This window comes from Agrobacterium salinitolerans (genome assembly GCF_027498475.1).
In the GTDB taxonomy this organism is placed as follows: domain Bacteria; phylum Pseudomonadota; class Alphaproteobacteria; order Rhizobiales; family Rhizobiaceae; genus Agrobacterium; species Agrobacterium salinitolerans.
In genome coordinates, this window is sequence record NZ_JAPZLN010000006.1 from 1 (window position 1) to 55,991 (window position 55,991).

Sequence of the window (55,991 nt, forward strand, 5' to 3'; positions counted from 1 at the left end):
CGAGTGCGCTGCAGGGGGTCAACTCGACCGTCAATCAGATGGACCAGATGACACAGCACAATGCGGCTATGGTCGAGGAAACGACGGCCGCGAGCCGCGAACTCGCCTCTCAGGCCGACAGCCTGCTGGCCCTGGTTCAGCAATTCAGGATCGAAGGAAATGCACGAGAATTTGGGTTCTCAAACGCCGAGGAGTTGTCGCACCAAAGACCGGCCAGCCAGAGCGCGGCGTGAGGTCGCCACCGAATTACATTGGCCGGACAGAACTGCGTCTGAAGCGGAGTAACGAAATCGGATCTCACTGGATTTACGAGACAGGTTGAAACATCGACATGACAATCACACCGGACATAGAACTTGGCGCTTATCTCCACGAGACGAAAGTCGATCCTGCCCTGGCAAGCTTGGTTGAAAGCATAGCAGCCTCAGCGATCGTTGTTGCCGATCACCTGAAGGAAGCAGCCTTTCAGAACCATATAGGCAGCTCCGGCACGACGAATGTCCAGGGTGAAGATCAGAAGCTCCTCGATGTCCTGGCCGATCGTGTGTTTCGCGAAACATGCGGCGAGGCGGTCTCGCTTGCTGCCTATGTTTCCGAGGAGGCGGAGGAGGTCACGTGGTTGAAACCTCCAGCCGCTGGCGACCTCATCCTTTACGTCGATCCGCTGGACGGCTCATCGAACCTTGAAGTCAACCTTTCCGTCGGTTCGATCTTTGCGGTGAGTCAGGTCCAGGCGGACGGCGACACCAATGTTCTACGCAAGGGGCGAGAGTATCTCTGCGCCGGCTATGCCATCTATGGCCCCTCGACGCTCTTCGTTATCACATTCGGCCTCGGCGTGGTCGGCTTCACGCTGGATCCGTCTGACGGGCAATTCAAACTGACCAACGCGCGCATGCGCGTGCCGACGGAAACGACCGAGTTTGCCGTGAATTCGTCGCGCCAGCGTTTCTGGGATGAGCCGATCCGACGCTATGTCGACGAATGCCTTGCGGGATCGGCAGGGCCGCGCGGACAGGACTTCAACATGCGCTGGACCGCCTCGATGGTGGCCGACGTCCATCGCATTCTGACCCGCGGAGGGGTGTTTCTCTATCCGGCGGACGAGTCCAATCGCCGCGCCGGCGGCAAGCTGCGCCTGATGTATGAAGCCAATCCCATGGCGTTCCTCGTCGAGGCGGCCGGCGGTGCAGCATCCACCGGAACCGAAGACATCCTTCGCATCCAACCACAGGCTCATCATCAGCGCGTGTCGGTGTTGCTCGGCTCGAGCAACGAAATCCAACGCCTGGTGCAATTTCACCAAATCCATCACTCGCAAGAGGAGATCGGCTCTTAAATGGCTCTCGTCACCCTTCGTCAATTGCTCGACCACGCCGCCGAGAACGGCTACGCCATCCCGGCTTTCAACGTGAACAACATGGAGCAGATGCTCGCCATCATGAAGGCTGCTGATCGTACCGACAGCCCGGTCATCATGCAGGCAAGCCGCGGCGCCCGAGCTTTTGCAGGCGACGCGACGCTGTCGCATCTGATCCGTGCGGCGATCGAGATGTATCCGCATATCCCGGTGTGCATGCATCAGGACCACGGCAATTCGGCGTCGACCTGCATGTCGGCAATTCTTGCCGGCTTCTCCTCGGTGATGATGGACGGTTCCCTCTCTGAAGATGGGCGCACGCCTCTCAGCTTCGAAAATAATGTCGCCGTCACGGCCAAGGTTTCGGAGATGGCGCATCTGGTCGGCGTCTCCGTCGAAGGAGAAATCGGCCATCTCGGCTCGTTGGAAAGCGGCCGCGGCGAAGCAGAAGATGGGCACGGCTTTGACGGCGAGCTCAGCCGCGACATGCTTTTGACCGATCCGGAAGAGGCTGCCGAGTTCGTGCGCTTGACGAAGGTGGATGCGCTCGCCATCGCCATCGGCACGTCTCATGGCGCTTACAAATTCTCCCGGAAGCCGGACGGCGACATCCTTTCCATCAAGCGCCTGAAGGAGATCCACGCCCGCCTGCCCGATACCCATCTCGTCATGCATGGGTCGTCGTCCGTGCCCCAGGAATTGCAGGAACTGATCAACGCGCATGGCGGCGAGGTCAAACCGACCTATGGTGTTCCGGTCGAGGAAATCCAGGAAGGCATCCGCCACGGCGTTCGCAAGGTGAATGTCGACACCGACCTTCGATTGGCGTTCACGGGGGCGATCCGCCGCGTCTTTGCCCTTCATCCCGGGGAGTTCGATCCACGCAAATACCTCGCCCCGGGCATCGAGGCGATGGCAGCGGTCTGCGGCGACCGATACGAGCAGTTCGGCGCCGCCGGACATGCCTCCGCCATCAAGCCCTTGCCGCTTGCCGAGATGGCGAAGCGATATAGCCACTAACCGGGGGCAAGAACTTGAGTAACACTCCCCGCCGGCTCATCGTCGGCAACTGGAAAATGAACGGGCTTACGGCCGATCTCGCCGAGATCGAAAAGGTCGCCTGGAACATCGGCGAGCTGAATGCGGATGTGGCTATATGTCCTCCGGCAACGCTCCTGCAATCCGCCGTGAGGATAATCGCCGGAAGCCGGCTTCTTCTCGGTGCCCAGGATTGCAGCGCTCAGGAAGCTGGCGCCCATACCGGCGACATATCCGCCAGGATGATCGCCGATTCCCGCGCCCGCGTCGTCATACTCGGTCATTCCGAGAGGCGGCAATATCAGGGCGAGACGGACGCGATGGTCAGGCGCAAGGCCGAGATTGCGGTGAGCGCCGGCTTGATGCCAGTAATTTGCGTCGGTGAGACAGAAGCGGAGCATCTCCGCCAGGAGACGCTTACTGTCCTCAAAAACCAGCTGCAGGGTTGCCTGCCCGCCGAAATGAACGAGCTCGCCTTGGTCATAGCTTATGAGCCGGTCTGGTCGATTGGGACCGGTCGGCTGCCCGAACAAAGCGAAATTCTCGCCGCCCATGCCTGCATCCGATCCAGTCTGATCGATGCCTATGGATCGATCGGTGCACAGCTCAGGATCCTCTATGGTGGATCCGTCAAACCTGAGAATTCGGCCGAGATTCTTGCTCTTGAAAATGTCGACGGTGTTCTGGTCGGCGGCGCCAGTCTGCGCGCGGAAAGCTTTCTTCGGATCTGCGAGGCAACCGGGAGGTAGGTCACCAGTCGTTCCGCTGCGGAAGTCAGGGGCAAACCCATCGGGCGGATCGTTCGCCCTGTTGCTCGAGGATGAAAATAAACACCAACGAAAGCAGGTTGGTCATGGAACATTGGATGCTTTCGCCCATCGAAAAGACCTGCCTTCGATGGGTGTCGATGGGAAAGACTGTTGATGAAATCGCCCTGCTCCAAGGCAGAAGCGTCATTGAAATCGAAAGCTATCTCGAGCAAGCGCTTGCTGCACTCGAGGCGAGTTCGATGCAGGAGGCTCTCGAGAAGGCAAGCCTTTCGGAGCCCGACTGATGTTGGCCGCAGGGCGGCGAGCAGCAAACCCACGACCTTTCAACGACAGGGATGGCGATGAAATGACCAATCATGTGAACAATCAGAGCAAGGCCAAAGCGCCGAGCCCGATCGATGTCGAGGTGGGAGCAAGCGTGCGCGGAATGAGCCAAAGCACACTCGCCGAGGCTTTGGGCGTGACGTTCCAGCAAGTCCAGAAATACGAGAAGGGCACGAACCGCGTCGGCGCGAGCCGTTTGCTCAATGTCGCCACTCTGCTCGGTGTGCCGGTGTCGTATTTCTTCGACAGCCAGAGCCGTGATGGAAAACCCGATGGGCTGACAGGCACCGGCGCCGAGATGGAGCTCAGCGCCTTCCTCGATACCGACGAGGGGCGAGACCTCAACGTCGCCTTCGCCAGGATAGCAAGGCCGGCACTGCGCCGTCAGGTCCTATCCCTCGTCAAGGCCATGGCCGCGACGGATGTAAAGGGTTCCCGCGGGAACGCCTAGTTTGGTGCCGCTCCGGTTATGCGGCGAAACTCAACTCCTGGAGATGCCCATTGCAGCATGCTGCACTCCGACATGGCAACATCGCGCAGGCCGGCCCGGTTGGTCAGCTGGATCGCGATCACGTGTCTTGCGTCGGGGACAGCCATTACATCGTCGGCCGGTTCCACGCCTGGAAAGGAAAGTGCCATTCAGCCCTGAAGCTGGCGTTCGATGGCGCGCCAGACGCTTATTTGCTTTACCTGCCCCTATCCACCACGCCTGGGACACGTTCGGGGGCACTGCGCCTTTCGACGGCACAGGCAGTTGGTTTTCTGGAGGATCTCGCTCAGTTCGATGAGCTGACCCCTCATGAACATTCCAGCTATATCGGCCTCTCCTTCGCAAAGTCGGCGATGGTGCAACAGGTCAGTGAACTCTTGGATGGGCCTGTCACGGCAGACCTTCATTTCGACCGCATCGTCGATCTGACCACCGAGAAGGGTCTGCGGCTGGCCGCACTCGGCCATCTCGTATGGAGCTGTCTTAATCTTTCCGACGCGGATCGATTGGCGCCGGCTGCCATCGAGCGGCTGTTTGAGTCGACGATGATCGCACTTCTGGAGGTTGTTCCCAATAGCTACATGCCGCGGCTCGAGCGGCCGGTCTCGCCGGCGGTGCCCCGGCAGGTGAAACGGGCGATCGAGTATATGCATGCCAACCTGTCGCAACCTCTCACTGTTGCGTCGATAGCCAGCGAGACCGGTACGAGCGTCAGAGCATTGCAGGTCGCCTTCCAGCGGTTCAAGGGCACAACGCCTTTGGGCTATCTCAAAACGATCCGCCTCGAAGCAGCGCGCCGAGCGCTGGTCGACGATACCGGCTCGCGGTCGATCGCCGACGCGGCACGCAGTGCAGGGTTCACCCATATGGGGCGGTTTGCGGCCGTCTACTATCAGGCTTTTGGCGAAACGCCGTCGGAAACGATCCGGACGAGATAGATTGCCAGTCAACGGCAATGTCGAAAGCGGAAACCATCTTCGTGTTGCGGAAGTCAGCCGCGAAACTGGCATGGTATGAAATGCGTGCGCGAACCGTTCATCTCCCCCGGAAGCAGCCCAATCCCGCTCTTTTGTGATGGCGTCCTGGCCCGGCGCCGGATCTTCCACGATCAACCCGTTAAGGGTCCGCTAGCAAGCTGCGGCCGCTTCGGCTTCGCCTCGCGGTGATCGCGCCCGTCGCCGGGCCTTTTGAGGAGCCATCGAGCGGGATTGGCCCGCTCCCGCAGGAGCCTCTTATATGTCGCACGATCTTTCCCTCGCTCAGTCCCACGCCTTCCAGCTTTCCCGCGACCTGATGGTCCCGGTCACCGTCTTCGAAGTCGACGGCGAATATGGCGTCCTCCCTTCTGACGAGATCGACGCCGGTGACGCCCTTGAGATCGTCAATGAGTTCTTCCCCTGGCCGGCTCATTGAGCCGGCCGCCAGTGCCTTCGGCGTGCCGCTTGCGCGCGGCAGGCCGCAAGGGAGGCTGCGCCGCGGCCGGGTATTGCATGATCCGACAATTGTCAGCCGCGCCCTTGCGGCCTTTGCTCTTCGCGGCGGGTGGAGCGCGCCTGCGAAGCGACGGGCAAGAAAGGCAATGAGGAAAAGCATGGACAGAAAGGAAATAGAGGCGCTGCGCGACCAGGTGAGCTGCGCGGCTGTTCTTGAGCAGGCGGGCTTCGCCATCGATCTAAAGGAGAGTACCCGGCGGGCGGTGAAGTTCCGCCGGTCGGGCGAAATTATCATCGTCACCCATGACGGTCGCGGATGGTTCGATCCGCTCGGCGATGCGAAAGGCGATGTGTTCGGACTTGTCGAACATCTCGATCATGTTGGCTTTCTCGAAGGCGCCGGAAGGGTCGCCGGCCTTGTTGGTTTTGCGATCACGGAGCCGGAATGGCAGGCGCCGAGGCCTGACCGAGACCTCGATCTTTCTTTACCCGAGCGTTGGCAGGCACGCCGCCGGCCGTGGCCCAGCTCGTCGACATGGGCTTATCTGAACGGTGAGCGCTTCCTTCCTGCCACTCTGCTCCGAGCCACGATCGGGCAAGACCGTCTGCGGGAAGGCCCGCAAGGCAGCATGTGGGCAGCGCACACCGACAATGCCGGAGTTGTGACCGGCTGGGAGGCGCGCGGTCCTGAATATCGGGGATTTGCCTCCGGTGGAACGAAGGTCCTCTTCCGTCTGGGACCGGACCCAGCGTTGCGCCTGGCCGTGACGGAAGCTGCGATCGACGCCATGAGCCTTGCCGCCATCGAGGGGCTGCGCGATGGAACCGTGTATCTCAGTACCGGGGGCGGATGGTCGCCGTCGACGGAGGCGGCGCTTCGGCAGATGGCCTCGCGAGCAGATAGTCTCCTCGTCGCCGCGACAGACGGCAATCCGCAAGGAGAGATGTTTGCCGAGCGCTTGCGGGCGCTCGCGGATACCGTCGGCTGCGACTGGTCGCGGCTCCGCCCGCCCGAGGAGGATTGGAACGAAACCCTGAAAATCAGGGAGAAAGAAAAGAGGGAAAGGAAGGAAGGCGGCGTGCCGCATTCGCGCCGCCCGCGTCAAGGGAAGCTTCGCCCGGGCGAGCCGGCCCTTGACCCGGCCGGTCGCGATGCCGGCGGCCCGGGAGGTGTCATGAAGGACTGAAGAGGATGGCAAGGTCGGAAGGACAGTGCCGCACTTCGGTCCGGAACCATCTCCAAGGAGCCGCAGATGTATCCCTCTCCCGCAATCCGCAAGGTCTTCCACGGCGTTGCCTCACGCCAGCAAATGTTCCGGATGTTCGATCGGCACGCTCAACGTCCGAACCGTTGGGACGGTGACGCCTCGCTCCTCTATTCCGGCGAATGGTTCGAGATCGCCGAGACCGAGCACGACTATATGTTCGAGATCCTGCCACCGCTCTGGATCCGCGGGTCGATGTTCGCCATGCGCGAGTATCTGACGGGTTCGGTGACATCAGTGTTCTTCGCATTGCGCATCGATGGTGTCATCCGACATTTCCACGGCTATTGCGATCTATCGGACAAAGGCGCCGTCGAGCGCATGCGCGTGGCAATCATCGAGCGTGAGAGCCGGCCGGTGCGCGCCATGACGCGCGAGGAACGCCTGGAGCATATCTGGAGCATCACGGCGGACGACTATCGTGGCTATGCCGGCGATCGCTGGGACGAAGCTGCGCGCGGCAAGCGCACGATCATGCTCTACGGCGGCGCAGTGGGCAGCACTCTGAAACTGCTCGACGAGCTGACCGACGACGAGATCGCGGCGAAGCTGCCGGTGCAGCTGCGCCACCTCCCCTCGCCGATTGCCGCATGAGGGAGGCACACTATGCTTTCCTTCCCGCTTACATCCGTCCGCGAGGTCGTCGCCCGCAGTCGTGCCGACGCCGAAGCCAATGGCGGCTTTCGTAACCCCTACTACGGCCTGCGCCCTGGCAAGGACGAGAAGCCCGGCCTCTGGCTCGTCGGCGACCAAGGAGTCTACCTCCTGTCGAACGGCAAGCTGCCCGATGGCGCCAAGCCTTTGGTCGTTTATGCCGAGGAATGCGATCCCCGCACCAATGACGACTGGTTCGCAGTCAAACGCCGGACATTCGGCGGCGATGACGGAGTCGATTTCGTCGATGCGGAACAGCTCGAAGCGATGATGGCGGCCGCGCCGGAGGCGACGCACCTGCGTATCGCATTCCTTCAGGACTCGATGCAGCTCTTCCTGGTCGCGAAGCCCTAGGCAATTCGCGACCAGTCCGGCCCGTTTGGCCACCTATCCCAAACCCTTGAGCTCCCTTTAATCCCCGCAAGTGCTTCCCGCGGGGTGATGACGCTCGCCATTTTCCGAGGAAACCTCCATGAGCAACGATCCCTTCACTCTCGACATGTTCGGCAGCAGCGCGCTGTCATCAGGCCTCGGCCTGGGCGTCACACCGTTCGGCGGCTTCGATACGGTCGCGGCCAACGACGATGACCCGGAACCGACGCCGCCCTCTCCCTCCCCGGCCTTGCCGGCCGCGGCGATAGAACGTCCGGCGCCCCGGCGCCAGGGCAACCGGTGCAACTTCTACCTCGACGATGCGGATCGGGGCTTGGCCGGATCCTGGAAGGATCGCGCTCGCGCCAATGTTGCGGCGATCCTGATCGCGAACAACATCGAGAAGCAGGATCGGCCAGCCAACGCGAAGGAGCAGGCGCAACTCATCCGCTTCACCGGCTTCGGCGCCAGCGAACTGGCGAACGGTATGTTCCGCCGCCCCGGCGAAGTCGATTTCCGGGCCGGGTGGGGCGAGCTCGGTGGCTCGCTCGAAAGTGCCGTTTCAGATGCCGACTACGCGTCGCTCGCCCGCTGCACGCAATATGCCCATTTCACGCCGGAGTTCATCATCCGGGCAATCTGGTCGGGCTTGCAGCGCCTGGGCTGGTGTGGCGGCCGCATGCTCGAGCCGGGTATCGGTACGGGCCTGTTTCCGGCTCTGATGCCGGCGGCCTTTCGCGACAGGACCTTCGTCACCGGCGTCGAACTCGATCCCGTCACGGCCCGGATCGTCAAGCTGCTGCAGCCTAAGGCCCGCATCATCAATGGCGATTTTGCGCGCGCCGATCTGGCGCCGATCTACGATCTCGCCATTGGCAATCCACCCTTCTCCGATCGCACCGTCCGGTCTGACCGGACCTATCGCTCACTCGGTCTCAGGCTGCACGACTACTTCATCACCCGTTCGATCGACCTGCTGAAGCCCGGCGCGCTCGCCGCGTTCGTCACCAGTTCCGGCACGATGGACAAGGCCGACGCGACCGCGCGTGAGTACATCGCCAAAACCGCCGACCTGATTGCCGCGATCCGATTGCCGGAGGGGAGTTTCCGCCGCGATGCTGGCACGGATGTCGTGGTCGACCTTCTGTTCTTCCGCAAGCGCAAGGTCGGCGAACCGACAAGCGATCTGTCATGGCTCGATCTCGAGGAGGTGCGGCCCGAAAGCCAAGACGAGGGCGCAGTTCGCGTGAACCGCTGGTTTGCAGAGCATCCTAATTTCGTCCTCGGCGATCATGCCCTGACCTCCGGACCGTTCGGCGAGACCTATACATGCCAGCCACGCGCTGGCGAGGACCTGCAGGCGGCTCTAAAGAACGTCGTTCGCCTGCTGCCTGAAGGCCGCTATGACGGTGAGCCGACCGCAATCGACGTCGACCTCGAGGACGAGCTCGGCGAGATCATCGATCTTCGCCCCGGTGACGCCAAGGTCCGTGAGGGTAGCTTCTTCATCGATAACAGGCACGGCCTGATGCAGATGGTGGACGGCGCACCCGTGGAGGTCAAAGTCCGCAAGGGGCGCACCGGGGACGGCATCCCGGAAAAGCACGTCGGGATCATCAAGAAGCTGATCCCAATCCGCGACGCGGTGCGTGAGGTGCTGAGGGCCCAGGAGCAGGATCGGCCGTGGCGTGATCTGCAGGTTCGCTTGCGCATCGCCTGGTCGAGCTTCGTGCGTGATTTCGGTCCGATCAACCACACCACCGTCTCGATCAGCGAGGACGAGGAATCCGGCGAGGTGCGCGAAACGCACCGCCGTCCAAACCTGCAGCCTTTCCTCGACGATCCCGATTGCTGGCTGGTCGCCTCGATCGAGGACTACGACCTCGACACCGATACCGCAAAACCGCGCCCGATCTTTTCCGAACGGGTCATCGCGCCGCCTGCGCCGCCCGAAATCACCAGTGCGGCGGATGCGTTGGCCGTGGTGCTCAACGAACGTGGCCGCGTCGATGTCGAGCATATCGCCGAACTGCTGCACAGACATGCCGATGCCGTCGTCGACGAGCTCGGCGATGCGATTTTCCAGGATCCCGCCGATGGCTCCTGGCAGACGTCGGATGCCTACCTCTCCGGTGCGGTCCGCACCAAGCTTGGTGTCGCCGAAGCTGCCGCGGCACTCGATCCAGCCTACGAGCGTAACGTCCGCGCGCTTCAGGCAGTCCAACCCGCCGATCTTCGCCCGTCCGACATCACCGCACGTCTCGGTGCGCCCTGGATTCCGGCCAGCGACGTCGTCGCCTTCGTGAAGGAGATGATGGGTGCCGAGATCAGGATCCACCATATGCCGGAATTGGGCAGCTGGACGGTGGAAGCACGGCAGCTTGGCTACTGCGCCGCCGGCACATCGGAGTGGGGCACCAGCCGCCGTGATGCCGGCGAGTTGCTCGGCGACGCGCTGAACAGCCGTGTTCCCCAGATTTTCGATATCTACAAGGATGCCGGTGGCGAGCGGAGGGTCCTGAACGTCGTCGATACCGAGGCGGCGCGCGACAAGCTGCAGAAAATCAAGGAAGCCTTCCAAAACTGGGTTTGGACCGATCCGGATCGCACCGACCGGCTGGCGCGGGTCTATAACGACCGGTTCAACAACATCGCGCCTCGAAAATTCGACGGATCGCATCTGAAACTTCCCGGCGCCTCTGGCGCCTTTGTTCTTTATGGGCACCAGAAACGCGGCATCTGGCGGATCATCTCCTCCGGATCGACCTATCTCGCCCACGCCGTCGGCGCGGGCAAGACGATGACGATGGCGGCCGCGATCATGGAACAACGACGTCTCGGCCTGATCGCCAAGGCGATGCTGGTCGTCCCTGGTCATTGCCTGGCGCAGGCGGCGCGGGAATTTCTGGCACTCTATCCCAATGCCCGGATCCTCGTCGCCGACGAGACCAACTTCACCAAGGACAAACGGCTTCGCTTTTTGAGCCGGGCAGCGACCGCGACCTGGGATGCGATCATTATCACGCACTCGGCCTTCAGGTTCATCGCCGTGCCGTCCGCCTTCGAACAACAGATGATCCACGATGAGTTGGAGCTCTACGAGGATCTGCTGACCAAGGTGGACAGCGAGGACCGCGTGTCGCGCAAGCGCCTCGAGCGACTGAAGGAAAGCTTGCAGGAACGGCTGGAAGGGCTCGCGACCCGCAAGGACGATCTGCTCACAATCTCCGAGATCGGTGTCGACCAGATCATCGTCGACGAGGCGCAAGAGTTCCGCAAGCTTTCCTTCGCGACCAACATGTCGACGCTGAAGGGTATCGACCCGAACGGCTCGCAGCGCGCCTGGGACCTCTATGTGAAGTCCCGGTTCCTCGAAACGAAGAACCCGGGCCGCGCGCTGGTGCTCGCCTCCGGCACGCCGATCACCAACACACTCGGTGAGATGTTCTCGATCCAGCGCCTGCTCGGCCACGAGGCTCTCGCCGAGCGCGGCTTACACGAATTCGATGCCTGGGCGTCCTGCTTCGGCGATACGACGACCGAGCTGGAGATCCAGCCGTCCGGCAAATACAAGCCGGTCAGCCGCTTCGCGAGCTTCGTCAATGTGCCCGAACTGATCGCCATGTTCCGGGCTTTCGCCGACGTCGTCATGCCGGCGGATCTCCGCGAATACGTCAAGGTGCCTGATATCTCCACCGGCCGACGGCAGATCCTGACCGTCAAGCCGACGCCGGCGTTCAAGGCCTATCAGCAGATCCTCGATGCCCGCATCAAGGCGATCGAGATGCGCGAGGGACCGGCTGAGCCCGGCGACGATATCCTGCTCTCGGTCATTACCGACGGTCGCCATGCGGCGATCGATCTCCGCCTCGTGATACCGGCCAACGACAATGAGGAGGACAACAAGCTCAACCTCCTCGTCCGCAATGCCTTCCGCATCTGGCAAGAGACGAGCGACGATACCTACGTCCGGCCGGACGGCAAACCCTTTGACCTGCCCGGCGCCGCGCAGATGATCTTCAGCGATCTCGGCACGATCAACGTCGAGAAGACCCGCGGCTTTTCCGCCTACCGCTGGATTCGCGACGAGTTTGTGCGGCTGGGCGTTCCCCCGTCCGAAATCGCCTTCATGCAGGACTACAAGAAGACCGAGGCCAAGCAACGGCTCTTCGCCGACGTGCGCGCCGGCCGAATTCGGTTCCTGATCGGATCGTCGGAGACGATGGGAACGGGCGTGAACGCTCAAGCGCGGCTGAAAGCGCTGCATCACCTCGATGTGCCGTGGCTGCCGTCGCACATCGAGCAGCGCGAAGGCCGCATCGTCCGGCAGGGTAATCAGCACGATGTCGTCGACATTTTCGCCTATGCGACCGAGGGCAGCCTCGACGCTTCCATGTGGCAGAACAACGAGCGCAAGGCCCGCTTCATCGCCGCCGCGCTCAGCGGAGATACTTCGATCCGCCGGCTCGAAGACTTCGGTGAAGGGCAGGCGAACCAGTTCGCCATGGCCAAGGCAATCGCCTCCGGCGACGAGCGGCTGATGCAGAAAGCGGGTCTCGAAGCCGATATCGCGCGACTGGAACGGTTGCGCGCCGCCCATGACGATGACCAGTATGCGGTGCGCCGGCAGATGCGCGATGCCGAGCGTGACATCGAGACGTCGACCCGCCGCATCGGCGAGATCGGCCAGGATATCGGTCGGCTCGTTCCGACCGCCGGCGATGCCTTCGCGATGACCGTGCTGGGCAAGCTTCACCATGAGCGCAAGGAAGCCGGTCGCGCGCTGATGAAGGAGGTTCTCACGCTCCTCCAGCTCCAACAGGAGGGCGAGGTTCACCTCGCATCTATCGGCGGTTTCGATCTTGTCTATGAGGGAGAGCGCTTCGGAAAGGGCGACGGCTATCGCTACGCCACCACGCTCCAGCGCACAGGCGCCGCCTACGAGATTGACCTTGCGGTCACAGTGACACCGCTCGGCGCCATCTCCCGCCTCGAGCATGCGCTCGACGGGTTCGAGGAGGAACGCGAGCGTTATCGCCATCGCCTCGATGATGCGCACCGGCGGCTCGTCTCCTATCGCTCGCGCGAAGGCGGCACTTTCGCCTTCGCCGACGAACTTGCCGAAAAGCGCCGACAGCTTCGTGACGTCGAGGACGCTCTTGCCGCCGCGTCAGTTCAGAACGACGCCGCCTCGGCGGAGTCTGCTTGAATGGAATCGCGGTTTTGATGCGACGCAGCATTTGCATAGCTGCATTGCACAATATTTGCTTTCCTTCCGACCGAAATTTGAGCATAGTGCTCACAGCTGATGCACATGGCGGTTTTCCTCCCAGTGCCGCCGCAGCAGCTGTTCCCCTCTGGAGGTTTAAATTACCTTCATACCTATAGGGCCCGAGTTTTCTCGTGGCCCTCTTTTTTTGTCCTGATTTCCGTTCATCGAAGCGACCCCTACGACGGTCATCCTCGTCGCGGTTTTCCCCCGCTCAGGTAATCACCTCGACGCGCTCCATCTTTTCGATCAGCCGCCCGCTCATATCCTCCGGGTCGTTCAGGACGGTCACGAAGTCGGAGAGGCTCGGATTCTTCAAACCGACTTTGTAGATCGCAACCCCGCTTCGACATTCTCGTCCATGGCCTTCAGCCCCTCGAAATGTCGGGAGGCCTCCTGCCAGGCGAGCCCCAAAGTCTCGGTGAACGCAAGGATCTCGTCTGTTCCCGGAACGACCTGATAGGCAAATATCTCTTTTGTATCGTGCATCGAAACCTCCTTGAGCTGCGACAGCCTAAGGCGCGTTTCCGGTTGCTGTGAACTATCAAAAGTGTGAGCGGCAGTTTCCGGAAGGAGGGAGGACAAAAAGAAGGAAGAGGGAAAAGAAACCGGTCGCAGATCGGTCTTCCAGTCGCCGCTTGCGCTCAACCGCCGCCTGCGCATCCCGGCCACTCGTCCCGCGCAGGGCTGTTAGCCCCGCTCGGACATCGCAGCAGGGACGCTCGGCCGCAGTTGCGCCGGGCCGCCCGCCCCGCGGTCCGGGAGGTGTCTTCGAAAGAAACGAAGACAGGAAGGACCGGCAAGCGAGCCGTGTCCCGCATCTCGGAAGAGGAAAATCCCATGCACATCATGAAGGTCGATCCGCGCTCGTTGAAGGACAACCCGGACAATACTCGTCAGTCGAAATCCACCCCGCAGGCTGATGCGCTGCTGCTCGCGACCATCAAAGCCGTCGGCATCATCCAGCCGCCCGTCATCTTTCCGCAAAGCGATGGCGGAAACGGCTACGTCATCGAAGCCGGCCATCGGCGGACCCGCATGGCGATCGCCGCGGGCCTTGAGGAAATCGAGGTTCTCGTGGTCGAAGCCGCTAACGATAATGGCGCCATGCGGTCCATGGTCGAGAACATCGCCAGGGAGCCGCTCAACCCCGTCGACCAGTGGCGCGGCATCGAACGCCTGATCGCACTCGACTGGACCGAGGAAGCGATTGCGGTCGCACTTGCCCTCCCCGTCCGGCAGATTCGCAAGTTGCGGCTGCTCGCCAATGTCTTTCCGGCGATGCTCGACCAAATGGCGCTCGGCGACATGCCGAACGAGCAGCAGCTTCGAACGATCGCGGCGGCACACCTCGATGAGCAGAAGGAAGTCTGGAAGGCGCAGAAGCCGAAGAAGGGCCAGCCTGCCACGTGGTTCCAGATCGCCAACGCGCTGAGCAAGACCCGCATGTACGCAAAGGATGCGAGCTTCGGCGACGATCTCAGGGAAGCCTATGGCATCGAATGGATCGAGGATCTGTTTGCCCCTGCCGATGAGGACAGCCGCTACACCACCAACGTCGAAGCCTATCTCGGCGCCCAGCAGGAGTGGATGACCAACAATCTGCCGAAGAAGGGCGTGATCGCCGAGGTCACGCAATGGGGTGACGTAAAGCTGCCGCAGAAGGCCAGCCGCGTTTATGGCAAGCCAGGCAAGGGCGACCACACCGCAATGTACCTGGATCGGAACGGCAAGGTTCAGACCGTGCATTACCGGATGCCGGAGGAGAAGAAGACGGCGGGCAAGAGAGCGGTCGTTGGAGGTGGTGCCACCGCTGGCGACGATGTGATCGACGCGCCGAAACAGCGTCCGGATGTCACGCAAAAGGGCCACGACATGATCGGTGACCTCAGGACCGACGCGCTGCACGAAGCGCTCGCTCGCGCGCCGATCGAGGACGACACGCTGACGGCGCTCCTCGTGCTCGCCTTCGCCGGCTTGAATGTACGGGTCGACTCCGGGGCAAACGACACCGTCTTCGGCACGAAGCGGTTCGCTCGCCATGCGGTTCGGTTGCTCGACTCTGACGGTAAGCTGTCCTTCGAGATCGACACGTTGCGGGTTGCCGCCCGCTCGATGCTGGTCGATGTGCTCTCTTGCCGCCGCGGCATGTCGAACAGCGGGATCGTGTCACGTATCGCCGGCGAGGCCATCGGCGCCGATGGATATCTCCCGAACATGGGCACCGAAGATTTCCTGCTTTGCCTGTCGCGGGCGGCGCTTGAGGCGTCGTGCAAGGACACCCCGGTTCTGCCGCGCCCGAAGGTCCGCGAGACCCGCGCAGCACTCGTCGAGCACTTCAAGGAAGGGCACTTCGTCCACCCGGCAGCCCTGTTCGCGCCCGATCCGAAGGAACTTGCCGACCTGATCAAGAAAGGCGAGATCGTCGAAGAGGAGGACAGCGTCACCACTGAAGAAACGAGCGATGGTCTTGGCGAACTCGCGGACGACAGCGCCGCCGGCGAGGCCGCCGAACTTGACGCCCCCGATCCGGAGGCCGACGACGGGGCTCCTGACGAGGACGAAACCGCCTACGGCATTGCGGCCGAATAGCCTCCCTTCCCTTCTCATCCGATCGACAACCGCCGCCGGCCATCACCGGCGGCGGCTTCGTTTCCATGAACCGCAGAATTCCAAGGAGATGTCTTATGTCTGCGTCCCTGATCTACGACCTCGCCCCGATCGGCTCCATCGTCGCCTGGTCCGACGGCAGCCCTCGGCCGCCCGAGCGTTTCAAGAAGAAGCTGGCGGCCTGGCAAACCCGCAACAGCAAAGGCCGCCTGATCCGCAAGGAGGGTCCGCGCCAATCCGGAAATTACGCCTCGCCCGGGCATTTCACGCTGCATGAGGCTGATTTCGGCGGAAAGAATACCGTCGTCATGCGCATTCACCGAACCTTCGGTCTCGATTCCGATCTCGCCTTCAAGGTTCTCGAACGCCCCGCACTCGGTTCTATCCGCCTCTTCGATCGCGCCGGTGCGAACGCGGAGCTTGTCCATCTCGCCGGCAATCACGAGGCGGCGGTGGCCTGGCTGAAAGAGCATGGATACCCGAATGCCATCCTCGAAGAGGTGACCGCCGACGAGGTCGCGGCGGCTCATGTCGAAGGGAGGGTTGCCGCATGAGCACGCCCGATCTTCAACACGACAGGGTTCCTACCGCCGACGACTCCGCGGTGAAATTCGGCGTCAGCGCGGACGGCTTTCCGGTCGCCCGGATCGCCGATACCTTCCTGGCAATGGTGCCGGCGCGCGATGGCGCCAGCTTCCTCGCGAGCGCCTGGCGCCTCACTCGCCCGCTGTCAGAGCTGACGCGGGAGGATTTCCACGGTCACGAAGGGCGCCTCGAAGATGAGACAGCGTTCCGCGCGCGCGTGTTCGAGACCGCGCGGCACAGCCATGAACTATCCGCGCTCGGGCGGATCCAGAGCCGCATGGCAGCGACTACGCCATGGGGTCTGTCGCAGCTCGCGACGATCTACGCCGAGGGGATCGTCTCCCATATGACCGCCGGTCATGGCGGGTTTCATCTGTCGGCCGAACGGAATGCCCGCGTCCTTCCGATGCTGCGAAAGTCCTTGCCCTGGTACGAGGAGGACGCAGAATGGGCGATTGTCGCCCTCACCTTCCCAGATCTCTTCACGTCCTACGAGCGCAAATGTGCCGATGAGACGATCCGCAATAGCTGGCCGTCCGCCTGGGAGGCGATCCACGGCCGCGAACTCCAGCCCGGCCAATCCTGGACAAAGGACCGGGAAGCCTTCGAGCGCAAGCATGCCGGCGACTGGATCGTGATCTCCGCGATCTTTTCCAGCCGCCATGCCGACATGACGGAGGTCATCGCCACGCGAGGCGGCCGGCGCGATGGGCGGGTGGAGGAGATGCGCTTTCTCGTGCCCCGCGCCGAGTATGCCGCGCGCGACCGCTTCGGTTTCGTCATCGATCCTGACCGTCATAATCCCTGTGACGGTCCTTCCAGTTTTGTGGGGTGGCAAGGGAGGGATGCGTGATGGCTGCAATGCCAATCCACCATGCGCAACTGGCGCGTATGGAAGAAGCGCGGCGGCAGACGCAGCGCCAGCTCGAACTGATCGATCGCCAGGTCTTGCGCCGGATAACATCGATCCTGCCACAGCTCGCGCGCCGGCAAACCGGATATCGGCGCGGAAAGGCGCCGGATACGGGCTTCTTCCTCGAACGTTATCGCAACAATCTCGCCGCCCTGACAGCGGAGCGTCAGCCGGAAGTTGACGCGCTGACACGAAAGTTGGCTCGGCAGGATGCAGCGATAGCCGCCTTTCGCAAACGGTTCGAACCCGTTGGCGACGCGGCTCAGCCACGAGCGGAGGTCTAGCGACATGGGTACGATCGGAGACCTCGAACGGAGCGCCGGCATTGGGCCATCGTCCGCGGAACGCACCGCGTTCTGGCAGCAGTTCCACCACCTCAACGGAAAGGCGTGCCTCGACGCGGGCGTTGCGGAGCTTAAACGAATGATCGCCGCGAGGGAGGAACAGGCTGACGTTGCCTCGAGTAAGCAGCGCGCTGTTCCGAAGCGCGAAAGACTTCCTCCTTTGAGCGGTGAACAGGAAGCCGCGCTCCAGGCCTATGCCGCAAGACACGGGCGTCGCTGGAAGAGCATCCTGAACAACGTCTGGATGGGTGGCGCGCCCTATGACGATGGCGGGACACTCCGCGGTCTTCGAAACACGCACGGTCCGAGCTGGCTGCAATATTATCGGCTGCCCAAGCCGAAACCCTCGGCCGAGACCATCATCGCGCCAATTGAGCGTGCGGCGAGTTCGGGAAGTGACGACGTATAGCGTCCCGGCAGCCATCTTCCTTTCAGTACCTGGTTGGACCAGACCCCGTGCCGATTTGCCCTTCGGTTTTGCTGCGGTCTGAACCAGCGGCCGTTCGCTTCAAGGCCGCTATCCGCGCCGCCCGGCGGCCGGAGGCGCCGTCCCTCACGGAGCAGGCTTGCGGGCCTCGCAGGGCAGGATGCCCCGCTTGCCCGCAAACCGGCTCCGCTCAGCCTGTCGTCTCCGGACCTTGAAGCGCCCGTCTTCCGCCGGTTCGGGGCGACCGCACCGAAGGGCAAATCGGCACGGGGCCGGAGCCGCTTCGAGGTTGAAAGGAAGAAATCATGGCAAAGCCCGCTACCTCCCCTCGTCAATCCGCTCGCGTCGTGGCTCTGCGCAAAGGCGCAACCGTCGAAATGGTCCGGCTCACATGCCCCGACAGTGCCCAGGCGCTGAAGATCGCCGAGAGCTTCGGAACCGCGATCGTCGACAGCGACGGAATCCGCGATCTCCATGAGCGTCTGATCTCCGAGACGGCCGATGCTCTGAGCGATGGTCTCGGCGAAAAGGCCATGCAGATCCATCTGCAGCGGATCGTCGGCGCCTTCGTCGGCTCGGCGCACGGCGCAGGCCAATTCTATAGCCGCGCCGTCACCGAGGCACGCGATGCCACGGCCAAGGCTGCCAACGACGCCCGCGACGAGGACCTCGACGGCCCTGTCGGCTACGACAGTGCTGCCCAGCGCAGACGCGAGTTTGCCGCCGACATGGGCGTGCAGGCTCATGCGCTTCGGGTGGCCGCGGAGGGCGCCGTTGCAGCCTACAAGCAAATCGTCGGTGAGGCCTGGAAACCCTTCGATCGGCCCGTCGAAAACCCAGGTCACTCTCTTGATCGCAAGGCGGCCGAAGCACAGATGTCGGCCTTCGACTGAGCGCTTTCGGGCGGGGCTCCGGCCCCGCCTTTTTCCATGTCGGGAAGCAAGCGTGCCTACGGCCTTGGAAAAGGTCGCCCGATGATCTACATTATTTTCGAGATTTATCTACATGGAGACGACCCATGCCGATCAACGTCAACAATCCGGAAGCGGACGCGCTGACGCGCAAGTTCGCCGAAATGGCCGGCGTCGGCATTACCGACGCCATCGTCATTGCCATGCGGGAGGCGATCGAGCGTCGCAATCGCGCGGAGACGCCACTGCAGACTGCTGCGCGGCTGCGGGAAAAGCATGGGGTCGCGATGAGCGACGACGTCCGCAAGCCTCTTCCTCCTGAAGCCTTCGACGAAATGTGGGATGACGCCTGATGTTCGTCGATGCCTGCGCCATCATCGCGCTTCTCTCTGATGAGCCGGAAGCGGCGCGCGTCTCCGACGCCGTTGCTTCTGCCAGACATCCCTTCACATCTCCGGTCGCCATTCTCGAAACAGTCCTCGGCCTTGCACGGCCCGACAAGTTCAATCTTCCAGTGCCCGCGGTCGAAACGATCGTGATGGAATTCCTCGAAGCGCGGGAAATCGAGATTCGCGATCTTCCGCCCGCATCCGAGACGACGAGGCTCGCCCTTGTCGCTGCTCACCGCTATCGCAGCGGCCGCCATGGCCTGAACCTCGGCGATTGCCTGCATTATGCCTGTGCCAAATTCCATGGCGTGCCGATCCTCGCCACTGCGGATGAGTTCAGGTCGACCGACCTCGAAACAATTCCTTGAATCTCCTGAAGCAGTGACGCCGAGATCGGCCCGTCGCGAACCCGTCCGGCTTTTGGTCCTGGCGGAGCGAGGCGTTCGGGCAACGGCTTCGCCGTCCTCCACGTCCGTTCCGGCCTTTCGGTGCCCTCACCCCTTTCCGCTCCGCACTTTGGACCGCCGTGACGGGGTCGCGATCGGCGCGACCTCCTTGAATTGGAGGTTTGAAATGAGCAGGAAGGACGAAGGCCAGCGGGCCGACATCTACACGCGGATCACTGACAAGATCATCGAGGATCTGGAGAAAGGAGTTCGCCCATGGATGAAGCCATGGAACGCCGCGAACACGAACGGTCGTATCACCCGGCCGCTTCGCCACAACGGTCAGCCCTATTCCGGCATGAATGTGCTGCTGCTTTGGTCGGAGGGCCTGGCCCGTGGATATTCCTCGCCGATGTGGATGACATTCAAGCAGGCGCTTGAACTGGGATCGGCCGTGCGGAAGGGCGAGACCGGCTCGACCGTCGTGTTCGCGAGCCGCTTCACGAAGTCGGAGACCGACCGCAACGGCAACGATGTCGATCGGGAAATTCCCTTTCTGAAGGCGTACTTCGTCTTCAACGTTGACCAGATCGACGGTCTGCCGGACCACTATTACCATCGGCCGACACCGGTCCTCGATCCGATTGAGCGGATCGAGATTGCCGATCGCTTCTTCCGCGACACTGGCGCCGTCATCCGGCATGGCGGATCGCAGGCATATTATTCGCCGGTGACCGACCACATCCAGATGCCGCCGTTCGAGACCTTCCGGGATGTGGAGTCCTACTACGCGACCCTTGGACATGAGGAAATTCATTGGGTTGGAGCCAAAGATCGTCTTGATCGCGATCTGTCGCGCTACGCGAAGGACCGGACGGAGCGCGCCCGCGAGGAATTGATTGCCGAACTCGGCAGCTGCTTTCTCTGCGCGGACCTCGGGATTGCTCCAGAGCTGGAGCCGCGACCGGATCACGCCTCTTACCTTCAGTCGTGGCTCACCGTTCTCTCAAATGACAAGTGGGCGATCTTTCAGGCGGCAGCGCATGCGCAGCGTGCAGTCAGCTATCTTCACGGTCTGCAGCCGTCCGCGGAAGGTGCCGACAAGGCGGCGGCATAGGCGTGCTTTGAATCAGGGACGGTCGCCAGTACCGACGGCCGTCTCTCTGATTGGCTCTGGTTCGGTTTGCGGATGCTGGTTCAGGGTGAGGTCCAACGTGCCCCAGATCGATGACTTCGTGGCATCGGACTTGGGTTTGCGAGACGGCTTCCTCTCGACGATGAACGGTTTTGTCTGCTGACGCATAAATCCTCCTGGGCGACGAATCGCGCCTGAACGATATCGCGCACGCCACCGAACACAACAGGCTGTCATTCCAAGTTTCATACCGACGGTTTCGACGGCATGCCGTCGCCATTCGCGACAAAAGGATTCCCACCCTCCCCCGCCTGTCCAGGTTGTTTGTAAGGAAAACACTTCGCCACATGGGTTGTTGCGGAATGCTGCGTCGCACAAATATAGGATGCGAGGATATCAACTGGAAGGGGCAGGCTGTGGAAAAATACGTGGGCGCGAAGCTGCATGGCATTCGAGTGACCGACGCAAAGCTGAACTACCACGGCTCGATCACGATCGATGCGGACTTCTGCCGGGAGGTCGGTCTGAAACCGCTGGAATATGTGGAAATCTGGAACAAGATGTCCGGAGCAAGGATCAGCACTTACGTGCTCTACGGTGATCCGGGCTCCAGGTGCTGCATTCTTAACGGTGCGGCCGCTCGCACGTGCCAGCAAGGCGATGAGATTATCATCGCGTCCAGCGTCTTTTGCGAAATCGATGACATCATCAAGCTCAAGCCACGCGTGCTGGTCTTCGGAGAAAACAATGAAATCGTCGACAGGATCACCTACGAGGTCTTTCGCCGTGCAGACAATTCTCTCGACATGGCCGTGAGCTCCGAGCTGCCCGACAACAGCTACGGATTTCCGGCCTCCATTTCCGGATAGCCTGATGCAGTCGGACGGCGTCCCTGGACGTTTGCCGATGTGGATTGCCACGACACCGTTTTCGCCTATTGCCGTTGCCCTTCAGGGGAGCCATTGTCCCGTCCCTTTACCTGACGTTAGCGGCGCTCCATTTGCGGGCTCGATGAGGCATGTCTGACCGGAGAGCGGCGTCGCCTCGATCGTCCTCCCGCAACGGCCATTCGAAACTTTCTTCCCCTGCCGACTTCGTCGCCATTCCTCGCGCGACAACAAAGTTGCTCCCGGCCGCCCTCCATTTCATTTCGGCCCTCTGGGTGCGGTCCGATCGTCCCCGGTCCTTGCGACAGCCATCGAGGCCGCAATGGAGCGGCCCGAAACAGCAAAAGGAACTTGGACAATGGCTACCATCGGCACCTTCACCTCCACCGAAAACGGCTTCTCCGGCTCGATCCGCACCCTCGCCCTCAACGTCAAGGCCCGCATCGCCCGCGTCGAAAACCCCTCCGACAAGGGGCCGCACTTCCGCATCTACGCCGGCAACGTCGAGCTCGGCGCCGCCTGGCAGAAGACCTCCGAGCAGGGCCGCGACTATCTCTCGGTCAAGCTCGACGACCCGAGCTTCCCCGCCCCGATCTACGCAACGCTGGCCGAAGTCGAAGGCGAAGATGGCCTGCAGCTGATCTGGTCACGCCCCAACCGCGACTGAGGTTCTCGAGGCTCCGCCGATCCGGCGGAGCCTCTCCCGCCAAAGTGAGAAGCCGGCACCAGGCATCGAGCCAGGTTCCGGCTTTTTGGTGCCATGCGGAAACGGGGATAGCCGCTCAGATTTCCTGATGGTGCCGGGCCGGGCCGACGGCATCAAGGACGAGCGGTTAACCCCCAAATTTCAGGCCCGGTCCTGCGGCCCGATCCAGAAATTCGGCTCCCCCACTCGCCGCCTCCGGCGGTCGCTATCGCGATCCCTGACCCCGCCATCCCGTCCCGCCCTGCGAGCTCGTCTTTCACGAACTCAAGGAGATGAGATCATGACGATCGAACAGCACATCGAAGAACTGCGGGCCGAGCTGAACAACGCATGCGACGCGGCCGAGCGCCGCCAGATCGAGGGCGAGCTTGAACTTGCACGGGCCGAGCTCGCCGTGCAACTGGCCGAGCAGGTCGGCACCATCAAGGCCGAGCCGCCCTTCTGAGGCGGCTTCTCTTCTCATTTCAGAGCCGAGCTTCGTCGGCGATCACCGTCTCCGATTCCAGCGCTTTCCGCCCGAGGAACAACCGCGCCATCGCATCTCTCCTTTCGACACAGCTGTCATCTACGTCAGGGGATGTTGCAGTCCTCGCGTCACGCCGCAACCTTGCGCCACCAGAATTTTCCCCACCGCATGCGGCTCCTCGCCCAGTCAAAATTCAGGCGGCTCCAGGTTCTCCGCTCGCGCTTCGACCGTTCCGGTGCGGCCCTCCTCCGAGGTCTGCTTTCGATCCCCGCGATATCAGCAATTCGAAAGGAGAACCTACCATGCAACAACTCGCAAAGTTCCTTGCAGCCACCGGCCGCCGGCTCGGTAATCTCGGGAGAGTGATCTGTCACTTCTTCCGCAAGGGAAAGCTCGGGCTGAAGCTCGCGATCAAGATTCCGTTCTTCGTCGAGATCGAGCTCAACTTCGAGACCGACTGGAATAGGCGCGAATGACGCGCCATGGCCGCCCTCGGCGGCCCTTTTCCTTCGTTCCGGCTCGGGCGTCATCGTTGGTCAGCTGAGAGGACGCTGGGCAAAAGTCCTCGGTCGATAGCCGCGAGCTCGCTTCTGCCGCGTCAGGTCGAGGAACAGTCTGACCGCTTCTTCCTCCCGCCCGAAATGGTGCACCATCATTTGTCCAGAGGTCCCGATCCGCCCCCAGCGTCGCGTCAGGCAGGTTTCCCCGAAAAGCGATATGGAAATCTGCATGGCGTAAAAGCGGGCCATGTTCTTCGCCGTGTCGGTTCGCTCGATGTAGAGCTGGTAAGGTTGCGTGACCATGTTCGCAGAGTCGCCGATCCGTGCCCGAGCGTCCAACGACAGTTTTGAATCGTTCGAGGCCAACCGATTCATTGCGGTGATGTTTCTCAAAACCTGAGCGATTGTCTGGGCGAGTCGGCGCAGCCGCACGGCTCTAGTCGCTGTGGCTCCCGGAGCCCAGTCGGTCTCCGCGCATTCGCGTGACGATCCTCTCGCGGATGGCACAGGGCCAACCTCGCGCGATCAGTTGCAGTATCCCGAGCGCTCCGGACATGGCCGTGCAAGTCATCCGAGAGTGGATCCGACGACTTCATTCAAACTTTAATTTAATTTTCATTCTCTCTGAATAATTATTATTGCAATCAGGTTCAACTAGGCAAAGCACCTGCGGATCAGGCACTGCAGCGCAATGAGAGAAAGTCAGAGACATGGCAGAAATTATCGACTTCCCCTTGGAGCGCAGCCTCAGCACCGAACAACGTGCACTGATCGACCAGATGGAAGAAGAAGGCGGCCGCTTTCTCAAGGCGACGGAGAGCCTGCTTGGCGTCCTGCGGCAAGCTGAACGTACGCAGAAGGCAATTCTCGCCTACCAAGCCGAGATCAAAGGCCGGAGCGGAGGAACGGCGCAGGTAGCCAGTCGCGAAGCGGGCGACGGTTCCGCAGCTGGCGACTATCGCGGCAGCACTATCCGATATGCATCCGATGACTGAAGTTTTTCGAGTGGGTGACGATCGTCGCCATCGTGGCCATACGTGAGGGGACAGACCGTGCTTGGGTTCGCAAAACAAAAACAATATGCTCTCCTCTTGGGAGCAGCACTCCTCCTTGGCCACAGCGCAAGAGCGCAAGACATAGACTTGATGAACGGGGTGGTAGCCCGCCCTGGTGACAAGGACACAATACCCGCAGAAAAATTCAAGAAGGCGAGCCCCTGGAAAATCGGGATGAGCCACTTTGGCGTCAACGCCAACACATGGGCTGCCCAAATGGCCGCTGAATCGCAAGCCGCTGCCAAGAGTGATCCGCGCATTTCTCAGTTCGTGCTGCTCGACGCCAATCTCAGCCAGGCCAAGCAGATCGCCGATATCGATGAGCTGATCGCCCAGAAGGTCGATGCCATCATCGTGACACCGGTCTCTCCGACCTCCGCAGATGCTGGTATCGAAAAAGCGGTCAATGCCGGCATTCCCGTCATCGTCCATACGGGCCTTACCAAAACCGACAAATTCACCGTCGATATTCAAGGCGGCGGCGAGAACTTCGGAAAGGTCTCGGGAGAGTTCCTGGTCAAGGAACTCGGAGGCAAGGGCAATATCTGGGTCCTGCGCGGACTGCCGACTCATCCCGAAGACATCAACCGCTACAAGGGCCTGCTCGAAGCCATCAAGGGCACCGATATCAAGATCGTGGCCGAAGATGCCGGTCTCTGGTCGTATGATTACGGCCACAAGGTTTGCGAGACCTTCTATCTCGAAAACCCGAAGGTCGACGGCATCTGGTCATCGGGCGCCGACATGAGCCGCGCCTGCATGGATGTCTTCCAGCAATATGGCGCGAAGGTTCCGCCGATCACCGGTGAGGTGAACAACGGATTTCTCCAGAAATGGATCGACAGCGGGGTTGATGCCATCGCCACCGAATACGGGCCGGAACAAGGGGCCGCAGCTGTTCGCGCTGCCGTCGCGCTGCTCGATGGCAAAGCCATTCACAAACGCTATGTCTATGAGCCCGACGGCTGGGACATCCAGAAGGCAAAGGCGAATTACCGCGCTGACCTGTCGGAGAAGTTCTGGATGCCAAGCAGCCTGACCGACACCGATCTTAAGGCCCTGTACGGCAAGTAAGACAAATGCCTGCCCCGCGTTACCGCGGCTCGATGAACGTCAGAAGTCGATGTCATCACGAAACTATTCGAACCACCCCAGCGAGCGTGGCGTGATCAAAGCGCCCACTGTCGCCCCGAATCCAAGGAGCCGTCTTCGATGACACCAGCAACAGCGAAATCCAACGACCGACGTAATTTCGGGATCGCCGGACGCTTGACGGCGGCATTTGTCGGCATTGCTGCCCTCGCCGCCATCGCCGGCGCCTCCTCGTCCTGGTATTCGATGAAAAGTTCCGGCATCGTCAAGGAACTCGGCGATCGAACCCTCCCAACCGTCACCGAATCCCTCGCCTTCGCGCAAGAAAGCGCCATCCTTCTCGCAGAGGCGCCCAATCTCGTCTATGAGCCGGATCTCGCTTCGCTCGACGCAAGTTCGAAGCGCCTGGAAGCCATCCTCGCCGGTCAAAGCGGTCGACTGACGGCTTTGCGCGACCTTGGCGTGGCGCCGGAACTGCTCGATTCGGTCGAGAAGACGAGCCAAAGCCTCGAACCAAAGCTCAATCAGCTGACAGCCATATCTTCCGACCGGATCAAGGCGAAATTCCGCATGCAGGAGGGCGTGGCTCGCGCTCTGTCCCGTTACAAGTCCCTGGCGTCAATGCTCCGCAACGCGCAGGTCGGAGCGGTGGACAGCAGTATCGAGCGATCGCGTGCCCTGACCGATCTCCAGATGGCGGCCGCCGAGATATCGACACTGATATCGGCGATACCGGATGCGTCAGACACCGAACTGGCCGCAGTCAAGGATCAATATGATGCGACTGGCAAGGAGATTGACAGCATCCTCGCGCGGCTGAAAGCTTCAGGCGGTAGTGCTGCGATGCAACAGCTTGTCACGGCTCTCCAGAATGAGGGTGGAGGTCCTGAAGGCCTGTTTGCGCTTCGATCCGCCCAGGCCAAGGTCAACGGTCAGATCGCAGATATGCTGAATGATCTGACGGTGACCTCCATCATCCTTGGCGTCGACGTCAAATTGATCGCGGCGAAGGAAAAGCAGGCCGCCCGAAATGCTGCGGAATTGTCTCGGGGGATGACCCAGCAGACTGTCGCCGTCAATGCGGCAACGAGCTTTCTGGTGATTGCAGCCGCGCTTGCCGCCCTGTTCTACGTCCGGCGTTTCGTGACGCGGCGGCTGATCAGGCTTGCGACGGTCATGGGCCGTATCGCCTCCGGTGATCATTCCACTCAGGTTCCCATGTCCGGTCGCGACGAGATAACGGACATGGCCGGCGCTGTCGAAGTGTTCCGCGCCAATGCGGTCGCCAATATTCGCCTCGAGCAGGAAGCGGAAGAACAGCGAAACCTGACGGAAGACGATCGTCGCCGTAAGGCTGAAAGCGATCGCCTCCGGGCAGAAGCCATGGCCCAAGCCACCCAAGGTCTCGGCAAAGGGCTCAAGCACCTTTCTGCGGGTGATTTGACGTTCCGTCTCTCCGAGCCCTTCGCGGATGAATTCGAGACGCTGCGCGCCGATTTCAATGGCGCGGCCGGCCAGCTTGCCGAGACGCTGCGCTCCGTCGCCGACGCGGCCAACGCCATCGATAGCGGCAGCCGCGAGGTTAGCATCAGCGCCGATGATCTCTCCAAGCGCACCGAGCAGCAGGCCGCGTCGCTGGAAGAAACGGCGGCGGCGCTCGACCAGATCACCGTGAATGTCGCCAATTCTTCCAAGCGGGCCGACGAAGCCCGCAGGATCGCCGCCCAGGCCAATACCAGTGCCTCCCAATCCGGCCAAGTGGTGGCGAGTGCTGTCGACGCCATGGAGAAGATCGAGCAATCGTCGAAGCAGGTCTCCAACATCATCGGCGTCATCGACGAAATCGCGTTCCAGACCAATCTACTTGCGCTCAATGCCGGCGTCGAAGCGGCCCGTGCCGGCGAGGCCGGCAAAGGCTTCGCGGTTGTTGCACAGGAAGTGCGTGAACTCGCGCAACGCTCCGCCAAGGCCGCCAGAGAGATCAAGGAGCTGATCCGCAACTCCTCCGTCGAGGTGGAGAATGGCGTGAAGCTCGTCAGCGAGACCGGGACTGCCCTGAAAACCATCGAGGGCTACATCGTCACCGTCAACCAGCATATGGACTCGATCGCGACATCGGCCCGGGAACAATCGGTCGGTCTCGCGGAGGTGAATACCGCCGTCAACCAGATGGATCAGGTCACGCAGCAGAATGCGGCCATGGTCGAGGAGAGCAATGCGGCGAGCGCGACCCTTGCCGGTGAAGCAGGACGGCTTCGCGACCTGATCAGCCAGTTCCAGTTTGGCGAAGCCATGCGCCGGCCGGCGTCCCTCACCGAGGCGAGCCCATCCAGCCGGCCGGTCGCATCGCCCGCGCGCCGGATCGTCGGCGCCGTCGCCAAGGCCTTTTCCGGCAACGCCGCCGTCAAGCAGACCTGGGAAGAGTTCTGAGCGGAGCTGAAGGTGCACTGACTGAAGGTCTTTTGGCCATCAGAGCTGGCAAGCGGTCGCGTCCTTTTCAGGACGCGGTCCTATCTCTCTCTGACGTCCTATCTTGCACCCGCCGTTCCGGCGTCAATGACATCGCGGCCCCTCCAATTTTCCCCGCACCGCAAGCGGCACAGAGAAAGTCGGTTCCTCCGCTCGCCGCACGGCGGCCGCGTTCAGCGGTCCCTGACCCCTCACGGACTTCGGTGCGGACACTTTTCGCCAGAAAACGAAAAGGAGACCCTGATGACACAGCATCACATCACACAGCCGGTTAGCGAAGAGCGGAAACTTGCGGATCAGCAGCCGACCGGGCTTGAACATCTGCGCAGCAGTTTCGATGCTGAAGTGCACCTTCCCGCCGATATCTCGCGCGAGTTTCTGTCTGCGGCGCTGCTTTGGGCCATCGACAACAAGGTCGATTTCGGTTTGTTCCACGAGCCCGGAAAGATCATCATCGCGCACTTCGGTGGTGATGAGATCTACCTCCCCTCCCGGTGGTCCGACAAACGATGGCACATCGGCCTTGAGGACAAGGAGCCTTTCGACCCGGGCGATTGAAGCCCAGACCAGAGGCGGCTTACCGCCTCTGGTCTTTGCCTTTCGCTTGAGCCGTTCCTGCCGGATCGACCAGCCGAGCCGGCTATGATCCCAAGCCCCATCTCTCTCTCCTGACAGCGGACGATGATGATGGTTGTCATTTCCCCTGGCACCAGCCATGTCGCGCGCCATCCCATGGCCGGGCAAGGCCTTCCTTGATCAAAACATCGCCCAGAGAATTGCCCGCACGCGATACGGTTCGAAGTTTACGTCCATACTTGTCCTCGTCGCGGAAGCCGGCCGACAGCGAAAACTTTCCGGCGTTGAGCAGCGTTAGTAGTCGCGACTTTGCCGCTTCACCTTTGATCCGTTCAGCTTCGCAGCGGGGCGGGCTGAGTTCGGGCGTATCGATGTCGGCGATGCGGATTTTCTTGCCCTCGAACCAGAAGGTGTCGCCGTCGACGACGCAGTTCGTGCGATGGCTGTCGCCGCAGATCACGAACGACGCCGATTGGCTGTCTTGCGCAGGCGCTTTGACGAAAGCCGCAGCGATGTCGAGATGGCCATTGCGATCAAGATAGAGCCAGCCCGCGGCGCCGATCACCACGGCCCAGACAATCGCGGTCGGAAAGCCTCGGCCGCGATCGTGACCATGACGACGCGGCGTCGATCGCGAGTCATTAATGCCGGGACGGTCGTTGGCGACCTTCCGATTTTTCCTGAACGGGATGACGTTCTTTTGCGCCAAGCTTTTCATTCCTCTTCGGCGGCAGAGGTTACAGCCGGTTTGGTTTCATAGGCGTTTACCGCAGACGCCGAATTCGAACCTTCCTTCTCCCTTCCGCCCATCGAATGAAACCGGTTCTCGCCGACGCAGGCTCTCATATCGTTGCGCCGGAACCAGATGGCGCGCCCGCATCTGAGCGGTGCATTGCCGGCCGTGAACACGATCTGCTCGTCGGCCCGCATGCGCAGAACCTCATGCGGCTGGATAAGCGGTCTGGCGGCAAGCTGCTTCGAGCGTGTTCGCGATGATCCCCTTGCCTGGGAACTGCGGCTGACCTGGTCGATCTCGACCGTGGTCATGCCGCAACGTTTCGAGATGTAGTCGGCGGTCTCGGGATCGTTAATTGCGGCGAACGAGATCCAGCTGGCACTCTCGAACCACTTGCTTGCCGCGTCGCGGCCGCCATAGGTTTCGCGCATCTGGCCGATCGACTGATAGATCATCGTCAGCGTGATTCCGTATTTGCGGCCGGCGTCGCGCGCAGTCTCGAGGATCCGCATGTAACCGAGGCGGGCGACCTCATCGAGAAGAAACAGCGCGCGCCCTTCAAGCTTTCCGTCGCGATTATAGATCGCGTTGAGAAGCGAGCCGATGACGACACGCGCAAGACCGGAATGAGTCTCCAACGTCTTGAGGTCGATGTTGATGAAGACGTCGGTATTTCCCGCGGCGATGTCGCTGGTCGAGAATTTCCGTCCGGACACCAGGGCGGCATAATTCGGATAGGAAAGCCAATGCGTTTCCTTGACCGCATTGGCATAGACGCCGGAGAAGGTTTCCGGCGTCATATTGACGAAGGCAGCGACGTTCTCCTTCACGAAATCCGAACCCGAATTGTCGTAGATGTCCTGCAGGCGCTTGCGCAAGGTCGGTTCCGGCTCCGACAGGTTCATGCGCACCCGGCGAAGCGTCTGGTCCTTCTCGTCCATGTGACCGGACAGGCAGACATCGGCGATGAGCGCGGTGAGCAACTGCAGGGCTGACGCGCGAAAGAAGTCGTCACGGACACCGCGCGCGCCGCCGCTGTCGCTCATGATCCACGATGCGACAGAGGCAATATCCTCTTCCTTCGTTCCGCCGAAACGGCCGACCCAGTCCAGCACGTTGAAGCCCATGTCCGACTTCCTCGGGTCGAGGACGAACACGTCCCTTCCCGCTCCGCCGCGATGCGCGGAGACCATCGGGGCGACCTCGTTCGACGGATCGAGCACGATCAGCGTGCCGCCCCATTTGAGTGCCGTCGGGATGGTCACCGACGTCGTCTTGAAACCACCGGACCCCGCAAAGACGATCCCGTGCGACGAGCCGAATGAGCCATCGAAGCACAGCAACGGCGACTTGCCGCCGGCGCCCCAGGTCTCCGCGCTATCGGCTCGAAATGCCAATGCCGCGACGCTGTCCTTGTCGACCCGATAGCGCTCGCCGATGACGATGCCGCCGGAATCGGAAAACAGCTTCGCCGCCTCTGGCGGCTTCATCCAGTCGGCTTCGCCATGCAGTGCCCTCTTGCCCTGAATGCGCTTTGGCTCGGCCCTTGCGAATGCCGCATTGCCGATGAACGCAACGCGGAGTGCGAAGCAGGCACACATGAACGCTGCGCCTACTCCAATCGACGTTGCCGGATCGAGATAGGCGAAGACCGTCTTGCCGGTTGGCAGCGTCTTCGTGAAAGCGGCAAGGCGTATGGTTTCGCGGGTAGCCGCGATCAGGATCGTTCCACTGCATCCCGCAACGACGCCCCAGCCTGCCTGCTTGATGCTGATCGCGCCGGCACTTGCGAACAAGAACACGATACCGATCGCCGCGCTGGCGACATAGGGCAGCGCGATGCCCGCACGCCCCCATGCCAAGCGTGCGGCCTCGGTCTTCCCGAAGCCGGAAATCCACTGCTCGATCCCCGTCATCCCGATGACGACCAGGATCATCAGCGCCGCCGGCCCGACGACGAGCGCAATCCTATTGATCGTCATTGCCAAAGGCCTCCGCGCCGATTGCCGTGAGCCTGGATCGCTCGCCCTCATCACCCTTGATTCGGCGGGCGACATCGATCAGCGCGCCCAGCAACAGCGCGCGCTTCTCGTAACGCAGCCCGGCCTTGACGATCAGGCCGCCGAGCTCGATCTTTTCCCGCGTTTCCTTCTTGCGGGCGTCGGATGTCATCGTCCTCGCCATACGCTCAAGCCTCGCCAGTGCTGCCCGCGCCCGCACCAGAGGAGTCCGCCGGCGTCGACGTTGCGCCGCTGCTATCGCCGGCACCCTTTTTCCCTCCGTTCGTAGCGCCCTTCCCTCCCCCTTGGCCTCCGCGAAACCGCGTCGCCACTTCCTCGAAAGCGGCCTGCAGCTCCCCTTCCTCAATCTCGATCTCGCCAAGGCCGGCCTTGAGCGCGATCCGGCCGATCCGCTCGGCTTCTCTTGTCTCGGCGACCTTGAGCTGCTCCTGCAACTTGGCGATTTCGTCGCGGATTTTCGAGGCAGGTTTTTTCATGTCCGATCGTCTCCATGGCTGAGAAAGCTTGTCTTTCGAAGCCAGTCTTTCCGAACGGAGTGCGGAACGCACTACTGTGAATCCTACAATCGCCAAGGGCGATTCTTTGGTGAATGATCCCGGCCGTTCCGAAGGAGCGGCTTCCAAGGGCGCAATTATACGTCGCTCACGCGACGCCCTTGCTTGGTCCGGCCTCCCGCTCCCGACGAACCCGTTGATTTCGTTTGCAACCGGGAAAGAACTCCGCCGTGGCCGTCCCCCATTTCTCCGTCAGCGTCGTCGCCCGCGGCTCCGGCCGCAGCGCTGTCCTGTCGGCGGCCTACCGGCACTGCGCGAAAATGGAATACGAGCGGGAAGCGCGAACGATCGATTACACCCGCAAGCTGGGGCTGTTGCACGAAGAGTTTGTGATTCCGGCAGACTCGCCCGAATGGGTGCGCAGCATGATTGCAGATCGCTCAGTCGCGGGAGCATCCGAAGCCTTCTGGAACAAGGTGGAGGCATTCGAGAAGCGATCCGATGCGCAGCTCGCCAAGGATGTCACCATTGCCCTGCCGCTCGAGCTGACATCCGAGCAGAATATCGCTCTCATGCGCGACTTTGTGGAGAGGCACATCACGGCGAAGGGGATGGTCGCCGACTGGGTCTATCACGACGCCCCCGGCAATCCGCATGTCCACCTGATGACGACATTGCGGCCGCTCACCGAAGATGGGTTCGGTTCGAAGAAGGTCGCTGTGCTCGGTCGGGACGGCAAACCGATCCGCAATGATGCAGGCAAGATCGTCTATGACCTGTGGGCCGGTAGCACTGAGGACTTCAACGCTTTCCGCGACGGCTGGTTTGCCTGCCAGAACAAACATCTGGCGCTCGCCGGCCTCGATATTCGCATCGATGGCCGCTCCTTCGAAAAGCAGGGTATCGACCTCGAGCCGACCATTCACCTCGGCGTCGGCGCCAAAGCCATCGAGCGCAAGGCCGAGCAATCCGACGGGAAGCAGGAGACCGCGCCTCCCAAACTCGAACGCATCGAGCTTCAGGAAGCTCGTCGTAGCGAGAATGCACGCCGCATCCAGCGCCGCCCCGAGATCGTGCTTGAGCTGATCACGCGGGAGAAGAGCGTCTTCGACGAACGTGATGTTGCGAAGGTGTTGTATCGCTATATCGACGATGCCCGTCTCTTCCAAAGCCTGATGGTGAGGATTCTGCAGAGCCCGGAAGCGCTCAGGCTCGAGCGCGAGCGAATGAATCTTGCGACCGGGGTCCGAGAGCTGGCGAAATACACGACCCGGGAGATGATCCGGCTTGAAGCCGAGATGGCCAACCGCGCTATCTGGCTTTCCGCTCGCGCCTCCCATGGTGTCCGTGAGGCGGTGCTGCAGGCGACCTTTGCACGCCATTCTCGTCTATCGGATGAGCAGCGGACGGCGATCGAACATGTCGCCGGCGGAGAGAGGATCGCCGCCGTGATTGGTCGTGCCGGCGCCGGCAAGACGACGATGATGAAGGCTGCCCGTGAGGCGTGGGAAGCAGCCGGCTATCGTGTGGTCGGCATAGCACTGGCCGGCAAAGCAGCCGAGGGATTGGAGAAGGAAGCGGGCATCCCATCGCGCACGCTGTCGTCGTGGGAGCTTCGCTGGAACCAGGGTCGCAACCAGCTCGACAACAAGACTGTCATCGTACTCGACGAGGCCGGCATGGTGTCGTCACGGCAGATGGCGCTGTTGGTCGAGACGGTGACCAAGGCCGGCGCCAAACTTGTCCTCGTCGGCGATCCCGAACAACTCCAGCCGATCGAAGCGGGTGCCGCCTTTCGCGCCATTGCCGCTCGCATCGGCTATGCCGAACTCGAAACGATCTACCGTCAGCGCCAGCAATGGATGCGCGATGCCTCGCTCGATCTCGCTCGTGGCAATATCCGCAAGGCTGTCGACGCCTATACCGCTCATGGTCGAATGATTGGCTTGAGACTGAAGGACGAGGCGGTCGAGAGCCTGATCGCAGCGTGGGACCGCGACTACGACCCCTCGAAGACCAGCCTGATCCTCGCGCACCTTCGCCGTGATGTGCGAATGCTCAACGATATGGCGCGCGCCAAGTTGGTCGAACGCGGTGTCGTCGCAGAAGGATTTGCATTCAAGACGGAGGACGGACACCGCAAATTTGCGCCGGGAGATCAGATCGTGTTCCTCAAGAACGAGGGCAGCCTCGGCGTTAAGAACGGCATGCTCGCAAAGGTGCTCAAAGCCGCTCCTGGCCGGGTCGTCGCCGAGGTTGGTGAAGGAGAGCACCGCCGTCAGGTTACTATCGAGCAGCGCTTCTACAACAATCTCGATCACGGTTATGCCACGACGATCCACAAGAGCCAGGGGGCGACCGTCGACCGGGTGAAGGTGCTTGCGTCACTGTCGCTCGACCGGCATCTGACCTACGTCGCGATGACCCGCCATCGTGAAGATCTCGCCGTCTACTACGGCAGTCGCTCCTTCGCGAAATCCGGCGGCCTCATCCCGATCCTATCGCGCCGAAACGCCAAGGAGACGACCCTCGATTACGAGCAGGCGTCGTTCTATCGCCAGGCGCTGCGCTTCGCGGAAGCCCGGGGCCTGCACCTCATGAATGTCGCCCGGGCGGTCGCGCGCGATCGCCTGGAATGGACCATTCGGCAGAAACAGAAGCTGGTCGGCCTCGGCGCCCGTCTTGCCGCAATTGCAACGAAACTCGGTTTCGTCGGCAACTTCAAAAACTCCCCAATCCAGAACCCGATCAAGGAGGCCAAGCCCATGGTGTCAGGCATCACCACCTTCCCTAAATCGTTCGAGCAGGCTGTCGAGGACAAGCTCGCCGCCGACCCCGGCCTCAAGAAACAATGGGAGGACGTCTCGACCCGCTTCCACCTCGTCTACGCGCAGCCGGAGGCTGCCTTCAAGGCAATCAATGTCGACGCGATGGTCAAGGACCAATCGGTCGCGAAGTCCACTCTCGCGAAGGTCGCCGACGCCCCCGAAAGTTTCGGTACGCTAAAGGGCAAGCCCGGTCTTCTTGCCAGCCGTGCCGAGAAGCAGGACCGGGAAAAAGCCATCGCCAATGTCCCGGCACTTGGCCGCAATCTTGAACGCTATCTTCGTGAGCGGGCCGAGGCCGAATTGAAGCATGAGACGGAGGAGCGCGCGGTCCGGCTCAAGGTTTCGGTCGACATCCCTGCGCTCTCGCCAGCGGCCAAGCAGATGCTCGAACGCGTCCGCGATGCCATCGATCGCAACGATCTCCCTGCCGGCCTTGAATATGCGTTGGCCGACAAAATGGTGAAAGCTGAACTCGAAGGTTTCGCGAAGGCTGTGTCCGAGCGTTTCGGAGAACGGACCTTCCTGCCTCTCGCCGCGAAAGACACCAACGGCAAGGCCTTCGAGACCGTTACAGCGGGCATGACGGCTGGCCAGAAGGCTGAGGTCCAGTCTGCGTGGAATTCCATGCGGACGGTCCAGCAGCTTGCCGCTCATGAACGAACGACGGAGGCGCTTAAGCAGGCTGAGACACTGCGCCAGACGAAGAGCCAAGGGCTCTCCCTGAAATGACGGCGGCAGCTAGAGCGCGCCAGGCGATAACCGCGCAACAACGACGAGCGGCCGTGATCCTCTCGGCCACGACGTTGGCCGCTATCGTGCTGGTGGCGACTGCCCTCGCCGGCGGTTATCGCATCAATCTGACCCCGAGCGAGCCACTCGGCCTGTGGCGTATCGTTCCGCTCGGTCGCCCCGTTGCTGTCAGTGACCTAGTGTTCGTTTGCCCACCGGCAACCGCGGAAATGCGGGAGGCGCGAGCGCGCGACTATCTCCGTTCCGGTTCCTGCCCGGGTGGCGTCGCCCCGTTGATCAAGACGGTGATCGCCGTCGCAGGCCAGCATGTCGAAATCGGCGCCAGCGTGATTGTCGATGGGCGGGTGGTTGCCTCTTCCAGCCTCGCGCCACGAGACGGAAAGGGGCGGCCGCTGGCGCCGTTTCCGAGTGGCATCGTTCCGCCAGGACATCTCTTCCTGCATTCGGCGTTCCCGGGCTCCTTCGACTCCCGGTACTTCGGTCCGGTGCCCGCTTCAGGCATTCTCGGCCTAGCGCAGGAGATCCTCACCTATGCGCCGTGAGTTTCTTCGGGCGACGCAGCTGATAGTCGCTTCGATCGCGATCGGCGTGGTGGGCTGGAGCGGCCACGCGTTGCTTCTGCCCGTCGCCCTGGCGTTTCCCGTTCTTTGGTCGATGGCGCAAACGAGGGCGGTCGCGGCCCTTGTCTCGGCCAGCTATTTTCTGGCCGCATCTCGTGGCCTGCCGCAAGGCGTCGCTGCCTTCTATTCGTCTGATATCTGGCCGGGGCTGCTCCTCTGGCTGTGCGCGTCCTCGAGCTTCGTCGCCGTGCATACGGTCCTGTGGACCGGGATCGCCGGCATTCGTCCGTTCCGCTATCTCCTTGCGGCCGTCATCATGGCCGTCCCGCCGTTCGGCATCACGGGCTGGGCGCATCCTGTCACGGCCGCTGGAGTTTTGTTTCCGGGATGGGGATGGTGGGGACTGGGCTGGATGACAGCTGGCCTTGCGGGCCTCGTAACCCGCATATGGCCAGCTGTCGCCATCGCCTTGACCGGCTTTTGGCTATGGTCCGCCGCAATCTGGACCGACCCGAGACTACCGGAAGCCTGGCGCGGCGTCGATCTGGAAATGGGCGCTTCGCTTGGCCGCGACACCGGTCTTCGACGCCAGCATGACCTGATCGCAACGGTGCGCGACGCTGCCGGCGATGGCACCCGCTTTGTGGTGTTGCCAGAAAGTGCGCTCGGCTTCTGGACGCCGACCGTGGAGCGTCTATGGACGGGCGCACTTGCCGATGGCGATGCCACCGTCATCGCCGGCGCCGTGGTAGTCGACGCAGACGGCTACGACAATGTCCTCGTCTCGATCGACGGCAAGGGTCGCCGCATCCTTTATCGCGAACGCATGCCGGTTCCCGGCTCGATGTGGCAGCCATGGCGATCCTGGTTTGGGGAGAGCGGCGGCGCCCGGGCGGATTTCTTCGCGAACCCAATCGTCACTATCGGTGCCGGCCGGGCCGCACCACTGATCTGCTACGAGCAACTGATCGTTTGGCCGGTCCTGCAGTCGATGCTGCACGATCCGGACGCCATCCTCGCCGTCGGAAACGGCTGGTGGACCGAAGGCACGTCGATCATTGCCATACAGCGCGCCGCGACTACCGCCTGGGTAAAACTCTTCGCAAAGCCGCTCGTCATTGCCTTTAACACCTGAAAGGAGACACTATGCTGGACGCCGCCCTGATCAAAGAATGCGCCGACCCTTCCCTAAAACCCGCGATCGTCGAACGGTTCGTGGTATCAGCAGGCTCGGCTGATCCCCTCGCCGTCACCGTCAAATCCGGTGGCCGTTTGATCCTCGTGCCAAAAGCTGCGTCGGCTGACGAGGCGATGGTGATCGTGCGGCAATATGCTGGTCAGGCGGTGGTCCGCGTCGGTCTCACGCAGTTTCCCGCCGGCGTTGGCGTCAAGGAAGCGAGTGATCTCAAACCGGACCTCGTCGATGCCTGCCAGAACCTCCGCAAAGGCACGGCGATGTTCGCCAAGGTGCTCCGGATCGTCGCGAAATGGTATGGCAACCCGACGAGCAAAGATGTCTTCCCGCAGATCTTCGAGGATGCGGTCTACGCATGGAAGACCGGCGAGTTCGAGGGCGTCAGTGTGTTTCAGGCGGAGGATCCGGGAACGGCAGTTGAAGTGCCGCAGCAAAGCGAGGAGAAGATCCCCGACGAGGAAGAGAGCGCCGAACCGAAACCAGGAGAGCAAGAGCCTGAGACGGTGCAGGATGTTGGCCGAGCGGGGATGCGGATCGACCTCTCACACATTGGAGGCCAAAAATAGATTGACTTCGTTTCGCCGGGGGCAGCGAGGCGAGTATTGAGGTTCAAAGCAGAAAATTAGTGTAACTCAAATGCATGATATTAGTGTTTGTCGGAACGCCCCGCACGAACGTGGTGTTCGAGTTGATCAAAGCACCAGCACAGCCATCCACGAAAGAACGGCCGCGCGGAAATACGATTAGAGCAGATTCATGCCCGGCTGCGTCATAACGGGGCCTCAAGGGCAGCAACTAGCAGTCAGCACGCGCGCGTCTACTCATCTCGTCACAAGCACGGCAGGTTCGACGCCCAGTGCCTCTGCGATTTGGCCAAGGACGGTGACGGTCGCCGACATCTCGGCACGCTCGATTGCTCCGACATGGCGGACACTGAGGCCCGTACGGTGGGCCACTTCCTCCTGCGTCAATTGTTTGCCATGACGGATTCGACGCATATTGATCGCCATGACCTCCTTGAGATCCATGACGCGAGCGGAACCTGAATCGGAACTATTATTCCAGGAACTATAGTTCCGATTCGTCACGGCGCGTGATATTGCTCGTCCAGGCCGTCACAAGTTACCTTGGGATATAGGGTATATGAACTTCTGAAAGACAGGCCGTGCAGTTATGGCCTATGCGGTATAATGCTCACCAGGATTTGGCTTTCGAGCGGCAAATGAAGAAATTAAGGGGAAGCGGATGAAGGACGTGAACTTATCCGAGACAAAACACGAAACCAAACCGATGGGATCCTGTTTACGTTCAATGGAAAAATCAGAACTAGAGGCGCTTGCTATATCTGCAATCCGAGAGCACCGCCGGCTTATAGTCGCCGACGAAGCTGTTTATGAGGAATGGACCCGCGCGTCCGCCGACCCCTCGGTTTCGAGCGCCGTGCTCGAAAGCTTGCAGCAAGAGTATGCCGCGCGGCAAAGGAAATCCGAAGCCCAGCAGGAAGAGCTTTCGGAGATCATCGATGTGCTCGGCTACATCCCCGAGGTTCCGCTCGATGGCGATGAATGACCCCTCAAACCAAGCCGTGATCTTTAGCGATCGCGACTAGATGTGGAACGGTCGCCGCGTCAAGTTTCTCGCGCGCTTTATCGAGGTAGTGCTGCACCGTCCTCGCGTTGATCCCCGTCAACATTGCGGTTTCCGGGGCACTTTTGCCCTTTGCTGCCCACATGAGGCACATCGCTTCCCTTGGCGAGAGTAGCCGCTTCGGAGCGATTATCGTCGTCGAAGCGATAATCTTCAGGCGGTAATGGATTGCAAGGACCGTCCGGACGGCTTTCTGGGCGTCCAGCAGTTTGGCTTTCTCGACTTTCTTCTCCGACGAGGCAAAGGTCAGCATCATCGTCGACCCGAAACTCCCTTCGACCGGAATCGTCAGCCCACTGCGAATGCCGTGCTCGATCGCCTGGTCGCGAAACCGTCTCAGCTCCGAGGTGCCACGAGCCGGCCAATCATCGGCCGTCCAGTAGAACATCTCCATGCGACGCTTGGCTTCCGTGATGACGGGGTCGATGCGCGAATATTGGCCGCCAAGATAGATATCCTGCCATTCCTCCGGATAGGAGTTGAATGTGCGGATTTCCAGGCCCTCGGTCTGAAGATACGCAAAACGTTCGAAGCCATGGGAGTTTGCGAAGCTTTTCAGGGCGCCCTTGATCATGCGTTCATCGTGCGCAGCTTCCGTCATATCGATTAAAGAGCGAAGGTCTCCGTCCACGGACTTGTCTCCTCTTGCGCAGCTGCGAGCCTCCCACCCGTCGCGCCTACCACGCGCCGCGAGTTACCTGGTGCCACCGTTCGGCCAGCCGGAGCCATACGGAACATCGGACCGTGGCTGCGAATTCCGTGTCCCCATTCGTTTCCGATGAAAACGCAGTTGCCTTCTGCCGAAGCATATCCACGGCCGTTGCAACTGGTTTTCTACTCACCTCTACCGAGTATTCAAGGCCTCTTCATCTAAAATATGACAATTTGAGAGAAGATTTTGGCGAGCGCTGATTTCTGAGCGCGGATGGATCGCTCCACCCGACGAAACGACGGGCGGAGCAGCGTTCGAGATGGGTTAGCGCCCGCTATAAATGGATGGAAAGATGATATCCTGGTCCGCGAGAACGTTGAACTTATAGCCAGGACGGATGCGAATCGTCGGCTGAACGTTGAGGTTCTTCGAGATTGTCTGTTCTGTGACGCGACCGAAGCTTTCGGCAAAATTCCGCCGTGCTGCATCCGATGCCGTGTCCTGGGTGGCCAATGTTGAACTCTCCGGCATCGACATGTCGATCCCCGTCCCGATGATTGCCACCAGAGCTGCGGAACCGAACGTCCTCCAGAGATGGCGGTCAACCTTGTCCTGGAAGCCGCCATACCCCTCGGCGTCCGTGCCGGCCATGCCGCCGATCTGCAGGGTGGATCCATTGGGAAAAATAAGGTCAGTCCAGACGACGAGAACACGCTCCTGGCCGAATGAGACCTTGGAATCATAGCGACCGAACAGCTTTGCGCCCTGCGGGATAAGGAGGCGATAGCCGCTCGCGCTGTCGTAGACATTCTGGCTGACCTGCGCGGTAATCCGCCCTGGCAGGTCGGAATTGAGGCCGGTGATCAAGGTGGCGGGAATGACCGAGCCGCGCTTCAGTTCGTAGGGTGACATCTGCGGCACGACCTGGTTTGGCAGGTAGCCGAGATCCTTGATGTCCTGATTGAAAAAATCCTCCTTCGACGGCTGTCCGTTCTGATCGACGTTTTGGCCCATCAGGCCGGATTTCATGGCGGCGGCATAAAGGTCCGACGCACTGTTGACGGCTGCATTTGTCGGCTGGCGGCCGCTGTCATTGGTGGAGGTTGCCTTCTCGAAGTCTCCGATGTCTACCTTCAGCGGCGAATCGAGCGCCGTAGCGCGAGCCTGGAGGCGAGCCATCCGCTGGCGCTGCGCTTCCCGGATATACTGCTCGTCCTGCTCCCGCTTCAGGCGAGCCTTCCACTCCTCCTCGGATTCGAGCGAGCGTCTCTCCTGTCGGTCATTCGGCCGGCGTTCAACGGCGGTCTCCTGTTTCTCGACCTTCTGCTCGACGACAGGGGTCGGTTGAAACACTTCCTGCTTCTCCGGCTCGCCGATGATGCCGTCGGTGACACCCCGTTTGAGCTGGTCGCCGAAGCTGGTCGCCGGGGTGTTGGAAGCCCCCTCGATGTCGCCTCGATGGAAGGACAGCCCCCGCAGCGACAGGCCGATCACGACGACGCCAACGAAGAGCGCGACGACGATGATGGCGATGATGATCGGCAGGCGGTTGAGCCGGCGCATGCCATTCTGATCGTCGGACTGGGCTGGCGCGCCAAGTTGGAGCGACTGGACCATATTGCTCTCCGTCAGTTGCGCTGCATGATCGAAAGTGGACTGGTCGGCGTGGCGCCGGCCGCCGTCGGCGTATAGGCGCGGCCAAGAGCGATGGAAGGCGTCGAAACGCGCGCAAAAACCTGCCCGTCGAAGCCCTCGACGGCAAAAGCAAGCTCGACCGGCTTGATGTCTTTGGCGACCTTGCCGTCCGTGACGACCGTATAACCCCAGCCCTTCAGGGCCGCCTCGAGGGCGGTCGCGAATTCCGACTGGTCCTTTTCCATTTTGATGGTCGTCGCAGCGCTGGCCGGACCGATTTGTTCGGCGAGACGACTTGCCATGTCACCGGCGATCGCGCTTGCGGCCGGTCCGGTGACGGCAACCGGGGTTGCATTGGTGGTCATCGCGTCGTCGGCCGTTTGGCAACCGGAGAGTAGTTTGGCCGCGATGAAGAGTGCGAGGAGCTTGCGCATGGTTCAGCCTCCCCGCCGGATGGTGATCTTCTGCTGCCGCCACCCGACCCCTGATACGAGGATCGCCTTGTCGATCGCATAGTCGACGGTCATCATGTTGTTCTTCATCCGGTAGTTGACGATGCGGTTCTGACCGCCGGAGACGACGAAGAGCACCGGCGCATCCTGACCTGAGATCGACTTCGGGAATTGGATGTAGGTCTTGACCCCGTCCGAATAGACCCGCTTCGGTTTCCACGAAGCCCCGCCGCTGATCGAATAGGAGAAGTTCAGCTTATCCGGCGCCGTGCCCGGAATGCCGCCGGTTTCGAGACGGGCATTGATGTCGGCGAGCTTGGTGGAGGTGTCCTCGGGGTACTCGAAACCAACGCGCGCCATGTACTGGCTGGGATGGGACTTGAGCTGGATATGATAGGTTCGCCGTGAGGTGGTGACGACCATCGAGGTGAGAAGACCTGGCTCCGACGGTTTGACAATCAGATGGATGGCCTGCCCGCCTGTCGCCCCCGAGGTGGCCGGCTCCACTTTCCACCGCACCGTATCGCCGACGAGCACGTCGCGAACGATCTCACCGCCCTGAAGCTCGATGTCGCAGACCTGCAGCGGCGAGCAGACGACGGACGGCTGGGTCTCGCCGAACAGAAAAATCACTTTGCCGTCCGGTCCCGTTGTGACCAGGCCCGGTGTGCCGCGCCATTTGCGGGAGATATTCGTACCCTTGACCTCGTTGCTCGTCATGCTTTGCGCCTGCGCGCCCACCACAAAGGCGAGTCCGGCCATGCAGCCGGCGGCTGCGATCAATCCTGTCTTTTGCATTGAGAAATCCCTGCCCTTAAAGCTGTGCCGTCCAGTCGAAATCCCGGACATAGAGGCCGATCGGATTGAGGCGGATCGTCGCCTCATCCTGTGGCGCGGTGAGCGCCACCGTTGCGATGCCGCGGAAGCGGCGTGTGCCGGTTTCCTTGCCCTTGCGGTCTCGCTCGTATTCCGTCCAGTCGATCTGATAGGTCTGGTTCGAGAGCGCCACGATGTTGTTGACCTCGATGGCGACGGTCGAGGACTTCGCTTTCTCGAAAGGTGAATTGCCTCGGAACCAGGCGTTGACCTTCTCCGTCGACGGATCGGAGGTGCGAAGAAGAGCGTATGTGCGGTCGATATATTGCTTCTGCACCACGGCATCCGGCGTGATCGAGCGAAAGCTTGTCACGAAGTTGCCGAGTGTGGCGCGAACCACGCGGACATCGGCATATTCGATCTGCTCCGGGAAGCCTGCCGTGACTGCCGTCCCCAGCTTGTCGACCTCAACGATATAAGGCACGAGCTTGACCTGGGTACTGAGATACATCGCGTAGCTGAAGCCGATGACGGCCATCGTCAGGCCGAGAATGCCGACGATCCGCCATGCGGAAGCAGCCTTCACATATGTGCCGTAGCGCTCGTTCCATTCCTGGCGGGCGGCAAGATACGGATTATCAGGGGCGCGGTTCGCTGCCATTTATTCTTCCCTTGTCTCGATTATGGTTTGTCGTTGCGTTCGGGAGGAGGCGTCGGGCCGCTGTGACCGCTGCGCTGTTCATCGAGCTTGGCGTTGGCTAGTCCGAGGATGGACCCCGCATAAGCACCGGGAGATCCGATTGCCTTTTCCTTCGCGGCCGAGCCTGCGGCTTGTGCCCCGGAACTGAAGCTTGCGCCTATCCCCCGCAGGGCAGCACCAGCGACGGATGAACCGCCAGCTCGTGCGGCTTGGGCCGCCGCAAAACCCGCGCCGGCAGCGCCGGCGGCCAAGAATCCAGCGCCCGCGGCGAAGGACGCCGCTTGCCCGCCGTGGCGGATTGTCTCCATACCGCCGGTGACGGAGGCTCCCTGGACGACACCCTGGATGATGTTCGGCACGTACATGGCGATGATGAAGACCACGACGGAAATACCGGCGATCGCCAGGGTGGTGACAAACTGGTCGGAGGATGCGGTCGGGGCATTGGCCAGACCCAAGAGGACCTGTGACCCAATCTTTGCGATCATCACCAGCGCCATCAGTTTCATGCCAACGCCGAAGGCGTAGACAAGATAGCGAACAGCAAAGTCTTTGGTGAAGGAGGAACCGCCCAGGCCAAGCATGATCATGCCGGCGAGCAGGCCGACATACATCTCAACCATCACCGAAACAAAAATCGCGGCAACCAGCGAAAAGCAGATGACGACGACACCCATTGCCAGCACCGCGGCAATCGCCAGCGCATTGTCCTCGAATACGCCGAACTGCGCCTGTTGCGACATTTGCGAGGCGACGCGAATGCCGGCATCGAACACTTCAGCGGGCGAGGCTGAACCGCCGCCGGCACCAATTTGGAAAAGACTGTCAACCACCGCCCGGGCAAAGGTCGGACCTTGGGTCAGAACGAATGCGAAGAACCCGACGAACATGATCCGGCGCACCAGCTCCGCAAACCAGCTATCCAGCGAGGCTGACTGGATCGCCAGCCAGACGGCGGCAATGCCGATCTCGATCGTTGCGAGGATCCAGAACAGCGATTTCGCCGCATCCATGATGGTGGTCTCCCAGCCCTTCGCGGCAGAGGAGACCTGGTTTTCCAGTTCCGTGAGGACCTGCCCCTCCTGCGCAAATGCGGGAGCAGCATAGGCGAGGAAGAACAGACCAGTTATCAGGAGTGAACGTGTGACAGCGGGCTTCACCATCTCGGCCGTATCTCCTGACCATCCTTGATCGGCGGCAGCTCCTTATTCGAGCCGAAGAACTTCTCCCGGGCTGAGCGCTGCTCCTCGGTAAGCGCAGGTCTTCCGCCGTCGCTGGATTTTACGATCAGCACTGTGGCCGCGGCGGATGCAGCGGCGACAGCAAGCACCAAAGCAATTAGGACGGATCGGCTCACCAGCGTGGCTCCATTCTCTGACCTTCCGGAATGCTCTTGACCTCAGCGTTGAAGAACTTTTCCCGCCGGGCCTGCGCCAGGTCCTTGTCGGTCTGCTCCGTCTGTAGCCAGGTTCCCATCATCGTCATCTGTTGCGAGACGAGACCGCGAAGCTTCTGCATCTGGGCAACCTGCTGAGCGGCGATCTCGTGGCCGACCTGCAACGCTTTCATCTGCCCGTCCGCCGTTTCGGACATCGACCGCAGCGAGGACATCGTATCTTCCTCGCTATCGAACTGGTCGGCCGTTAGGCTCGCAGCCTTCAGCGAGCTGGCGATCGTGTCGCGGTTGGTCGTCGACCAGGACTGATAAGTCGAGGAGAACGTCGCGTTATCCGGCAGGTTGGTTTTGAGGTCGGCGTAGCTCTGAAAGCGCTGCTGAAGAACGTCGTCGGCGTTGCCCATGGAGAATGAGATACTCTGACCCTGGTCGACAATACTGCGGAGCTGATTGAGATCGCTTTCGACCTGCCCCCAGACATGGTCAGGCAGCTGCGCGGTGTTTTGCAGCATGTTTTGGTAGATCTTAAGCTGGTTCTGGATCTGCTCCGCAAGCTGGCTGATCTGCGTCAGCTGATTGTCGACCTGGAGGCCCGAGCTCTTGAGAAGGTCCACCAATTGCGCATTGTTGGCGAGCTGCGTCCACTCCGTCGCAGCACCGGTGGCGGTCCCCGCCCGTGCTGAAGGTACGGCTCCGATCGTCAGGGCCGCGGCCGCCAGGCAGGCTAACCATCTATTCGAACTTGAGTAGCGATGCGGCATCGTGAACTCCTCTCGTTTCAAGCCAGCGGATTGGCCACTCGCGGCCATGTCCGGATTTCAGTGCGCGGATGCGCTTGAGGTCGTCCTTGCCCGACGCGCCGACAAAGCTCAGCGCAACCGGCCCCAGCGACATGTCGAAGAGCCGCCGGCCTTCCGGCGTGGCGACGTAGTATTCGCGTTTGGGGACTGCGTTCGAGACGATCTCAATCTGGCGCTCGTTGAAACCGATACGCTCGTAAAATTCACGTGTTCCTGGCTCTCTGGCGGCGCCATTCGGAAGGCAAATCTTGGTTGGGCAAGACTCCTTCAGCACATCGATAATCCCGGACCGTTCGGCATCCGAGATCGATTGGGTCGCAAGGACAACGGCGCAGTTCGCCTTGCGCAAGACCTTGAGCCATTCCCTGATCTTGCTGCGGAAAACTGGGTGGCCAAGCATCAGCCACGCCTCATCGAGCACGATCAGGCTCGGCGATCCATCCAGACGCTTCTCAATCCGCCGGAACAAGTAGGTCAGCACCGGCACGAGATTGCGCTCGCCCATGTTCATCAGCTGCTCGATTTCGAAGGTCTGGAAGGCCCCGAGTGTCAGGCCGTCCTCCTCCGCATCGAGGAGCTGGCCCATCGGCCCGTCAACGGTGTAGTGATGCAGCGCATCCTTGATCTCGCGCAGCTGCACGCCGCTGACGAAATCCGAGAGTGAGCGACCGGATGCGCTCGCCATCAGTCCGACCTGCCGAGAAATGGCGTTACGATGATCGGGGGTGATTGTGACGCCCTGCAGACCGACCAGCATCTCGATCCACTCGGTCGCCCAGGCCCGGTTGGCATCACTTTCGAGATCAGAAAGCGGGCAGAAGGCCAAGGCCCTCCCCTCTTCCGCATTGTCGCCGCCGATCTCATAGTGATCACCACCGGCAGCGAGCGTCAGGGGAAGAAGTGAACTGCCTTTGTCAAAGGCGAAGATCTGCGCATTTTCGTACCGGCGAAACTGTGCGGCGATCAGAGCAAGCAGCGTCGACTTACCAGAACCTGTCGGACCGAAGATCAACGTGTGGCCGACATCATCGACATGCAGGTTCAGACGGAACGCTGTCGAGCCGGTCGCAACCTGCATCAAGGGAGGGGAATTCGGTGGGTAAAAGGGGCATGGCGCGATCGGGTTTCCGGCCCAGACCGAATTCAGCGGAATCAAGTCGGCGAGATTGCTGGTGTTGATCAGTGGCTCACGGATGTTGCAGTACCAGTTGCCCGGCAGGCTGCCGAGATAGGCATCGGTGGCGTTCAGCGTTTCGATCCGCGCCCCAAACCCTTCCGCCTGGATCAGCCGCCGGATCGCTTCGGCCTTCTCCTGCAGGGCTTCGCGATCGTTGTCGAATAGCACGACGACCGGTGTGTAATATCCATAGGCAACCAGCTGCGATGAGGCCTGCGCGATGGCGTCCTCGGTCTCGGCGACCATGGTCATCGCGTCTTGGTCGACGGATCGACTTTGTGTCTGAAATATCTGGTCGAAGAACGGCCGGACCTTCTGCTGCCATTTCCTGCGTGTGCGTTCGAGCTTCTGTCGGGCCTCCTCGGCATCAAGGAAGATGAAACGTGATGACCACCGATAGGTGAGCGGCATCAGGTCAAGACTATTCAGAATGCCCGGCCAGCTTTCAGCCGGCAGACCGTCGATCGCGACGACGCCGAGAAAGCGATTTTCGACCTTCGGCGTCAGTCCGTGTTCAAGCTCCGCCGTGGCGATCCAGTCGAGATACATCGGAACATCGGGAAGCCTGATTGGATGGTTCTCGCCGGTAATGCAGAAGCGGGCGAACTGAAGCAGTTCGTCATATCGGGCAATTCGCTCCCCTCCCCTTCCGACCGTTTCTCGGGTTTCCATTCGCCGGATCGAAAGTGTGTTGGCAAAATACTGCTCAAGCTCTCGCACCGCGTTCTTGAACACGAAGAGCACCGTGTCCGCGTAGGATTTCTTCCGGCTCTCCTCGTCCGAATAGATGTACTTGCTGAGAGCTGTTTTCTTGGACTCGAGCGGCCGGTAAGTCAGGATCAGCGCATGCTTGCTCTCGAAATGCCCCTGCTCGCGCGCGAAATGCGCCCGGCGCTCCCCGTCGATTGCGCGGGTTACCGGATCGGGGAAATGGCAACGGTCTTCTGTGGGATAGTCGACCGTCGGAATGCGAATGGCGTCGACCTGGATCATCCAGCCGCTTCCAAGCCGCGACAGAACGGCGTTGATCTGCCTCGACAGGTCGTTGCGTTCGAGGTCAGTCGCACTTTCGGAATCTGGTCCCGCGAAATACCAGCCGGCCATCAGGCTTCCGTCCTTCAAGAGGAGGACACCATTGTCGACCAGGCCGGCATAGGGAACGAGATCAGCAAAGGAAGGGCCGGTCGCCCGGAAGCGTTTGAGAGCTACCATGGCCGCCTCCTCAATACCGGCGCCAAGGCGATGTCGTCGCCTTGTAGGTGGGCTTGTAGGAAATGTGCCTGATATAGACTTGCCGCATGAACGGGTCGGACTTCGCCATCATTCTGAGGAGCCCGACGATCACGACCCAGACGGCGATTCCGAAGAGCGCCGAATAAACCGTCAGCACCACGAAGATCAGGATGACGGCGGCGAGACCGGTCAGCAACACAAGCTCCCTGTCGGCGCCCATCAGCAGGTTTGGACGCGACAGTGCACGGTGGATGCGGTTGCGCTGCAGGCCGGATGGGGAATTAGCCATGAGTTCCCTCCCCGCCTCCGGCCGATCCAATCGTGGTGAGCTGTTCGCTCGTCAGTCCTATCGAGGCGCCGGTTGCGCCAAACAGGCCGACGATGTTGGTGGCGCCGAGGAGGATGCCGGCGACGAGAACGACGTATACAAGTCGCCGCGCGAAATCATTCAGTTCGCCGCCGAAGATGAGCATGCCGCCGGCGATGGCGACTGCTGCAAGCGCGATCGCACCCGCGACCGGGCCGGTGATCGACTCCTGGATCTGCTGCAGCGGCCCTTCCCACGGGAGACTGCCGCCGGAGCTGGCAAGGGTCGGCGCGACCGAGGCGAGAACGATGGGCGCCGCCAAGAGCGCGACGGCGATGAATGATTTCCTATGCGACATGGCGCGCTTCCTGTTCTTCTGTGAGCTGATCGGATTCGACCTCGTATTGACCGTTGACGAACCGCTCGACCTGGATGACGTCGCGAACGCGCCGTCCGCGCGGCGTCCGCTCAATGGAGATCACGAGATCGACGGCTTCCCCGATCACCTCTTGCATCGGCTGCTGGCTTGCCTCGGCCGTCAGCTGTTCAAGACGGCGCAGCGCCGACATGGCGGTGTTCGAGTGGATGGTCGCCACGCCGCCCGGATGACCGGTGTTCCAAGCCTTGAGCAGGGTCAGGGCAGCGCCGTCGCGGACCTCGCCCACAACTATCCGATCAGGACGCAGGCGCATCGTGCTCTTTAGAAGCCGTGCCATGTCGATCGTATCGCTGGTATGGAGCAGAACTGCGTTCTCGGCAGTGCATTGAATTTCGGCGGTGTCTTCCAGAATGACGAGCCGATCTTCTGGCGCGCTTTTCACGATCTCGTCGATCACAGCATTCGCAAGCGTCGTCTTGCCCGAGCCCGTTCCCCCGGAAATGATGATGTTGAGCCTCGCGGAAATCGCGCTGCGGATCGTCGCGGCCTGGTATTCGGTCATCACTCCGGTCCGGACGTAATCTTCGAGCGGGATGAGGCGCGATGCCCTGCGCCGGATCGTGAAAGCAGGCCTGGCGACCACGGGAGGCAACAGTCCCTCGAAGCGGTGACCGCCGATCGGCAGCTCTCCGGAGATGATCGGCTGTTCGGTATCGACCTCCGACTGCAGTGCATGCGCGACAGTACCGATCACCATTTCGGCCGCGGCCGGGGACATTTCGCCGGCGGGCGCAACGCCATGTCCGAGGCGTTCGATAAACAGCTTTCCATCCGGATTGAGCATGATCTCGACGACTGTTGCATCGTCCAGCGCCACGCAGAGCTGGTCACCGAGTGCTTCCTGAAGTTTACGCACAAGCCGAGGGTGAGAGCGAAGCTGGTTCACGGATTTCTCCTACGCTGCCTTGCTGAGGGAGGTGAATTCAGAGCGATAGTTGGCGGGACGGAGCTTTTGAAATGTACTGGCGTCGGCGAGTAGGATTCCCGCGACCGCCATCGTCACCCCGAACTTCCTGGGCTCGCCCAAGCGCTGAAGGGGCCACCCGACGCGCGCGAGGATCCGCTCGAAACGCAGGTCAGTGACGGTGACGATTTCGGTGAAACCGTTCGACATGCACCATTCGATGATGCCGGCGAACATGGTCAGCGTCGCCTCATGGACGGATCCGTCTCCCCTGCCCTCGCCGAGCGCCGTATCGACGCAAAAACGGGAGCTCTCGATCATCGCGGAATGGGCGTTCAACCGGCCATTCGGAAGGAGTGAGTGAAAGACGTCGGCCACCATTGTGGGGCCAGGCGCCGGAAGCAGCCGCGCGCATCCTGCTACCTGGCGACTGTCGGAAATTGCGAGGATGTAAGTCGGTATCAGAGTGTCGAAAGCATCCAATTCCACGCCGTCGATAACTTCGACATCCCAGCCTAGCCGGTCGGCGAAGACCCGCGCGCGTAGCTCGTGATGGCGGTGGATAAGCTCAGCTTCCTGAATATTTTTCGGTGTTGAGATCGCGAGAACCTGCATGAATTTCTCCGTCGTCGTTGTTCGGCGGAGAACTCAGCACGGTTTGGACACGGTGAGTAGTTGTAGGATTCTACAAGGTAAGATCCAGCTGAGTCGCGGTGGTGAGTCTGCTTTAGCTGGACGACAATGCGGATTCCGTGTCGTCTCCTTTGGGTTACGATTGTAGGATTCACAGTAAGACAAATCATGAACATAGCTGACGGTCTGGTATGCTAACAGGTTGTATTAGATAATAAATCCGGATTTTGTGTGTTAGGTGGATCTGCGGTCGTTAACCTTCTGTTAACGCTATTTCCCTTGCGGCATTGCCAGAATCATGCGTTATCTTGAGACGGCAATAACGCGTCTGACGCTAATAAACCGTCTGAAACCTGAGGCCCAAGTGAACGTGATCGACCGGCACATTAATCGAGCATCAACTTCCGCACACATCACCCAGCGCGCGGAAGCGTTGTCTGCGAGACTCAGGGCGGTTGGTGAGCGCGCGTTTCCCCCTACCGCACAAAAGTCGCTTCGATCTTTCACTTCCGGCGAGGTCGCCGAAATTGTCGGCGTGTCAGACGGCTATCTTCGCCAGCTTTCGCTCGATGGACTCGGCCCTTCGCCAGATTTGGGAAGCGCCGGTCGCCGCTCTTACACTTTGGAGCAAATCAATCAACTCCGTGAGTATCTTGCCGGAGCTCGACCTAAGGAAGCAAGTAGATTTTGGCCACGTCGGCGCAGTGGCGAAAAACTTCAGGTGATCACGGTCGCAAATTTCAAAGGCGGCTCCGCGAAGACAACAACTGCTGTTTATCTCGCACAAGGACTTGCGTTGCAGGGCTACCGTGTCTTGGCGGTTGATCTTGATCCTCAGGCTTCCCTCTCCGCAATGTTCGGTTATCAGCCAGAGTTCGACGTTGCCGAAAACACGACCCTTTATGGTGCGATCCGCTACGACGACCAGAGGGTGACGATGAAGGACGTTATCCGGCGCACCTACTTTACCGGGATAAGCATTGTCCCGGGTAATCTCGAACTGATGGAGTTTGAACATCAGACCCCTCGATTCATGCTGCAGAATCGAGGGCGTCCGGAGGATCTATTTTTCAGACGTGTCGCAGGCGCAATCAATCAGGTCGAACAGGACTTCGACGTCGTTGTCGTCGATTGCCCCCCACAACTGGGCTTTTTGACCATGGGCGCCCTTAACGCAGCGAGTGGCATGATTGTGACTGTCCATCCCCAAATGGTCGATGTCGCATCCATGAGCCAGTTCCTCTTGATGACGTCCGATCTCGTGTCGGTAATTGAAGAAGCCGGCGGACGGCTCGACTACGACTTTCTACGGTTTCTTATTACGAGGCATGATCCGCGCGACGTCCCCGAGCAGGAAATCGTGGCGCTGCTTCGTGACGTCTTCGGAATCGACGTCATGGCGGCATCCGCATGGAAGTCGACGGCAATCGCCAATGCCGGTCTTACCAAGCAGTCGCTCTATGAACTCTCGCGCGGCGCGGTAGGACGGACGACGTATGATCGAGCAATGGAATCCATCAATGCCGTGAATCTGGAAATTATCGACCAGATAAACAAGGTCTGGGGTCGATGATGGCGGCTCAATCGCTGATAAATCAAAACCTTAGTGTGTTGTCAGCTGACTACACGGTCTTACTAGAACTGTTGTTTGGATAGGGTCGGAACGATGAGCAAACGTACACAATCCATTCGCTCAATGTTTGCCGGGGGCAACGATCAGACCGCTTCTAATGACGCACAGCAGCCTGTGCAGCGAGTTGCCTCGGGTGCGGTCCGGTCGTTGAAAGACACGTTCTCAGAGGTGGAAAGACATTACGAAGAGCTCAAGCAGCAAGTTGCTGACGGAGCTGTTCCAGTCGAAATAGACCCAGAATTGGTCGACCCCTCGCCCTTCGCGGACCGGTTTGAGGACCAAGACATGGCTGTCTTGGAGGTCCTTAAGACTTCGATCAAAGATCATGGACAAGAAATTCCGATCCTTGTTCGACCGCATCCAGCTGAGATCGGACGATATCAGGTTGCCTACGGCCACCGCAGACTACGTGCGACTGCCGAACTCGGCTTGAAAGTCAAAGCCTATGTCCGCGAACTGGATGACGATCGTCTTGTCGTCGCGCAGGGCATTGAGAATTCCGCTCGTGAAGACCTGACTTTCATCGAACGGGCGGCGTTTGCACTCAAACTGGACGAGGGTGGTTTTCAACGGTCGCTAATACAAATGGCTTTGTCTGTTGACCGACACGAAGCTCAAAAGCTGGTAACAGTTGCTCGGGCAGTTCCGCAGTGGTTGATTGATTCCATTGGCCGTGCGCCGAAGATCGGTCGACCGAGGTGGCAGGAGCTCGCAGAACTTTTGAAAGTCCCGGGCGCAGAGAAGAAGGCCCGCAAAGCCACCCAGGACAAATCCTTCTCACATAGGGATTCTGACAATCGTTTCCTGGTCGTCCTAAGAGCGTCCAAGATAGATGATGTGACGGCGCCGTCTGTAGCCCCCACCCGCTTGGTCGCAAAATCTGCTGACGGGCTTCAAATCGCGACGCTCGCCATCGGCGGCAAGCAGTGCAAAATCGAAATGAACCGAGATAGAGACGAGACTTTTGCAAAGTTTGTTATGGAGCAGCTTCCTGCGCTCTACGCGAACTTCAGAAAGGAAAATCCGTCATCTGAAGGATAAATAAGGATAGGAACAGCAAAAGAAAGGCCCCCAAACGTCGCCGTCGTGGAAGCCTCTCTCAATGGTCTAAGCAGCCTGAGAATCGCATTTCCATGAATCGCAGTCAAGAGTCTTTGGCACCGTTTTTGGTGAGCAGATTTCTTTTGCCTATTGAAGGGTGAAAGACATGCAGAGTGGAAATGTGACGACGCCGTTTGGGCGGCGGCCGATGACGCTTGCCTTAGTGGCGGCACAGTTCAAATCCGCCGACATCAGGCAGGGTAAATCGGCCGACAAGTGGAAGATCTATCGCGATGCTTGTGACGCGCGATCATTGTTGGGTTTGCGCGATCGGGCACTTGCAGTGCTCAACGCGCTTCTATCATTCTACCCTGAGGCTGAACTCAAGGAGGAAGCGAATCTTATCGTGTTTCCGTCCAATGCCCAACTCGCGGCACGGGCAAACGGTATCGCCGGCACGACGCTACGCGAGAACTTGGCCCTCTTGGTCGATGCAGGTCTCATCCAACGGAATGATAGCCCGAACGGGAAACGCTATGCGCGCAAGAGCTCAGATGGGTCCATCGAGACAGCCTTTGGCTTCAGTCTTGCGCCGCTTCTGGCCCGATCAGAAGAACTTGCGGTTATGGCCCAGCAGGTCGCAGAGGGTAATCGCAAGCTCAAAATCGTCAAAGAGCGCATCACAATTGCCCGACGGGATGTCCGGAAATTGATCTCTGCGGCAATGGAAGATCACGTTCCCGGGGATTGGGCCAAGGTCGAGGAGCTTTATGTTGAAGCCATGGCACGGCTGCGGCGGGCAAAAGGGGCGGACGAATTAATCGGAATTCTCGACGAAGTCGAGATGCTGAAGGAAGAAGTAGTCAATCTATTGGAACGGCACGTCAATCTTGGAAAATCCGACGCCAATGATGACGGATTCCGTCAGCACATACAGAATTCAAATACCGAATCCAGCAATGAACTTGAACCTTGCTCTGAAAACGAGCAGGGCGCGAAGCAGAGTAAAAACGTTGAACTAAGAGCCGAATCGATAAAATCATTCCCGCTTGGTATGGTCCTTCGGGCATGCCCGGAGATTTCCATGTATGGTCCGGGCGGAGCAATCGGCAGCTGGCGGGACCTTATGATGGCCGCCGTGGTCGTGCGATCAATGCTGGGGGTAAGCCCGTCGGCCTACCAGGACGCCTGCGAAGTAATAGGGGCTGAAAACGCGGCCGCAATGATGGCTGCAATCCTGGAGCGGGCGGGGCACATCACATCGGCCGGTGGATATCTTCGCGATTTGACGTCGAGGGCGAAACGCGGCGAGTTTTCTCTCGGACCAATGTTGATGGCGTTGCTGCGGGCCAATGGCGGCGAACAAAGGCGGGCTTAATCGCGGTTCCAAATTATATCCCTTGAAAAACATTAGTGCCCTTTGAACCGCCGCTTTGTTTTGTTGTCAGCTGACCACAAGCTAAATTGTTGTTTTTGCTACTTGGTTGCAATAATAGCATTCTAAGGTGCGATTTTACTTCGCAGATCCATTCAGAATGGCGGCCCGTTCAGGTGCGTGAGCGAATGCGAGACCTTATATCCATGCGGACGCTCCGCGACCACATATTTGGATGCGTTGCACAGTGGGGAGTCATATGTTGGCGAAGCTTGGATGCGATCGCCGAAAGCAGCCTTCTGCATGCAGCCATCCCAGCCAGTACCTTATGGCGTTTTTCCCGGAGACCGGTGTTGCCAGGCGGTGGGCCTTTTGCTTGCGCAGCTTTGATGCCTGGTTTCGTTCGCACGGAGATCGGTACGCGCTCAACTTGTGCTGTGGCGGCTAGTACCTAGAGAGAAAGACGCTCCGCTGCGTCGATATCCCGATCGGACCTCGCAGCGAATGAAATAGAACCTCTTCAAGTCGATCCTTCGATCACTCGGAAGATGGCTGACGGAGTGGCGAGTTCTCGCTTAGACCAATATTGATGGCTTTGATGCGTTCTCATGTCCAGCAGCGTCGTGTTGGCTAGCAAAACCACCGAACCCGGGCACTACAGGATTCGAACACATGAGAACTGGTTTCTAGATTGGAGAAGCCCGACGACTATGTGTTCAGATCGATTGTATTATCACGGGTCGTGCCATCTGATTCATGGAATTAGTCCGTACAGGTGGCAAGAACAATTGACTCTTGGATCGCGCTGGCAAACAAAGCAGCGATGTACAGAGGATGAATAATTGCTGACCAAGAAATCCAGACCCAGGATGGCGCCGTAGCGGCAGAAGCTGAGCCCGCTGCTCCGAAAAAGACTTCAAAAAGGAAATAACACGAAGGCTGAAAAAATTCGTGCGAATGCGTCGAAACTGGCGAAGCAGAAGGTCCGCGGCCTTACCGGGGAGGAAAAGCTGGAAAAGATTGGTCAGATTGAAGCTACGGTCGCTGGCGGCGCAACCTTGAAGATGCCGTGAAAAGCGCTGGTATTTCGGATCAGACTCATTATCAGTGGAAGAAGGCTTTGGCTCAACCGGCGCCACCCGTTTCCGCAGCATCTCTTTCGGTGGATGACGAACTCGCCGAATTCATCCAGCTCGAGGAAGAAAATCGGCGCCTCAGAAAGCTGCTCTCAGAGAAGCTGCGCGCCGAAAACGCTGATCTGCGCAAGAGACATGGTATGAGTTAGCGGTCTTTCGGTGTCCATCCCTCGATCACCTTGACGTGCAATCCTCGGGATTGGCCGGTTTCAAAAATTCCCGTGCATCCTGATCATTCTGCGCCCTCACTCATTCCATTTCTTAGGAACATGCGAACACCACGATCCAATTTCATCGTCGAATATAAGACGAACAGGCGCCAGACACTTCGCCGAACCTCAATCTGGGGCGATCTGGATTTGCAGGCTGTTGCCCGCGCGGTAGAGGCTGACGATGTGATGCCAAAGCTTGATCTGCCTCAAGCAGCATCAGTTCAGGAGGACGTTGTCGCGGTGAAGTTCGAGGTGGTAGACTACTCGGATGTTCCGATTGACGGCGAAGTCCCTCCGGATAGTCCTGCCGCAACGTCGTCGTCGAAAGAGTTTTCCATCGAGTCTGAAGCTGTGGAAGACGATGCGTCCGACCCCACGCGCTCGGTGCATCAGCAGCGTAGCCCGGGTTCAGGATGGACTCCGAAGTCTGGAGCGAAAGCACGGAGTAAGAAGACGCCGTCAGCGAGCCCCGCAAGTGCACCAATTCTCAATCTTCGCCGCGATCCCCCGCTGCTGTGCGGCTTGGATGAAGAGCTCGCCGCTCTCGAGGCTGAAAACCGCCATCTGAGAAGCCTCATGGTCGTGAAGCTCCGGAAGGAGAACGAAAGGCTGAAGTTCATGCTTCGGCGATTTGGTCAAAGTCGCTAAGTTTGATTACTAGCACGAACGAGTATGCGCATCGGTCGGCGACCGCTGAACCCGCAGTAGCAGGCGTCTAAGGCGGGAATCTCGTAAATTCGGTGGTTGATGGTGTCGTTTGGCATTTAATCGTAAGAACGCGGCCGTTCCGGCA

59 protein-coding genes and 1 pseudogene are annotated in these 55,991 nt (G+C 60.5%); 39 read left to right on the forward strand and 21 right to left on the reverse strand.

Annotation, left to right across the window (positions count from 1 at the left end; all coding sequences use genetic code 11):
* The 12 genes and pseudogenes from O9X91_RS19955 to O9X91_RS20010 form a co-directional block, all read left to right on the forward strand.
* Positions 1–233: pseudogene (locus O9X91_RS19955) on the forward strand (hypothetical protein); the annotation flags it as partial.
* 98 nt (positions 234–331) lie between these two features.
* Positions 332–1,339, forward strand: coding sequence for a class 1 fructose-bisphosphatase (locus tag O9X91_RS19960; RefSeq protein WP_012475967.1), 1,008 nt, complete (start codon positions 332–334; stop codon positions 1,337–1,339).
* The gene (gene fba, locus O9X91_RS19965) at positions 1,340–2,380 is read left to right on the forward strand and encodes a class II fructose-bisphosphate aldolase (RefSeq protein WP_012475968.1); all 1,041 of its coding nucleotides are present in this window, start codon (positions 1,340–1,342) and stop codon (positions 2,378–2,380) included.
* A 14-nt stretch (positions 2,381–2,394) separates the two neighbouring features.
* Positions 2,395–3,147 (forward strand): triose-phosphate isomerase, encoded by a 753-nt coding sequence (gene tpiA / locus O9X91_RS19970; protein WP_077768138.1) that lies wholly within the window; start codon positions 2,395–2,397, stop codon positions 3,145–3,147.
* 104 nt (positions 3,148–3,251) lie between these two features.
* Positions 3,252–3,452 carry a helix-turn-helix transcriptional regulator gene (locus O9X91_RS19975; RefSeq protein ID WP_077768137.1) on the forward strand — a complete coding sequence of 67 codons (201 nt, stop codon included), beginning with the start codon at positions 3,252–3,254 and terminating at the stop codon, positions 3,450–3,452.
* A gap of 62 nt (positions 3,453–3,514) precedes the next feature.
* Positions 3,515–3,943, forward strand: coding sequence for a helix-turn-helix domain-containing protein (locus O9X91_RS19980; RefSeq protein ID WP_077768182.1), 429 nt, complete (start codon positions 3,515–3,517; stop codon positions 3,941–3,943).
* A 50-nt stretch (positions 3,944–3,993) separates the two neighbouring features.
* Entirely contained in the window at positions 3,994–4,920 is a 927-nt protein-coding gene (locus tag O9X91_RS19985; protein ID WP_077768136.1) for a helix-turn-helix transcriptional regulator, read from the forward strand.
* 298 nt (positions 4,921–5,218) lie between these two features.
* Positions 5,219–5,395 carry a hypothetical protein gene (locus tag O9X91_RS19990; protein ID WP_162854299.1) on the forward strand — a complete coding sequence of 59 codons (177 nt, stop codon included), beginning with the start codon at positions 5,219–5,221 and terminating at the stop codon, positions 5,393–5,395.
* Positions 5,396–5,573: 178 nt separating this feature from the next.
* Positions 5,574–6,602 (forward strand): DUF3991 and toprim domain-containing protein, encoded by a 1,029-nt coding sequence (locus O9X91_RS19995; protein WP_077768135.1) that lies wholly within the window; start codon positions 5,574–5,576, stop codon positions 6,600–6,602.
* 66 nt (positions 6,603–6,668) lie between these two features.
* Positions 6,669–7,274 (forward strand): DUF1419 domain-containing protein, encoded by a 606-nt coding sequence (locus O9X91_RS20000; protein ID WP_012475973.1) that lies wholly within the window; start codon positions 6,669–6,671, stop codon positions 7,272–7,274.
* Between the two features lie 12 nt (positions 7,275–7,286).
* Positions 7,287–7,688: a DUF3085 domain-containing protein gene (locus O9X91_RS20005; protein WP_012475974.1), complete on the forward strand. Its 402-nt coding sequence runs from the start codon at positions 7,287–7,289 to the stop codon at positions 7,686–7,688.
* Positions 7,689–7,806: 118 nt separating this feature from the next.
* Positions 7,807–12,915, forward strand: coding sequence for a DEAD/DEAH box helicase family protein (locus tag O9X91_RS20010; RefSeq protein ID WP_012475975.1), 5,109 nt, complete (start codon positions 7,807–7,809; stop codon positions 12,913–12,915).
* Between the two features lie 375 nt (positions 12,916–13,290).
* Here the strand turns inward: O9X91_RS20010 and O9X91_RS20015 are convergent, their stop codons facing one another.
* Positions 13,291–13,464, reverse strand: a complete 174-nt coding sequence (locus tag O9X91_RS20015; protein ID WP_236771566.1) for a hypothetical protein — start codon at positions 13,462–13,464, stop codon at positions 13,291–13,293.
* Between the two features lie 351 nt (positions 13,465–13,815).
* Here O9X91_RS20015 and O9X91_RS20020 point away from each other — a divergent pair, with 351 nt between their 5' ends.
* The 9 genes from O9X91_RS20020 to O9X91_RS20060 all read left to right on the forward strand — a co-directional run bounded on the left by O9X91_RS20020 (position 13,816) and on the right by O9X91_RS20060 (position 20,657).
* A complete protein-coding gene (locus O9X91_RS20020; RefSeq protein ID WP_012475976.1) occupies positions 13,816–15,567 on the forward strand; it encodes a ParB/RepB/Spo0J family partition protein in 1,752 nt (583 codons plus the stop codon).
* 95 nt (positions 15,568–15,662) lie between these two features.
* Positions 15,663–16,139 (forward strand): Nif11-like leader peptide family natural product precursor, encoded by a 477-nt coding sequence (locus O9X91_RS20025; protein WP_077768134.1) that lies wholly within the window; start codon positions 15,663–15,665, stop codon positions 16,137–16,139.
* Positions 16,136–17,023, forward strand: coding sequence for a DUF7007 domain-containing protein (locus O9X91_RS20030; protein ID WP_012475978.1), 888 nt, complete (start codon positions 16,136–16,138; stop codon positions 17,021–17,023). Before O9X91_RS20025 ends, O9X91_RS20030 begins: the two co-directional genes overlap by 4 nt.
* Entirely contained in the window at positions 17,023–17,367 is a 345-nt protein-coding gene (locus tag O9X91_RS20035; RefSeq protein WP_012475979.1) for a hypothetical protein, read from the forward strand. The genes O9X91_RS20030 and O9X91_RS20035 overlap by 1 nt, the downstream gene beginning before the upstream one ends.
* Before the next feature lie 4 nt (positions 17,368–17,371).
* Positions 17,372–17,836: a hypothetical protein gene (locus O9X91_RS20040; RefSeq protein ID WP_012475980.1), complete on the forward strand. Its 465-nt coding sequence runs from the start codon at positions 17,372–17,374 to the stop codon at positions 17,834–17,836.
* Positions 17,837–18,159: 323 nt separating this feature from the next.
* On the forward strand, positions 18,160–18,747 hold the full coding sequence (locus tag O9X91_RS20045) for a hypothetical protein (RefSeq protein ID WP_012475981.1): 588 nt from the start codon (positions 18,160–18,162) through the stop codon (positions 18,745–18,747).
* 125 nt (positions 18,748–18,872) lie between these two features.
* On the forward strand, positions 18,873–19,118 hold the full coding sequence (locus O9X91_RS20050; protein WP_077768133.1) for a type II toxin-antitoxin system VapB family antitoxin: 246 nt from the start codon (positions 18,873–18,875) through the stop codon (positions 19,116–19,118).
* Positions 19,118–19,522 (forward strand): type II toxin-antitoxin system VapC family toxin, encoded by a 405-nt coding sequence (locus O9X91_RS20055; RefSeq protein ID WP_077768132.1) that lies wholly within the window; start codon positions 19,118–19,120, stop codon positions 19,520–19,522. The genes O9X91_RS20050 and O9X91_RS20055 overlap by 1 nt, the downstream gene beginning before the upstream one ends.
* Positions 19,523–19,727: 205 nt before the next feature.
* Complete coding sequence (locus O9X91_RS20060) at positions 19,728–20,657, forward strand: ArdC family protein (RefSeq protein WP_077768131.1); 930 nt, start codon at positions 19,728–19,730, stop codon at positions 20,655–20,657.
* A gap of 12 nt (positions 20,658–20,669) precedes the next feature.
* Here O9X91_RS20060 and O9X91_RS20065 read toward each other — a convergent pair whose 3' ends face one another.
* A complete protein-coding gene (locus O9X91_RS20065; RefSeq protein WP_162854300.1) occupies positions 20,670–20,843 on the reverse strand; it encodes a hypothetical protein in 174 nt (57 codons plus the stop codon).
* A gap of 248 nt (positions 20,844–21,091) precedes the next feature.
* On the opposite strand from O9X91_RS20065, the gene panD reads away from it, so the two are divergent.
* The 4 genes from panD to O9X91_RS20085 all read left to right on the forward strand — a co-directional run bounded on the left by panD (position 21,092) and on the right by O9X91_RS20085 (position 23,210).
* Positions 21,092–21,544 (forward strand): aspartate 1-decarboxylase, encoded by a 453-nt coding sequence (gene panD, locus O9X91_RS20070; protein WP_077768181.1) that lies wholly within the window; start codon positions 21,092–21,094, stop codon positions 21,542–21,544.
* Between the two features lie 376 nt (positions 21,545–21,920).
* Positions 21,921–22,229: a DUF736 domain-containing protein gene (locus O9X91_RS20075; protein ID WP_015084482.1), complete on the forward strand. Its 309-nt coding sequence runs from the start codon at positions 21,921–21,923 to the stop codon at positions 22,227–22,229.
* 319 nt (positions 22,230–22,548) lie between these two features.
* A complete protein-coding gene (locus O9X91_RS20080; protein WP_162854301.1) occupies positions 22,549–22,713 on the forward strand; it encodes a hypothetical protein in 165 nt (54 codons plus the stop codon).
* Positions 22,714–23,036: 323 nt separating this feature from the next.
* Positions 23,037–23,210 carry a hypothetical protein gene (locus O9X91_RS20085; protein WP_162854302.1) on the forward strand — a complete coding sequence of 58 codons (174 nt, stop codon included), beginning with the start codon at positions 23,037–23,039 and terminating at the stop codon, positions 23,208–23,210.
* 60 nt (positions 23,211–23,270) lie between these two features.
* On the opposite strand, the gene O9X91_RS20090 is transcribed toward O9X91_RS20085, so the two are convergent.
* A complete protein-coding gene (locus O9X91_RS20090) occupies positions 23,271–23,537 on the reverse strand; it encodes a WGR domain-containing protein (protein WP_306801661.1) in 267 nt (88 codons plus the stop codon).
* Between the two features lie 407 nt (positions 23,538–23,944).
* Between O9X91_RS20090 and O9X91_RS20095 the strand changes: the two genes are divergently transcribed.
* From O9X91_RS20095 to O9X91_RS20110, 4 genes are all read left to right on the forward strand, one after another.
* On the forward strand, positions 23,945–24,229 hold the full coding sequence (locus O9X91_RS20095) for a hypothetical protein (protein ID WP_077768129.1): 285 nt from the start codon (positions 23,945–23,947) through the stop codon (positions 24,227–24,229).
* A gap of 234 nt (positions 24,230–24,463) precedes the next feature.
* On the forward strand, positions 24,464–25,363 hold the full coding sequence (locus O9X91_RS20100) for a substrate-binding domain-containing protein (protein WP_235675766.1): 900 nt from the start codon (positions 24,464–24,466) through the stop codon (positions 25,361–25,363).
* A gap of 138 nt (positions 25,364–25,501) precedes the next feature.
* Positions 25,502–27,811: a methyl-accepting chemotaxis protein gene (locus tag O9X91_RS20105; protein WP_012475985.1), complete on the forward strand. Its 2,310-nt coding sequence runs from the start codon at positions 25,502–25,504 to the stop codon at positions 27,809–27,811.
* 282 nt (positions 27,812–28,093) lie between these two features.
* Positions 28,094–28,408: a hypothetical protein gene (locus O9X91_RS20110; RefSeq protein ID WP_077768127.1), complete on the forward strand. Its 315-nt coding sequence runs from the start codon at positions 28,094–28,096 to the stop codon at positions 28,406–28,408.
* Positions 28,409–28,544: 136 nt separating this feature from the next.
* Here the strand turns inward: O9X91_RS20110 and O9X91_RS20115 are convergent, their stop codons facing one another.
* The 4 genes from O9X91_RS20115 to traC all read right to left on the reverse strand — a co-directional run bounded on the left by O9X91_RS20115 (position 28,545) and on the right by traC (position 31,659).
* Positions 28,545–28,940, reverse strand: a complete 396-nt coding sequence (locus O9X91_RS20115) for a thermonuclease family protein (protein WP_234888144.1) — start codon at positions 28,938–28,940, stop codon at positions 28,545–28,547.
* Positions 28,941–29,140: 200 nt separating this feature from the next.
* Entirely contained in the window at positions 29,141–31,144 is a 2,004-nt protein-coding gene (gene traG / locus O9X91_RS20120) for a Ti-type conjugative transfer system protein TraG (protein ID WP_012475987.1), read from the reverse strand.
* Positions 31,131–31,346, reverse strand: a complete 216-nt coding sequence (gene traD, locus O9X91_RS20125) for a type IV conjugative transfer system coupling protein TraD (protein ID WP_012475988.1) — start codon at positions 31,344–31,346, stop codon at positions 31,131–31,133. The genes traG and traD overlap by 14 nt, the downstream gene beginning before the upstream one ends.
* Before the next feature lie 4 nt (positions 31,347–31,350).
* On the reverse strand, positions 31,351–31,659 hold the full coding sequence (gene traC / locus O9X91_RS20130) for a conjugal transfer protein TraC (protein WP_012475989.1): 309 nt from the start codon (positions 31,657–31,659) through the stop codon (positions 31,351–31,353).
* 248 nt (positions 31,660–31,907) lie between these two features.
* Here traC and traA point away from each other — a divergent pair, with 248 nt between their 5' ends.
* The 4 genes from traA to O9X91_RS20150 are packed head-to-tail and all read left to right on the forward strand — an operon-like array spanning position 31,908 to position 37,576.
* Positions 31,908–35,234, forward strand: coding sequence for a Ti-type conjugative transfer relaxase TraA (gene traA / locus O9X91_RS20135; protein WP_012475990.1), 3,327 nt, complete (start codon positions 31,908–31,910; stop codon positions 35,232–35,234).
* Positions 35,231–35,797, forward strand: a complete 567-nt coding sequence (traF, locus tag O9X91_RS20140) for a conjugative transfer signal peptidase TraF (protein WP_012475991.1) — start codon at positions 35,231–35,233, stop codon at positions 35,795–35,797. The genes traA and traF overlap by 4 nt, the downstream gene beginning before the upstream one ends.
* Positions 35,787–36,950 (forward strand): conjugal transfer protein TraB, encoded by a 1,164-nt coding sequence (locus O9X91_RS20145; RefSeq protein ID WP_012475992.1) that lies wholly within the window; start codon positions 35,787–35,789, stop codon positions 36,948–36,950. The genes traF and O9X91_RS20145 overlap by 11 nt, the downstream gene beginning before the upstream one ends.
* A gap of 11 nt (positions 36,951–36,961) precedes the next feature.
* The gene (locus O9X91_RS20150) at positions 36,962–37,576 is read left to right on the forward strand and encodes a TraH family protein (protein ID WP_012475993.1); all 615 of its coding nucleotides are present in this window, start codon (positions 36,962–36,964) and stop codon (positions 37,574–37,576) included.
* 255 nt (positions 37,577–37,831) lie between these two features.
* On the opposite strand, the gene O9X91_RS20155 is transcribed toward O9X91_RS20150, so the two are convergent.
* On the reverse strand, positions 37,832–38,038 hold the full coding sequence (locus O9X91_RS20155; protein ID WP_077768126.1) for a helix-turn-helix domain-containing protein: 207 nt from the start codon (positions 38,036–38,038) through the stop codon (positions 37,832–37,834).
* Positions 38,039–38,255: 217 nt separating this feature from the next.
* Between O9X91_RS20155 and O9X91_RS20160 the strand changes: the two genes are divergently transcribed.
* Positions 38,256–38,579 carry a transcriptional repressor TraM gene (locus O9X91_RS20160; RefSeq protein ID WP_012475995.1) on the forward strand — a complete coding sequence of 108 codons (324 nt, stop codon included), beginning with the start codon at positions 38,256–38,258 and terminating at the stop codon, positions 38,577–38,579.
* Between the two features lie 4 nt (positions 38,580–38,583).
* On the opposite strand, the gene O9X91_RS20165 is transcribed toward O9X91_RS20160, so the two are convergent.
* The 13 genes from O9X91_RS20165 to traI all read right to left on the reverse strand — a co-directional run bounded on the left by O9X91_RS20165 (position 38,584) and on the right by traI (position 49,783).
* Positions 38,584–39,288 carry an autoinducer binding domain-containing protein gene (locus tag O9X91_RS20165; protein ID WP_077768125.1) on the reverse strand — a complete coding sequence of 235 codons (705 nt, stop codon included), beginning with the start codon at positions 39,286–39,288 and terminating at the stop codon, positions 38,584–38,586.
* A gap of 345 nt (positions 39,289–39,633) precedes the next feature.
* Positions 39,634–40,926, reverse strand: a complete 1,293-nt coding sequence (gene trbI, locus O9X91_RS20170; protein WP_012475997.1) for an IncP-type conjugal transfer protein TrbI — start codon at positions 40,924–40,926, stop codon at positions 39,634–39,636.
* A gap of 11 nt (positions 40,927–40,937) precedes the next feature.
* Complete coding sequence (gene trbH, locus O9X91_RS20175) at positions 40,938–41,378, reverse strand: conjugal transfer protein TrbH (RefSeq protein ID WP_012475998.1); 441 nt, start codon at positions 41,376–41,378, stop codon at positions 40,938–40,940.
* Positions 41,379–41,381: 3 nt separating this feature from the next.
* Entirely contained in the window at positions 41,382–42,194 is an 813-nt protein-coding gene (gene trbG / locus O9X91_RS20180) for a P-type conjugative transfer protein TrbG (protein ID WP_012475999.1), read from the reverse strand.
* 16 nt (positions 42,195–42,210) lie between these two features.
* Positions 42,211–42,873 (reverse strand): conjugal transfer protein TrbF, encoded by a 663-nt coding sequence (locus O9X91_RS20185; protein WP_012476000.1) that lies wholly within the window; start codon positions 42,871–42,873, stop codon positions 42,211–42,213.
* 20 nt (positions 42,874–42,893) lie between these two features.
* On the reverse strand, positions 42,894–44,075 hold the full coding sequence (gene trbL, locus O9X91_RS20190) for a P-type conjugative transfer protein TrbL (protein WP_012476001.1): 1,182 nt from the start codon (positions 44,073–44,075) through the stop codon (positions 42,894–42,896).
* Positions 44,069–44,269, reverse strand: a complete 201-nt coding sequence (gene trbK / locus O9X91_RS20195) for an entry exclusion protein TrbK (RefSeq protein WP_012476002.1) — start codon at positions 44,267–44,269, stop codon at positions 44,069–44,071. The genes trbL and trbK overlap by 7 nt, the downstream gene beginning before the upstream one ends.
* Positions 44,266–45,069: a P-type conjugative transfer protein TrbJ gene (gene trbJ / locus O9X91_RS20200; protein ID WP_077768124.1), complete on the reverse strand. Its 804-nt coding sequence runs from the start codon at positions 45,067–45,069 to the stop codon at positions 44,266–44,268. Before trbJ ends, trbK begins: the two co-directional genes overlap by 4 nt.
* A complete protein-coding gene (locus O9X91_RS20205) occupies positions 45,041–47,497 on the reverse strand; it encodes a conjugal transfer protein TrbE (RefSeq protein WP_012476004.1) in 2,457 nt (818 codons plus the stop codon). The genes trbJ and O9X91_RS20205 overlap by 29 nt, the downstream gene beginning before the upstream one ends.
* Before the next feature lie 10 nt (positions 47,498–47,507).
* Complete coding sequence (locus tag O9X91_RS20210) at positions 47,508–47,807, reverse strand: conjugal transfer protein TrbD (protein WP_012476005.1); 300 nt, start codon at positions 47,805–47,807, stop codon at positions 47,508–47,510.
* Complete coding sequence (locus O9X91_RS20215) at positions 47,800–48,183, reverse strand: TrbC/VirB2 family protein (protein ID WP_012476006.1); 384 nt, start codon at positions 48,181–48,183, stop codon at positions 47,800–47,802. Before O9X91_RS20215 ends, O9X91_RS20210 begins: the two co-directional genes overlap by 8 nt.
* Positions 48,173–49,150 carry a P-type conjugative transfer ATPase TrbB gene (trbB, locus tag O9X91_RS20220; RefSeq protein ID WP_077768123.1) on the reverse strand — a complete coding sequence of 326 codons (978 nt, stop codon included), beginning with the start codon at positions 49,148–49,150 and terminating at the stop codon, positions 48,173–48,175. The genes O9X91_RS20215 and trbB overlap by 11 nt, the downstream gene beginning before the upstream one ends.
* A 9-nt stretch (positions 49,151–49,159) precedes the next feature.
* Positions 49,160–49,783, reverse strand: coding sequence for an acyl-homoserine-lactone synthase (gene traI, locus O9X91_RS20225; protein WP_012476008.1), 624 nt, complete (start codon positions 49,781–49,783; stop codon positions 49,160–49,162).
* A 382-nt stretch (positions 49,784–50,165) separates the two neighbouring features.
* On the opposite strand from traI, the gene repA reads away from it, so the two are divergent.
* The 5 genes from repA (at position 50,166) to O9X91_RS20250 (ending at position 55,846) form a co-directional block, all read left to right on the forward strand.
* A complete protein-coding gene (gene repA / locus O9X91_RS20230) occupies positions 50,166–51,374 on the forward strand; it encodes a plasmid partitioning protein RepA (RefSeq protein WP_234888145.1) in 1,209 nt (402 codons plus the stop codon).
* 93 nt (positions 51,375–51,467) lie between these two features.
* A complete protein-coding gene (gene repB, locus O9X91_RS20235) occupies positions 51,468–52,475 on the forward strand; it encodes a plasmid partitioning protein RepB (RefSeq protein WP_012476010.1) in 1,008 nt (335 codons plus the stop codon).
* Positions 52,476–52,641: 166 nt separating this feature from the next.
* Positions 52,642–53,853: a plasmid replication protein RepC gene (repC, locus tag O9X91_RS20240; protein WP_012476011.1), complete on the forward strand. Its 1,212-nt coding sequence runs from the start codon at positions 52,642–52,644 to the stop codon at positions 53,851–53,853.
* Positions 53,854–54,919: 1,066 nt separating this feature from the next.
* Positions 54,920–55,135 (forward strand): hypothetical protein, encoded by a 216-nt coding sequence (locus O9X91_RS20245; protein WP_116979320.1) that lies wholly within the window; start codon positions 54,920–54,922, stop codon positions 55,133–55,135.
* A gap of 210 nt (positions 55,136–55,345) precedes the next feature.
* Complete coding sequence (locus O9X91_RS20250) at positions 55,346–55,846, forward strand: hypothetical protein (RefSeq protein ID WP_077768122.1); 501 nt, start codon at positions 55,346–55,348, stop codon at positions 55,844–55,846.
* The last annotated feature ends 145 nt before the right edge of the window (positions 55,847–55,991 follow it).

Bases quoted from the DNA above. Each gene is read 5' to 3' on its own strand.
- O9X91_RS19960 (WP_012475967.1), top strand. From the start codon at position 332: ATGACAATCACACCGGACATAGAACTTGGCGCTTATCTCCACGAGACG.
- fba (WP_012475968.1), top strand. From the start codon at position 1,340: ATGGCTCTCGTCACCCTTCGTCAATTGCTCGACCACGCCGCCGAGAAC.
- O9X91_RS19975 (WP_077768137.1), top strand. From the start codon at position 3,252: ATGGAACATTGGATGCTTTCGCCCATCGAAAAGACCTGCCTTCGATGG.
- O9X91_RS19980 (WP_077768182.1), top strand. From the start codon at position 3,515: ATGACCAATCATGTGAACAATCAGAGCAAGGCCAAAGCGCCGAGCCCG.
- O9X91_RS19990 (WP_162854299.1), top strand. From the start codon at position 5,219: ATGTCGCACGATCTTTCCCTCGCTCAGTCCCACGCCTTCCAGCTTTCC.
- O9X91_RS19995 (WP_077768135.1), top strand. From the start codon at position 5,574: ATGGACAGAAAGGAAATAGAGGCGCTGCGCGACCAGGTGAGCTGCGCG.
- O9X91_RS20000 (WP_012475973.1), top strand. From the start codon at position 6,669: ATGTATCCCTCTCCCGCAATCCGCAAGGTCTTCCACGGCGTTGCCTCA.
- O9X91_RS20005 (WP_012475974.1), top strand. From the start codon at position 7,287: ATGCTTTCCTTCCCGCTTACATCCGTCCGCGAGGTCGTCGCCCGCAGT.
- O9X91_RS20010 (WP_012475975.1), top strand. From the start codon at position 7,807: ATGAGCAACGATCCCTTCACTCTCGACATGTTCGGCAGCAGCGCGCTG.
- O9X91_RS20015 (WP_236771566.1), bottom strand. From the start codon at position 13,464: ATGCACGATACAAAAGAGATATTTGCCTATCAGGTCGTTCCGGGAACA.
- O9X91_RS20020 (WP_012475976.1), top strand. From the start codon at position 13,816: ATGCACATCATGAAGGTCGATCCGCGCTCGTTGAAGGACAACCCGGAC.
- O9X91_RS20025 (WP_077768134.1), top strand. From the start codon at position 15,663: ATGTCTGCGTCCCTGATCTACGACCTCGCCCCGATCGGCTCCATCGTC.
- O9X91_RS20030 (WP_012475978.1), top strand. From the start codon at position 16,136: ATGAGCACGCCCGATCTTCAACACGACAGGGTTCCTACCGCCGACGAC.
- O9X91_RS20035 (WP_012475979.1), top strand. From the start codon at position 17,023: ATGGCTGCAATGCCAATCCACCATGCGCAACTGGCGCGTATGGAAGAA.
- O9X91_RS20040 (WP_012475980.1), top strand. From the start codon at position 17,372: ATGGGTACGATCGGAGACCTCGAACGGAGCGCCGGCATTGGGCCATCG.
- O9X91_RS20045 (WP_012475981.1), top strand. From the start codon at position 18,160: ATGGCAAAGCCCGCTACCTCCCCTCGTCAATCCGCTCGCGTCGTGGCT.
- O9X91_RS20050 (WP_077768133.1), top strand. From the start codon at position 18,873: ATGCCGATCAACGTCAACAATCCGGAAGCGGACGCGCTGACGCGCAAG.
- O9X91_RS20055 (WP_077768132.1), top strand. From the start codon at position 19,118: ATGTTCGTCGATGCCTGCGCCATCATCGCGCTTCTCTCTGATGAGCCG.
- O9X91_RS20060 (WP_077768131.1), top strand. From the start codon at position 19,728: ATGAGCAGGAAGGACGAAGGCCAGCGGGCCGACATCTACACGCGGATC.
- O9X91_RS20065 (WP_162854300.1), bottom strand. From the start codon at position 20,843: ATGCGTCAGCAGACAAAACCGTTCATCGTCGAGAGGAAGCCGTCTCGC.
- O9X91_RS20075 (WP_015084482.1), top strand. From the start codon at position 21,921: ATGGCTACCATCGGCACCTTCACCTCCACCGAAAACGGCTTCTCCGGC.
- O9X91_RS20080 (WP_162854301.1), top strand. From the start codon at position 22,549: ATGACGATCGAACAGCACATCGAAGAACTGCGGGCCGAGCTGAACAAC.
- O9X91_RS20085 (WP_162854302.1), top strand. From the start codon at position 23,037: ATGCAACAACTCGCAAAGTTCCTTGCAGCCACCGGCCGCCGGCTCGGT.
- O9X91_RS20090 (WP_306801661.1), bottom strand. From the start codon at position 23,537: ATGGTCACGCAACCTTACCAGCTCTACATCGAGCGAACCGACACGGCG.
- O9X91_RS20095 (WP_077768129.1), top strand. From the start codon at position 23,945: ATGGCAGAAATTATCGACTTCCCCTTGGAGCGCAGCCTCAGCACCGAA.
- O9X91_RS20100 (WP_235675766.1), top strand. From the start codon at position 24,464: ATGAGCCACTTTGGCGTCAACGCCAACACATGGGCTGCCCAAATGGCC.
- O9X91_RS20105 (WP_012475985.1), top strand. From the start codon at position 25,502: ATGACACCAGCAACAGCGAAATCCAACGACCGACGTAATTTCGGGATC.
- O9X91_RS20110 (WP_077768127.1), top strand. From the start codon at position 28,094: ATGACACAGCATCACATCACACAGCCGGTTAGCGAAGAGCGGAAACTT.
- traG (WP_012475987.1), bottom strand. From the start codon at position 31,144: ATGACGATCAATAGGATTGCGCTCGTCGTCGGGCCGGCGGCGCTGATG.
- traD (WP_012475988.1), bottom strand. From the start codon at position 31,346: ATGGCGAGGACGATGACATCCGACGCCCGCAAGAAGGAAACGCGGGAA.
- traC (WP_012475989.1), bottom strand. From the start codon at position 31,659: ATGAAAAAACCTGCCTCGAAAATCCGCGACGAAATCGCCAAGTTGCAG.
- traF (WP_012475991.1), top strand. From the start codon at position 35,231: ATGACGGCGGCAGCTAGAGCGCGCCAGGCGATAACCGCGCAACAACGA.
- O9X91_RS20145 (WP_012475992.1), top strand. From the start codon at position 35,787: ATGCGCCGTGAGTTTCTTCGGGCGACGCAGCTGATAGTCGCTTCGATC.
- O9X91_RS20150 (WP_012475993.1), top strand. From the start codon at position 36,962: ATGCTGGACGCCGCCCTGATCAAAGAATGCGCCGACCCTTCCCTAAAA.
- O9X91_RS20155 (WP_077768126.1), bottom strand. From the start codon at position 38,038: ATGGATCTCAAGGAGGTCATGGCGATCAATATGCGTCGAATCCGTCAT.
- O9X91_RS20160 (WP_012475995.1), top strand. From the start codon at position 38,256: ATGAAGGACGTGAACTTATCCGAGACAAAACACGAAACCAAACCGATG.
- trbI (WP_012475997.1), bottom strand. From the start codon at position 40,926: ATGGTCCAGTCGCTCCAACTTGGCGCGCCAGCCCAGTCCGACGATCAG.
- trbH (WP_012475998.1), bottom strand. From the start codon at position 41,378: ATGCGCAAGCTCCTCGCACTCTTCATCGCGGCCAAACTACTCTCCGGT.
- trbG (WP_012475999.1), bottom strand. From the start codon at position 42,194: ATGCAAAAGACAGGATTGATCGCAGCCGCCGGCTGCATGGCCGGACTC.
- O9X91_RS20185 (WP_012476000.1), bottom strand. From the start codon at position 42,873: ATGGCAGCGAACCGCGCCCCTGATAATCCGTATCTTGCCGCCCGCCAG.
- trbL (WP_012476001.1), bottom strand. From the start codon at position 44,075: ATGGTGAAGCCCGCTGTCACACGTTCACTCCTGATAACTGGTCTGTTC.
- trbJ (WP_077768124.1), bottom strand. From the start codon at position 45,069: ATGCCGCATCGCTACTCAAGTTCGAATAGATGGTTAGCCTGCCTGGCG.
- O9X91_RS20205 (WP_012476004.1), bottom strand. From the start codon at position 47,497: ATGGTAGCTCTCAAACGCTTCCGGGCGACCGGCCCTTCCTTTGCTGAT.
- O9X91_RS20210 (WP_012476005.1), bottom strand. From the start codon at position 47,807: ATGGCTAATTCCCCATCCGGCCTGCAGCGCAACCGCATCCACCGTGCA.
- O9X91_RS20215 (WP_012476006.1), bottom strand. From the start codon at position 48,183: ATGTCGCATAGGAAATCATTCATCGCCGTCGCGCTCTTGGCGGCGCCC.
- traI (WP_012476008.1), bottom strand. From the start codon at position 49,783: ATGCAGGTTCTCGCGATCTCAACACCGAAAAATATTCAGGAAGCTGAG.
- repB (WP_012476010.1), top strand. From the start codon at position 51,468: ATGAGCAAACGTACACAATCCATTCGCTCAATGTTTGCCGGGGGCAAC.
- repC (WP_012476011.1), top strand. From the start codon at position 52,642: ATGCAGAGTGGAAATGTGACGACGCCGTTTGGGCGGCGGCCGATGACG.